Source organism: Candidatus Enterococcus myersii (assembly GCF_017316025.1).
Taxonomy (GTDB): Bacteria; Bacillota; Bacilli; order Lactobacillales; family Enterococcaceae; genus Enterococcus_C; species Enterococcus_C montenegrensis.
Map to the genome: position 1 here is coordinate 115,344 of NZ_JAFLVT010000004.1, position 57,671 is coordinate 173,014.

The following is a 57,671-nucleotide window of genomic DNA, read 5'->3' on the forward strand; positions in this document are numbered from 1 at the left end:
TTTAGCAATCATCCATTGTTTTGGTGAAACACCATTTTCAGCCAAATCATTGATTCCCCACGAAGCTTCGATCATACCGCCAAACATTCCCTTTTGTACAGAGTTCGCACCATCAGCACTATTTCCTTTTGTTCCTAATGTATAACCATTTTGTTCTGCTTCAACTGAATAATCCCAGATTTCTTTTAATTGGCCATCTGCATAGGTCAGTTTGCCATTCTCATCATAAATATGTTTGGTCATTGTCCGATTTTTTGACTGTAATAACGAAAGGGATGATTGGAAAAATGGCATATCTGCTTTTTCTTTCATTTGTTTTGCAGCCGCCATTAAACTACTGTCATCTTTCAATGTTTCACTGATTTCCTGATCATTGGTTGGTAACCCTGACTTTTTGAAAGCCTCTACATTATAAAACAGCGCAGTTGGACCAATATCGATTGGCATGGCAATCTGTATTTTTTTGTCATTTGTAAAGCAAGAGTCCCATTTCCACTCAACAAAGTCATCTGCTAAACTTTCACTATCATAATCCAATAAGTTTACGAATTTATCAGCATACGGCAAGTAATCAGAAATATTACTGTTGATAGCGGTGATGTCCGGTGCTGATTTTGAATTTAAACTGGCTTTTAATTTTGTATCAAAATCATCATTGGCTGGAATTTGTTTAAAATTTAACTTATAGTCAGAAAATTCTTTTTTTGCATTATTCATGGCCTTTTTACTAATCGCACCATTGTAGTAATTGATAGATAACTCAACTTTATCAGTATTTGAAGCACTGCCACTTCCACAACCTGCTAATACAAAACCACTTATCAATGCGACACCCAGCATAACAATACGACTATTTTTTCTCATCTTCTTCCTCCTAAGGTTAAAATGACATTAAGTGATCAAAACTTTTAGCTAAACTATTAAAAATACCGATTTTAGAATAATCTTGTTCGATGCAATAGTATTCGACACCACTTTTTTCGCCCCAATCAACAATAGCTCTAAAATCAACATCTCCATTTCCTAACTCTGTCAAGTTGTTATCCATATCGTCAGGTGAAAACCCCTCAATATAATCTTTTAAATGAACAATAGGTGCTCGACCAGAGAATTTTTTAAATTCTTCTATCGGATTTTTACCGGCTACTGAGATCCAATAAGTATCCGGCTCTGCATAAACTCCAGTCCCAAATACTGGATCGGTAATGTAATCTAGGATTGTACGTCCTTCAACAATATTATTAAAATCGTACTCTGGACAATGAAGTCCAATTCTAAATCCAATTTTCCCAAGTGAGGACTGTGTGGTAACTAATTGCGCTTTTGTTTTAATATAACCTTCTGTATGTTGCTCCTCATCATCGATATATTTATCGTATATTGTTTTACAACCAAATAATAAAGATTCAGAAATAATTCCATCCAGGTCATTGAAAAAACGATCGTGTTTAATGTGCATTCCCGCAATCTTAAATCCATATTTATTAACAAGTTCTTTGATTTCAGAGGCTTTGTGTCCCCTCATACCATCTAGTTGGACAGCTTCAAAACCGATTTCTTTCAATGATCTAAAAGTATTTTCAGGATCTTGTTCTAGCTCCTTACGGACAGAATACATTTGAGCTGCAATTTTAGTTTTATCCAATTAACTCATTCCCCTTTCTTCAAACGCAAGATTTCTTCATCTGATAATTGAATATTCATCGCTTCAATTGAATCCAGTAACTGCCACTCTTCTTCAGGACCAATCGTTGCATATGAAGGGAATTTTTGACTTAACACATAAGCTAGCGAAATTTGAATTGGCTTCACATCTTTTTCTTTTGCCAACTCTTCACAAATCAACAAGCGCTTCCAATTCAACTCATTAAAATAAACTGAAACAAATTCGGCCTTATTCGGATCATTGATATCCTCTGGGCTAAAGCGATTTCCAAAGAATGCTTCTGCTTGGGCAGACCAGGAAATCAAAGGGAATTTCGTCTCCTCATGCCAAGCAATCATTGTATCATCTGCAGTTACACAATTTTCCCAACGTGGTTGATTTACCTTAGCTAAACTAAAATTGGGACTATTGAATGACAGGGGATTTAATCCATAATTTTCACAATAATCTCTTGCTTCTTTTATCCGCGGTAGTTCCCAATTGGAAACACCAAAAGAACGAATTTTATTTTCATCAACTAATTGACTCAAAGTTTCCATTAAAGGACCAACTGGTTGGTTCGGATCATCCCGATGCAATAATAGTACGTCAACATAATCTGTCTTCAACATTTCTAAGCTAGTAGATAAATCTGCAAGAATACTACCAGGATTAACTCGAGGCGTAGCGGGTGCCTCCCGGACTGGATGACATCCTTTTGTGATAATCGTATAATCCTCGCGTTTTTTATTTTCTAACCAACTACCAATCACTGCTTCACTTTCACGGTAATGTCTGGCTGTATCAAAAGTCCGTCCACCCTCTTCAACATATTTGGCGAACATTTTGTCAACTTTTTCCATATTATTCAACTTTAAATAATCACTTGAACCTAAGATCAATTTTGATAAAATAACTTCTCCACTTTTAACTGAATAGAAATCTTGTTTCATTCTGAAGCCCCTTTCTCATCACGCTCTTTGCTACATCCACAGAATAGCAAACGATAAAACCGCTTTCAACGACTCGAGTAACATATTTTTTTTTTTTTAGTTTTAAAAAATGTTATTAAAGCGTTTGCGATATTTTTTAATAAGGTTTATTTTAATAACGTATTAGGAAAGGATGTTATGCGTGATTACTTTAAAAAAGAATGAACTTAAACTACTACAATTCACAGATATCCATATTGGTCAAACACCTTTTAGTGAAGAAGATCAAAAAACTTTCGCCATGATCGATCGAACATTATCAAAATCAGATGCTGATTTAATCGTTATAACTGGTGATTTAATTTGGTCAGATGGCGTTATTGAACCCACTAAGGGTTTAGAAGCCTTAGCGGAAATTTTCAACAAGTATCCCATTCCACTGGCAATTACGTATGGCAACCATGATTCGGAAGAATCTCTCACTCGCCATGATCTACATGACCTAGAAAAAAAACTTTTTCATAATCTAGCTGTAAAAACTAACCAATTCTTAGACCCTAATCAAAAAGAATGTTTCACAATTGAAGTTAAGGATAAAGACGAGATAGTCAATGTCCTTTATTTTATTGATTCCGGTGCCAATGCTTTAATTGATTACGAAAGTTACGATTGGGTTTCTTTGGAGCAGATCCAATGGTATGACGAAACTTTTGCAAATTATCAAACAATTAAACCGACAAAAGATTTATTATTCTTACACATTCCACTTCCTGAGTATCAACAAGCTGGAGATAGAATTGTTGACGGAAAATTTTGGGAAATGAATCCGAGAATCTCTGCACCAAAACTAAACACAGGTCTGTTTAGTCATCTATTGAAAAACAACCATTTATTGGGAACTTTTTGTGGTCATGATCATGATAATAATTTTGAAGGCATATACCTTGATCAACGTTTAATTTATGGAAATGTTACTGGATATAATTGTTATGGTGATTTACCAAGAGGTTACCGCGTGATTTATTTGAAATGTGATCAAATGAAAACTTCAATCAAAACTTTTGAATAAGGAAGAACCAGCTAGAATTCACCTAGCTGGCTTTTATTATATAGTAAAACTTATCTTTAAATAACATATTTTCCATTAGCACTTGATTTAACGCGTTTAATTTATTTTAATAAAAAAACTTAAATATCTGAACAAAGATCAAAAAGATTATTTATACTTCAAAGTTTCTTCATTGAAAAAAGTAACAGCCTGATTTTTCTAGGGTATATTACGACGAAACATAAAAAGAGGTTACTTTAAAACAATTTCCAAGTGTTATTCTGAGATAAACATATTTTCACTGGGATTTATACCTACGCACTGACACTTTTCTTTTAATTTAAAGAGATGTAACTACCTAAGGTGTGCAGAAAAGAGTTAGTAATTACCAAATGGTTTAAATAGTACTAGTGGTATCTATCAACATATAACCACTAAAAAGTAAGATAGTGCCACTGATAGTTGTTCACAATATACCGAATATGAAAAAACAAAAAAAGGCACCTTCTCGTAATGAGAAAGTGCCTTTTTGGTTGTGAAGAAAATGAAGCGGTGCTCGGTTTTCTACAAAATTCCCGTTGTATACTGCAGCGCTGAGGGTGTATATTTGCGACAATTTCAGGAATGCTCGTTTAAAAAGTGGTGAAGCTTTATTAACTCAATGTCCGAACTAAATAGACCTCGTCACAAAAACCCTTTAGTGCATTATAAACTCGCTGCGCACGGGAATGTTTTTGACACAGGGCAAAACAAGTCGGACCACTACCGCTCATTAAGGCCACGTCCGCTCCGTATTTTACCATTCGATCTTTGATTTGTTGAATAACAGGATGACGTTCAATCGTAATATCTTCCAAACTATTCCCCATGTTGGCAATCATCTGTTCATAATCATTTTCTGCAATCGCCGCCTTCAAAGCTGCAATATTCGGATGATGAATTTTATCTACATCTACTTTAGGAAAAACCGTCCGCGTAGAAACACTGATGCGTGGTTTGACTAAGACTACCCAACAAGGAGGCATCGGTTTAATCGGTGCAACAATTTCACCTTTTCCGCCGACAAAAGAAGTTGTACCATACAGGCAATAGGGAACATCCGTCCCAATTTTAACGCCAATTTCAATCAGCTCGTCAGTTGAAAGGCCCAAGTTCCAAAGTCGATTCATCCCTCTAAGCGCAGCCGCAGTGTCACTACTCCCACCACCTAGTCCCGCTGCTACCGGAATTTTTTTTTGAATCGCAATTTTAACGCCCTTTTCTACACCGTAGCGTTCTTTTAATAATTGTGCGGCTTGATAAACATTATTCCGTTTATCAACTGGTAAAAAGGCTTTATTGGTTTCAATGATGATCTGATCTTCTGGCAATTCTTCTATTGTCAGCCGATCTGCTAAATCAACACTCGCCATGACCATCTCCAATTCATGATAGCCATCTTCTCGTTTGTACAAAACGTCCAAGCCTAAATTGATTTTTGCAGGTGCTTTTTCAATGATCTCCATCTTTCCACCTACCTTTCTCTTTTTGGCAATTTACGCAAAAACTGCCACAATCGTTGTGTATTCTATCATAGCAGAAGATAATTGTATAGTTTAAGAAAAAACCTTTGAAAACACTATTTTAATGATATTTTTCCTTTTTACGATAAATTGATAATACTATTCAAAATATTTGAAGAAAAATGAAGTTGGACCTACAATGTAAGTAGCAAAAGAAAGGTGTGATAAAAAATGGCAGACTTATTTCCCCGTAGCTTTTCGGATGGTGAAGAAATGATTGGCCGCTTAATGAATAATTTCTGGCAAGATCGTTCCTTGGCTACTGATATTAAAGAATTTGACAGTTATTATGAAGTGAAAGCAGATCTTCCTGGCATAAAAAAAGAGGACATCAAAGTCACTTACGCAAACGATACGTTGACAATTCGTGCCAAACACACCGCTAATAGTGAAGAAAAAGATGATGACGGTCATTATTTACGTCGCGAACGTACCAGCAGTACTTATGAACGTAGCTTTGCGATGAAAGATATCGATGAAGAAAACATCAAAGCTTCCTTTGAAAACGGTGTATTAACCTTGGAATTACCAAAAAAAGTCGTCAAAGAAATTCACGGTAAAGATATTCCAATCCAGTAAGTCAGTTCACTACATTTAAAAATTTTTAGCCCCGCAACTTTGGAATTTCGTTGCGGGGCTTTTTGATAAAAAAAAATGAGCAGAAAAATCTGCTCATCCTCCCTAGATTGAAATTAGCCTACACTGTATTGTTTAATTTCTGTGTTAACCAAATTGAAATCTAAAAAATCCTTCATGCTTTTTCCGTAAAAATAATTGTCCACCACGCGACTAACTGCATTATGACAGATGAGAAGAACATCTTCTTTAGCTGCTTCTAATTCAATTAAAAGTGGATAAATCCTACCCGCAACATCTAAAACAGATTCACCATTAGGAAATGGCAGTGACAATTCTACTCTAACTTTTTGAAATTCTACATTTGCAATAGCCTGACCATCATAAATACCAAAATCCATTTCAGTCAACCTTTTATCTGTTATTATAGGCAGCTTTAACTTTTCATTTACAACTTTTGCCGTATCTTGGGCTCGGCTTAAGGGCGAGACAATAATCTTATTAAGATTAATTTTTTCATCCACTATTTTTTGTGCTAAATTTTCTGCCTGTTGGTACCCTACTGGCGTCAATGGAACATCTGCACGACCGCAAATTCTCTTTTCTACATTCCATTGTGTTTGACCATGACGTGCAAGATAAATCATAATTTAGTACTCCTTAGTCTTTTTGCTGGAGATTTTGACTGTTTCTTCTTTGGATTAGATGTTACTTTTTCCTCCGGCATTTCACCAATCACTAATTTATTTTCCAAGCCATTTTGACTTAAAAATTTTTCAATTGATTTTAAATCTTGACTAAACAAGGTAGAAAAGTGGGAATTCTTTCCTTTGTAAAACGTGACAAAAGTTTCACCTAAACGGCTATCTTCTAACTGAATTGCTTCAAATTGTTGATAATCACCTGTGAGAATACCAAATTTGATTAAGCGCTTTGTCGTCAATCCTTCTCTTAATAAACCGATTGAAGCAATCATAATAGCAAAAATGCCCAGTTTGATTTGATCAGCTAATTGTTGTGGCCAAAAGATAATTAAAACACTGACTGCCAAGGTTAACATTAAGCCGACTTTGATAAAATTACGTTTTGCTAAAATGACTACTTCTTTTTGATCTCTAATTTGAATGAAAAGAAGTATCACCAAAAAAGCTCCGATAACAATGGCTTCAGCCATTTCAATCAACTACCTTTCCTATTAAACCTAAGATAAAACTATTTTGCTACCCATGACTACCATTCCGCTATGGTACCATCATAGTTTTTCCATTGTGGGTTCGTCCAAACTAAACCTTCTTGTGCAATTTCTTTGATTTTATCTTCATCCATAATTAAACCCAAGCCAGGTTTATCCGGCAAATCAACGAAACCATCCTTATATTGGAAAACCTCTTTATTTTTGACAAAATCTAATAAGTCAAACCCTTTATTGTAGTGAATACCCAGACTTTGTTCTTGAATGAAAACATTCGGTGTGCAGGCATCTACTTGCAATGTTGCCGCTAATGCTACCGGTCCATATGGTGCATGAGGTGCAACGGCCATGTCATGAGCTTCCGCCATAGCAGCAATTTTCCGTGTTTCTAAAATCCCGCCACACAAAGCAACGTCTGGCTGAATAATATCAATAGCACCTTGCTTGAAAATATTCTTAAATTGCCAACGCGTATACAATCGTTCGCCCGTTGCTAATGGTACGGCAACTGAATTAGCGACTTCTTTGAAATGTTCTTCATTTTCTGGTAACACAACTTCTTCTAGGAACATTGGATGATAAGGTTCTAAAGCTCTTGCCAACACCTTAGCCATCGGTTTGTGAACCCGACCGTGGAAATCAACACCAATCGCCATCTTATCCCCAAATCTTTCACGAATAGATGCCACGCGTTCAACGACCTCATCAACTTTTTCATAAGAATCAATGTAGTGTAACTCTTCTGTTGCGTTCATTTTTACCGCAGTAAAGCCGCGATCAAACCGATCTTGCGCCTGTTCCACAACCTCGCTAGGGCGATCGCCGCCAATCCATGAATAGACTTTTATTTTATCTCTGGCAGCGCCGCCTAACAATTCATAGACAGGAACATTGAAAGCTTTCCCTTTAATATCCCATAATGCCATTTCTAATCCAGAAACAATCGTGCCATTAATTGGGCCACCACGGAAAAAGGAACGGTGCATTTCTTGAAATAATCGTTCAATTTCAAAAGGATTACGGCCAATCAAGCGATTTCCAATTTCGTAAGCACCTGCTACGACAGTTTCTGTTTTGGTACCAGAAATCATTTCCCCCCAACCATCAATTCCCTCATCTGTCGAAACTTTTACAAAAATCCAACGTGGTTTCACTTTGTATACGGTAATATTTGATATTTTCACAGTATCTTCGCTCCTTTATTCAGACTGTTAATTTCTAACAGTCTGAATAGCATGAAATTTTTTGAAATTTTACTCATCTTATTCTGTAACAGGCTCTTCTGTTTCTTTATTGATGTGTTTTACTTTATCAAAGTAATACCAAGCTGCGGCAAATACGATAAGTAAAATCGGAATACCAATAAGTGGTTGGTAAGAAAATGCTAAGAATACTAAATAGCTTTGAATCATTGAGGTTGCAGCAAATGATGAAATCAGCATCGAACTTGAACCTAGATCAATGCCTACTTGTTTTGCAATCGCCGTTAAAATTGGAGAAGTTGCAGTGCCGCACCACAGCAATGACGCTGTTACAACTAGCCCAATCACGATATTTTTCAATAAGTTGCCTCGTGTTAAAGCAACAACCATCGCTACGCGAAAAGGCACTACTGCTAAATCAGCAAACGGCAATACGCGATTTCCAGGTAACACTAAAGCCATTGCAATTGTTAATGGAATAATGATCAATGCCGTTGTAATAACGTCGGGATTGCCGACAACTACTGCAGCATCCAAACCAATAAATAAGCGACGACCTTTGAATTTTTCTTGTGACCATTTTTGTGCTGCATCAGAAATTGGCATTAAGCCTTCCATAAATAGCGCTGTCATTTTTGGAATTAAAACCAAAACTGCCGACATACTAACACCTAATTGCAATACAGCTTTAATGTCATATCCAGCTAGAAAACCAATCACTAAGCCGATAACCAAGCCCATAATCATTGAATCACCAAAAAATCCCAAGTATTTTTGTGCGTCTTTAATAGTGAATTTTGATTTGCGGAAAAAAGGAATTTTATCCAACAGCCAATTTAGTGGCCATGCAATTACAAGTGAAGACAATGCCGACACGGTTGGTAAAGATACTCCTGGTATCCCAAAGAAATCTTCTACTAACGGCTGTGACCAGTCAGACATTTTAAAGGTAATAACTGCCATTACAACAGATGCGCCCACGCCAAGAAATACATTTTTTGTTACGAAGTACACCATAACCCCAACAATTGCCATGTGATGATAATTCCAAATATCGACATCTAATGTTTGAGTCTTTTTCAAGATCAATAACACAATATTAACGATTAAAATTGCAAAAATTAAAACGGCAATAATAGGAGATGCCCACGTTACCGCGGCAATTGATCCCCACCCGACATCTAAAGCATCTAGTTTTACACCTGTTCGTTCTACCATCGCTTTTGCAGCTGGTCCAACATTGGTGGTCATAAAGTCTAAAATCAATTTGATACCTGCAAAACCAATTGCTAGCGTCAACCCCGACTTGAATGCTCGGGTAATTTTCAATCCAAAAATCAATCCAATAATTGTAATAATTACCGGCAACATTACGGTTGGACCAGCGTCAATGAAGAAATTAAATACACTCATAATAATATTCATGTTAGTCTTCTACCTCCGATTTATTGATTAGTCTTGTAGTTTTGCTAAGATTTCTTCCATCGTTTTATCTGCGCCAATTCCCGTTAAGATTGGCATGCCTTTAACCACAGGAACATCTCCTGTTTGCCCATCAAATTGACCTGTCGTTACTAACAAATCGTAGCCTTGAACTTTTCCAGGCACTTCCATTAATTTTGTCTGTGTCGTTTCAACCTGTACACCATGTTCCGTTAAATAATCTTTGACCTTTGAAGCGACTACTGTTGACGTTGCAATTCCATTTCCACAAGCTACTAAAATTCTTTTCATAATAAATTCCTCCAATTTATTTTTTTAATTAATTGCTGTTTCTACTAGTTTTAATAACTCTTGATTATTACGAGCATTGACCATTTCTTGTCTTAATGGTTCATCTTGAATTAAACCCACAATTTTTTGTAACATCTCTACTTGACCATGGGGCTCGCCAATCGCCATCATGATAATAATTTGAACAGGTAGTGTCGCTGCATTTTCTTCCATATTGTGAAATTCAATTGGTTCTTTTAATGTTGCAATAGCTAAGGTTGTTTTTTCTACCAACTCATAATTCGCATGTGGAATTGCCACAGCTGGTTGGGTTGAAGGCAATCCAGTTGGATATTCCTTTTCTCTTTCCTTAATTGCTACAATATATTTTTCTTTTACATAACCTTTTTCAAATAATTGCTCTGCTAAATAACCCAAAGCATCATCTGCATCCTTTACGTCAAGATCACGAAAGACTAATTCTTCATGAAGATATACTTCCATCTGTTTTCCTCCTCAAAGCTCACCTGAAAATTTATTATTTTATCCTTTCCAATAATAATTGCAGCGATTTTGCTAAATTGGGGATATTTAACTCTTTTAAATCTTCTTTGTTAAACATGCCCGAACCAAGCCCTAAATAACTGGCCTGATTTTCAAAAAATGCTCTTGCATTATCTGTACTCACTCCGCCGACACCCATCAATGGTAATTTTCCCAAAGGTGCTTGAACATCTTTAAAGAAACGCGGAGTCACAACCGCTGCCGGAAAAACTTTAACAATGTCAGCACCATTCTTAAACATCTCATCAATTTCAGAAGGCGTCATTGCCGCTGGAACTGCCAAGATATTTTTTTCATTAGCAAACGCTAACATTTCTTTTGTAAACACATGTGGTCCCAAAAGGAATTTTGCACCTGCTGCATAGGCTGCTTTAGCATCTTCAATTGTTCGAACAGTTCCAGCACCAATCTTTATTTTGTCACCAAATTGGGCGTTTAACCGTTTAATATTTTCCAATGCATTTTCTGTATTCAAGGTCATCTCTACGGCATAATCTTTTTCAAAACCGTTCATTGCTTTTAAAATCGCCTCGGCTTGTTCAAAAGAATAACCTCGCATAATAATAGTCAATTTGGGATACTCTTCTAATTTCATTTTTTCTCCTTTCAATTACTTCGTTACGTATGTTGTCGGATTAATTGATAACTCGTGACTTCATCGGATTGTTTCAAATTTTGAATCAATTCATCATTTTCACTAATGGCCGCAATTTGATTAATTGCACGCAGATGTCTTGTTAAATCATAAAAAGCAAGTGGCATAACCAAAGACACTTGATGCCCGCCAGGAAATTCTATTGGTTCTGGACTAATCAACAAACTTACACCATCTCTTAAAACACCATGATCTGTGGTTGTGTGAGGAATACAGGTTTGACTTCCAAGATAACCAGAGTAATTTACATCCTTAATTTGACGGATACAATCCTCATAAAAGCGCTCATCAATAATGCGACTTTCCAGTAAAGGCTGACACGCGATTTTCACTGCATCTTGCCATATAACAGGCTGATTTATAACGGTGATAAAATTAGGCTTCAAATAATGTGTTAAAGCTGGTAACACTTTATGGTTTTCTAAAGACGTATTGTTATTCGCTTGCAATAGAAAATATTGCAATTCTTCTTTTAGATTACGTAGACTGCTAACTTTGGCATGTTTTTGAATAATTCCAATTAGCTCATCCACTGCCTGATCCATCTGATCAATTCCCAAATCGCTTAGTACACGATAACGTAAACTAATCTGCTCTTTATACGACATAATCGGATCAACAATGAATTGGACTAAATTAGTTTTTAACGGTGTCGTGGTAAAAACCAAATCATAATCTTCTTCAAAATGATAAAAATCTCTAACAGAAAATGAAGCTAGAAAATGGATCTCTGGAAACAACTGTTTTAAACTTTCTCGCATCAACTTTGAAACCATTACACCATTCGTACAAACAACAACAGCTCTGGGTTTTTGCTTTTGATGTTTGCTATGACTTGTTAACTGGAAGCCAAAATAGTAAGACAATAAGTTTAGTTCATCCTCAGGAAAGGCTTTGCCCAACCATTTTTCAATCGGTGTAATCAGTTCTTTCATCAATTCCACTAAAATCCCATGATTACTATCTTGGATTAAATTTTCTAACGAATATACACCTAGACTCAAGTTATATCGAATCCTGAAACAGGCAGGTCGTAAATGATTCAAAATTCTCCGTTCAAAACTTTCTCTGTCTTCTATCACAATTAATGTCTGATTTTGAAATATTTCTACCATTTGGTGAATGAGACGTCGTAGTTGTAAGTCGGAATCAAAATCTTGCGTTGTTTTTTTCTCAAAAATATTGGAAGTTAAAAATAATAATGTTAGCCACTCCAAGTATTTTTGATTTAACTGCCAACTTGTTTCACTCACTAATATTTGTAGCAACTTGAATTCAGGGGTTTGGCTGACGCGTTCTTGTAGAAAGTCTGAATTACTTTTTTCTCGTAACCCACGACTAATTAAAAAGCGCGCTGCCGATTGCAAGTAGTCTACCGATTCGTCTGAGTAACTCAAGTGCAGCATTTGTTCCATACCATGAATAAGATGGATAATTTCTTCTTCGCTAACATTTGTTGCTAAAAAATCACGCACCTTGTCCTCTTGAAAAATAGGATGCTGGTGAACCATATCAGACATTAGTTGCAAAAGGCGGTGTTCTGACCCCTTTAAACTGTATCCATTTATTCGATCGTAAACTAACTCCAACTCATATTTGGATGCCAACCATTCTGACTTCTTTAAATCTTCAATAATTGTACTTTTACTAACATCTAACAAATCTATAAAATGATCCAATCCAACATAGCCAGTATCTGTTACTAAAAGCATTAAGATCAAAGCGGCCCGATCACTTTCAGATAAACCATCAGCGATGCTATAAAAATTCTGCTTATTTTCTTCAACTGTCAGCATTTGAATAACTTCTAATGGAATTTCAAAATCTCCACTATGGTTTCGTTTAATCTTTGGAATTTTTTTCAATTCCAATTCACTATTAAAAGTATTGATAGCATAGTTAATTTGACGCTTAGTTAAACTTAACTTTGTTGTTAAATCATTCATTTTTAACTCAGGATTGCGAATCAATAAAGAAAGAATTTTCCGGATACGTTCATTCATTTGTATTACCTCCTGGCACTTTTCATTATAAAATCTTTTCAAGTCACTTTGTTCGCGCTTTCATATCAGAATTTGTCACACATTAAATTATCTCTTGTCACGCCTTAATAATAACTTTAACCATCGGACGAAAAAGTAAGGTAGAAGAATTATTCTTCTACCTTACCAGATTTTATGATTAGTTGATTTTTAATTAAAAAAATAAGCCCAACACCATAACAGTGCGGGCTTATATTATTTACTAAATATCCTACTCCATTACCTCAACTTCACCAATTTTAGTTTGTTGGGCAATCTCACCGGTTTTATTTAAGGTGAAGCCGGCGATTTTTTCAGTGTTGGTAAAGGCAACGACGACGTCTGTTTTTTTACCTGCAGCTAATACTTCCTCTAAATTCATAAGTGATAATAATGTATCCGGCGTAACGGTATCGCCAACTTTAACTAACACCTCAAATGGTGCGCCTTTTAATTCCACAGTATCTAAGCCCATGTGAACTAAAACTTCAGCACCTCCTGGCGTTTTAATGCCAATTGCGTGTTTTGTTTCAAAAATACTCATGACTTTACCATGCACTGGCGCATAAATTTCTTGTGCCTTAGGTTTAACGGCAAAACCGTCACCCATCATTTTTTGCGAAAAGACTGGATCTGATACCTGACCGATAGCGATAACTTCCCCTTCTACCGGAGCAAAAATATCTTCTTTTGTCACAACCCCCGGAGCGTTATCTGAAACACTGGCTCCTTCAGCTGGATGAGTCACGCTAACAGCTGGTCCGCCAGCAGTTGCCATAGCAAAGCCGCTTTCGTCTAATTGTGGTTCCAATTTATTCAAAACTTTAACCTTACGGAAGACAAAGGTCATTACAAAAGTAATTACCATTGTAACCAGCATGGAAATAAATACCATTGGATAATTTTCAATCTTAAAGGACAAGAAGCCTGGTAGACCGCCGACCCCAATTCCCAAAGCACGAGTATTGGTAATGGTAATCAACATGCCTCCAATTGCAGAACCCACCATGGCAGCTACAAATGGATAGACATACTTCAAGTTAATCCCAAACATTGCCGGTTCTGTTACTCCAAGGTAAGCAGAAATAGTTGCCGGGACAGAAATTTGTTCTTCTTTTTTGTTGCCGCGATGTTGGAAGTAAACAGCTAATACTGCTGTACCTTGCGCAATATTTGATAACATAATCATTGGCCATAAGTTTGTTGATCCAAAATCAGCTACTAATTGTGAATCGATGGCTAATGTGGTGTGGTGCAGCCCGGTAATAACCAACGGCGCATACAAACCACCAAAGACTAAACTGAACAACCAGCTGAAAGATGAAGATAGACCAGCGTTTACAACGTAAGAGATTCCTGAACCGATCTGCCAGCCAATTGGGCCTAAAATCATATGTGCAGCCAAAATTGTTGGTAATAATGAAAACAGCGGTACAAAAATCATCGAAACTGCTTCTGGAATGTGTTTTCTAAAGAAGCGTTCCAAGTAAACCAACATGAAACCAGCCAACATTGCTGGAATCACTTGCGCTTGATACCCGATTTTTTCAATGGTGAAAAAACCAAAATCCCACGTCCAATTTTTCGCGATATCAGCAGCACTCGTACCATTTACAGCATAAGCATTTAATAATTGCGGAGAAACTAATGTAATCCCTAAAACAATCCCTAAAATTTGTGTTGTTCCCATTTTACGCGTAATTGACCATGTGATACCCACAGGTAAGAAGTGGAAAATTGCTTCACAAGGCAGCCACAAGAAACCATTAACACCATTCCAAAAAACAGATGATTGTGTAATCGTTTGACCACCCAGCATCTCTAGGGGCACACCTTCTAAAAAGTTACGGAAACCTAGCATCAAACCACCGACGATAATGGCCGGTAATAATGGCGTAAATATTTCTGCCAAAACGCCAATTAAACGTTGTGCAATGTTTTGATTTTGTTTAGCCGCAGCTTTACTAGCCTCTTTTGAAACGCCTTCAATTCCTGATACTGCTGAAAAATCATTGTAAAAATCTGGCACTTCATTGCCGATGATAACTTGAAATTGTCCAGCGTTTGTAAATGTGCCTTTGACGCTCGACAAATCTTCAATGGCCGGTACATTTGCTTTACTATCATCATTTAAAACAAAGCGCATCCGTGTAACACAGTGGGTAACTGCAGCAATATTTTCTTTACCGCCTAATTCTTTCAACAATTGCTCAGCATCTTGTTGGAATTTTCCCATTGTTAAAACCCCTTTCATTTTTAAAACTTGTATATATAAGTTCATCAACTAAAGCAATCATACCTTGCATACCATTTTTTTGCAAGCGTTTTATTAACAAAAAACGTAATTTTCTCATTTTAAAAAAATTACTTACCTTATATAAAGCGTGAAATTATCACACTTAAAAATAGCAATTTTTTTCAATTTCAAATTCCACTGTTATTATCATTATATTTTAAATTTACTTTTAACAGTTGAAATCGTTATCAACTTGTCTTATAATTAAGCTACATGTATAGACAAGTATCGGAAAGGAGCATTTTATGAAGCTGGCAGAAATAAATACACAAAAAAAGAATTGGCAAGTGACTTTACCAACAGAAACACTGACTGTAACAGGAACTGTCAACGAAAAAGCGCAGCAATTAGTCGCTATCCTGACTGACACAGCAATAAATGGTGGAATGATCACAGGAGATGAGGTCATACTAGATCAACCTGATGGCATTTTCGAACTAAGTCAGTGGTTAACAGAAAAACTAAATTTACCTTTTGTTTTGGCAACAGATAATTTTACTAAAGCTGCCGAAGACTTAAAATGGCAAGTGACTTATCACGGCTATCGTCCAGGAAAAGACGAATATTCGGTTGAATCACTTTTAACGGTCGGTAATGGATTTATGGGATTGCGGGGAACCATGCCGGAAATGGAAATTAGCGATGACCACTACCCTGCTACTTATTTAGCCAGCCTATATAACACTGCAGCTTCGATCGTGGCAGATCAGACAATTTATAACGAAGATTTTGTAAATGCGCCCAACTTGCAGAAAATTTACTTGATTGTTGACGATGAAAAAATTGCTTTTGAAAAAGATCAAATCAAAAAATTAACGCGAACATTGCATATGAAAACCGGTCTATTTACCGCTAATGCCATCGTGACCACAAAGTCTGGTAAAGATATTGCCATCAAAGTCAAAAAAATCGCCAACATGGAACATACTGCGCAATACAGCATCCATTATGCTTTTATGCCGCTAAACTTTTCTGGTACTGTCACGGTCGTAACAGAAGCAGATGGCGACGTCTATAACTACAATGTCGCCCGTTACCGCAGTTTAACCAAAGACCATTTGGATATTACGAGACTTCACGCAACAGGCAAAAAAGCCCTCTTAGTGGCTAAAACAAAAGCTTCTGAGATTACAGTCACTCAGTATTCTGAACTTTTCAGTGATACCCTTGATTTAACGCAATTGGAAAATACGCAGACAGATAAAGTGATCCGTCAAAAAATTACCTTTTCTGCTGCCAAAAATACTTGGTACAGCTTGGACAAAACCGTAAGTGTGGCCCAACGCCGTAAAGAAGAGTCTCCTCTTGAAATTGATCTGAATACAATTACACTACCTGATTTTAAAACCAGTGCAGCGCAATCAGCTATCGCTTGGCAAATTTTGTGGGACAAAGCAGCCATTACAGTCAGCGGGGATTTAATGAGCCAAAAATTATTAAATCTCCACACGTATCACCTGCTTTGTTCCGCGTCACCTAATGGAAATAAAGGCTTAGATGCTTCAATTACCGCACGGGGATTACACGGAGAAGCTTATCGCGGTCATATTTTTTGGGATGAATTATTTATTTTACCGTTTTATATTATTCATTTTCCAAAAACAGCGCGAGAAATTCTGTTATACCGTTACCGTCGGTTAAAAGCAGCTAAAATCGATGCCAAAAAAGCGGGCTATAAAGGGGCCATGTTCCCATGGCAGTCTGGTTTAGAGGGCACTGAACAATCACAAGAACTACACTTAAATCCGATTAGCGGCAAATGGAAAGAAGACCACAGTCGCCTGCAACGCCACGTTTCTTTAGCTATTGCTTATAATATTTGGCAGTACTTTAATAACGCCCAAGACGAAGATTTTATGAAGCAATACGGTTTAGAATTGATGCTAGAAATTGCTCACTTCTGGGAAAGTGCTGCAATTTGGGATGAAAAACTAGAACGCTACTCCATTGATCATGTCATGGGACCTGACGAGTTTCACGAAAGCTATCCCAATTCTGAAAAAGGCGGTCTAAAAAACAACGCCTATACGAATATGATGGTCGTTTGGCTGTTTGAAGAAATTGCACGACTACAAGAAGTTTTGCCAACCGACTTTGCGGCAACTGTCGAAAAATCCGGCATCTCAGCTGAAACATTGCACCGAATGAAAGATATTAAAAATAAATTGGCCTTGGAAATTAACGAAGACGGGATTATTGCCCAATTTGAAGGCTACTTTAATTTAAAGGATTTAGATTGGGATTATTACCAAGAAAAATATGGCAATGTTTACCGCATGGATCGCATTTTAAACGCAGAAGGCCATTCTGCTGACGAATACAAAGTGGCTAAGCAAGCTGACAGTTTGATGATTTTCTATAACTTTCCGCAACAAAAAGTGGATGAAATCTTACAAGACTTAAACTATGACTTGCCAGCTGATTACGTAACGAAGAATCTGGCTTATTATTTAGCACGAACTTCCCATGGCTCCACTTTATCTCGTGTCGTGCACGCACAGCTTGCGGCAATGGTTGATGACCAAGATTTAGCTTGGCAACTGTATAAAGAGGCACTTTATTCTGATTATCGCGATATTCAAGGTGGTACAACTGCCGAAGGAATTCACGCAGGTGTGATGGCGGCCACACTTTATATTCCATTAACTACTTTTGCTGGTTTGGATATTCGTCAAGAAGTCTTGAACTTAACACCAAACTTGCCAAAAGCTTGGGAATCCCTTTCCTATAAATTAAAAATTCGCGGTGTCCACTTTGCTATTGCCTTAACCCACAGAAAAATTATTATTACAGCTGACGAGACAATTACAATTAAAGTTTGCGGCAAACCTGTTACACTAGAGGCAGGCGTGAAAACAGCGGTTTCATATTAAATAATCGTAGCTGTAGGTCATAAAACTAAAAACGGGATTTAGCCTGCAGCTTTTTACAAACAAAAAAAGGAAATGAGGAAAGTTTTTATGAAAAAAGGTTTTATCTTTGATTTGGATGGCGTTATTACAGACACAGCAAAATATCACTTCATTGCTTGGCGCGATTTAGGTGCTGAAATTGGAGTGGCTGTTGATTTAAAATTCAATGAACAGTTAAAAGGAATCAGCCGGATGGACTCTTTGGACCGCATTTTGGCCCACGGTGGCAAAGAAAACGACTTTACAATGGATCAAAAAGAAGCATTAGCCGCTAAGAAGAATACCCATTATGTTGAACTATTGCAATCTTTAACGCCACAAGACCTATTACCAGGTGTCAAAGAATTTTTAGACGCTGCCAATGCAAAACAAATTCCCTGTGCCATTGCTTCTGCTTCCAAGAACGCACCTTTTATTTTAGAAAAATTAGGAGTGAAAGATCAATTTGCCGGTATCGTTGATCCAGCAACTTTACACAAAGGTAAACCTGATCCAGAAATTTTTGTTAAAGCAGCTGAACTTTTAAATATTAAACCAGAAGAAGCCGTCGGTTTTGAAGATGCTCAAGCTGGTATTGACGGAATTAAAGCTTGTGGTATGTACGCCGTGGGTGTTTTATCCGGTGAACCTTTACACGGCGCTGACTTGACTTGCCATGAATTAACCGAACTTAACATCGATGAGCTCTTACAAAAATAATGGGTGCCTATCAGCGCTGATAATTTTAGCACTTCATGAAAATATACGCCAAATCAGATAGATTTTGCGAAAGTAAGTTGCTTTTTACACAAATGCTTTTTACAATGAGGACTGGGAGGGGACGTAATGAATAAATTTCGGGAGATTTTTTTAGACTTGGAACAAAAGATTCTAAATGGTGAATATCCCCCACAATCATTGTTACCAAGTGAAAATCAACTGATTAAGGTATACAATGTCTCACGGGAAACTGTCCGCAAAGCACTAAATTTATTAAAAGATGCTGGTTATATTCAAAAAAAACAAGGAAAAGGTTCAATCGTCTTAGACATTAACCGCTTTGACTTTCCTATTTCTGGTCTGACCAGTTTTAAAGAGCTACAAGAAGCGCAACACATTCCAAACGAAACCAAAGTTGTGGAACTAAAAAAAGTTGCCGTCTCTCCTAGCCTTAGTCAAAAAACTGACTGGCCAGTCGCAAGCGAAGCTTGGAAGCTCGTGCGACAAAGAAAAATCGACGGTGAAGTTGCGATTTTGGACCGAGACTATTTAGCCATGACTATTATTCCAGAACTACCAGTTAAAAAAGCCGAAGACTCGCTTTATGGTTATTTAGAAAATGACTTGGGGCTTGTAATCGCCTATGCACAAAAGGAGATTACCGTAGAACCTGTCGACAAAGAAATCCGCGAACTGATGGAATTATCCATGGAAGAACAGCATGCGGTCTTTGTTCGCAGCTTAGTATTTTTGGAAGATACCCGTTGCTTTGAGTACACTGAATCCATCCACAAACTAGATAAATTTCGCTTCTTGGAATTCGCCCGGCGCCGAAAAGCTTAGTGAAAAATTTTATTCCTTGCAGTTTAAAAATAGGCTGCTATAAAAGTCATTCTAACTTTTATAGCAGCCTATTTTTTACGTTTTTCCTACTCTTCCAAAATTACTTCTTCTACCAGTGTTGGCCCTTTGTTTTTGCCGCGGCCAATTAGTCGCAGAAGTTGGGCTGAAGCCAAATAAAAACTGCTCCCTTTCAGATAAGCAAAATAACAGCCTTCCCAGCGGGTCACGTATTTTTGTTTGCCACTGAAATTATCTTGGAAGTTATAAATTGCATTGCCATAATTGTAAATGATGTTCATAATCCGTTCTTCAAAAAAAGCAAACGGACCTTCTCCCACCTTAGCCAGTGGCGCCATGCCCAAATCGACTTTTTTAAAGCCTGCTTTTTCCCAACTATCTAACATCCCTAAGACTAAAAAATTGGCTAATTCTTTGGGAGCATCTGATTTAATCCGTAATAAGTCATAAGAAACCCACTCAGTCGAAATAGCCTGCTCTGTGATAAAGCCCACCAGTTGATTCTCGTTGTTGCGCACAACTGCAACGGGACTGTTTAGAATGTAGCTTTCATCAAAACGACCATTGCCAAAATATTTTTCTCCTTTACCATCTAACCAGTCTTGCGAAACAGCAGCTAATTGTGGCAAAAGCTCAGCCGGCAGTGTTTCATATTTTTTAAACGTATAACCTTGCACACTTAATTTGCGATAAACTTCTTGTTGCAAATAATCTTCTTGGTGGTCTAGATAGACGGTACCGGTCTCACCAATTTTGGCAAATTGAAAACCCAGATCGTGTAACTGGACGACATATTTTTCACTGATTTTGTAAAACGCCAGTTGATAGCCCAGTTTATCGGCTGCTTTCATAAAAGAAAGCGTTGCTGTCTGCCAGAGTGTTTCATCTCCTATTGGATTTCCTAAAACAAAGCAGCGATTGCTTTTTATCTGATAGCCAAAAACAACGCGATCTTGACCGTTGACTTGATAGTAATAATAACGATAACCTGCTAATTCTAGGCGGTGACTAGATTTGGTCCCACCGTAGCGGGTCAGTAGTTTTTCAAAACGACTCCGGTCAAAATTCTCACCCAAATGCGCAGGACCACGACTTAAATACTGTTGCAAAGACAACAACGTCAAAGCGCCAACCGCTAAGCCGACCATGCCAGAGATCCATACATCATCAGAAGGAAATAAAACAAACTGTCCACCCATTAAGTTGGTATTCCACCACTGGCCGCTGTGGAACCCGGCAATTGCGTAAGCAATTAATAACGTTCCAAATAAAGCGACATCAAAAATAATCGCACCCCAAGAATAGACAAATTTTTCCCGGTAAAATTCTTTACGAGATAACCATACTGCCAGTAAAATCAAACAATAAACAATGATTAGGCGTAGTGACTGGGTCCGAGAAATCGTATTTACAATCCCAAAAACTAAGACAAATAAAGTTGGAACATAAGCTTTTTTCACTTTGCCGTATAGACCACGAGCGAGCCCTAATAAGACAAAACCAATTAGTAAATTCAAGGTTTGGTCTAAAAAGTTAAATGAAAATGGCAATAAAAACTCAAAAATTTGGCTAAGATTTGATAAATTGGTCACCGTCGAAAGCAGTACCATCATAATACCGGCAAAATATACTGCCACTACGACAATTAAATGAGCAATTCGCTGTAAAATAAGGCGTGGTAAGTTATCAAAAAAGCGATTGAATTTCACCCCTGTTTGGGAAATAAATAAAATCAGACCACTTAAAAAGGGAATCAAATAATAAAAAAGACGGTAATACAATAACCAGACTACCGTTTGATTTTGAGATAGGCCCACTTGCCCCATTCCTAGAATCATCAAGACATCAAAGGTTCCCATGCCCCCTGGAACCATCGTCAGCATCCCGATTAATGTAGCAATTAAAAACATCGGATAAACTTGTTCAAAGGAAACTTGCAACTGCATAAGATAACCTATTCCTAAAAAGACCGCCAAAGCTCCTCCCCACTGACAAAAAGAAGTGATTGCCAGTTGAATCACCCGATTAGGAAAAAGATCTGCAAACAGTTTTTTACGTCGCAAATACGTTAATGTAAATAGTGCCGGTGCATATAAACTGCCGCCTACCAGCCAAATCCAATAATGACGGAAGTGACTGGCATTGTGGAGGAGGAAAATGTCGATTAATAACCACAACGCCCAAAGGGATAAACCGCTAAACATAAAGAAGGCGACTTTTGAAACAGTTGCTAAAACTTTTTTACGATCAAAACCTTTCCCGTAAAAATTACTCCGCAGACTGGCCCCTACAATCCCCCCAAAACCTGCTAAATTATTGATAGTATTGGTGGTCCACGCTGCAATAAACCAACTGCCGCGAGGCATCTTGGCTCTGCCTGATTTTTCTAATACAGAAATTGTTACCCAGTCATAACCAAGCATCGGCAAAACGCCGATAAAGCCCATCAATGCCATTAAAATCAGTGTACTAGTATCTTGTTTGCCCATTGTTTGGGCCACTTGTGCCCAACTCATGCCGTGGGCAATATTGGCCACTTGATTGGCAACGAAAATTAAAATCGAGCCAAAGAAAATCAGGCGTAACAAGAGACTGTGTTTTTTTATTACACCCACGAATCCCTTTAGTTTCTCTTTCATGAAGTTTTCTCCTATCTCAAGTGCTAAACACACTTTTATTGCTACCATTTGCTTGTTGTCACTAAAATGGACGCTGTTTTATTCCCAATGTTTTCAACTTCTGATTTTAACTTATGTAGTTAGTTTTATGGTAGCCTAAATGGCGTTTTTTTACCAACTATGTTACTACATTTAGGAAATAAGAATACTTGCGGCAAAAAAGGCGCGAATTCCCGCGAAATCGACTATCTTTTCTTTTCGTAAGCAAGTAAACTATTAGAGAAACGTCATACAAATTTTATTTTCAGGAGGGCATTATGACCAAGTCTCGCTTAGAAAAAATGAAAGAAAAACAAGCCGCACAAAAACGTCACCTTATCTTAGTGATGAGTCTACTTTTTCTCGCACTTGTTGGCTGCATCTTTTTAAAAGCGTTTACAGGAAAATCCGCAACCAAAAATAGCCAGGAAACAGCACAAGTAAAACAAGCTGTACATAGTAAACAAAAGACTCCAAAGCAAAACACAACAAAACCTGATACTACAATCAAAAAAGCTGTGATTACAGCCAGTGGTGATATGTTATACCATGATATCTTGTACCGCAGTGCTTATGATGGCAATAAGTATGATCTGGCTAATGATTACGCGCAAATTTCACCATTACTGAAAAAAGCAGATCTTTCTTTGGGAGATTTCGAAGGGACAATCAACCCAAAGCGTGAACTAACTGGCTATCCCATTTTCAATGCACCACAAGCAGTAGCCGACAGCATAAAAAAAGCGGGCTTTGATGTTGTCGACTTGGCCCACAATCATATCTTAGACACCGGCTTAGAAGGCTTACATTCAACTGTTGCTGCTTTTCAAAAAAATGGGATGGAAACAATCGGAGTAAAAACCAAGACAACCAAAGATATTCTAGTCAAAGAAATAAACGGGATTAAAATTGCTTTATTGGCTTATGCCTATGGCTTTAATGGCATCGAAGCCAGTTTAACAAAAGAAGAATATGACAGTCATTTAAAAGATTTAAATATGGAAAAAGTCGCGGCCGATTTGAAAAAGGCAGAAAAAATTGCCGATATTACGATCGTCATGCCCCAAGACGGCGTGGAGTACGCTTTAGAACCAAATGAAGAACAACGAGCAAAATACCGCCAAATGGTCGATTTAGGGGCAGATATCATCTTTGGCGGGCATCCCCACGTTGCAGAACCGACAGAGACAATAAAAAAAGATGGCGATAAAAAATTCATTATTTATTCCATGGGTAACTTGATTTCAGACCAACGCTACGAATCCTTACAAAATTACTGGACCGAACGAGGCGTAGTCATGGAAGTTGCTATCAAAAAAGAAAAAGATAAAACTGTCATTGCAAAAGTCACAGCTCACCCAACTTGGGTAGACAAAGAACCCATTGCCGGCCGTACCTATCAGCATCCCGAGTACGGTACCGTCCAATCCCAAGACTACCAAGTCTTTTTAGCCGAAAATTATCTGCCCGGAGGCAAATACGCCCATACCGTCTCCCAAACAAAACGCCAACGAATCGAAACCGCCTACCACGAAATGAATGAACTATTAAAAATCAACTGGGAATAAGGAAAGCTAGACAAACTTGGGCAGCTTTTGAGTAATAAGACGGGATCTTGATAAATTGCTCTTCAAATTTCTCAAGATTTTGCCTTATTACCGATAAAGCTAGTTTGAGTAGCTAGACAACTATAAAAGCTAGACAAACTTGGGCAGCTTTATTGGCTTATTTCTGAAAAGTTAGTACATTATTTTAAGTCAGACATAAAGCTTTTTACAAACAAGACACAGAAATAATTTAATAATCTCGCTTAAGTTTATACGCGATACTCACTTGATATGTACGCAATAGTTTCGATTGTTTTATTTATATTTCTTCCTTCCCCCTAACTCAAAAACACCCCGCTGACTAAATTCAGCGGGGTGTTTGATTTCAAAATTATTTGGCGTAGTCTGTGGCGCGGGTTTCCCGAATCACAGTTACTTTGATATGGCCTGGATAGTCCAGTTCGTCTTCAATTTTTTTGCGGATGTCTCGCACTAAGCGAACCGCTTCTAAGTCTGAGATTTCTTCTGGTTTAACCATTACCCGTACTTCGCGACCAGCTTGGACAGCGAAGCTTGATTCTACACCAGAAAAACTATTGGAGATATTCTCTAAGTTTTCCAACCGTTTGATGTAGTTTTCTAATGATTCACTGCGGGCACCTGGGCGAGCAGCAGATAGTGCATCTGCGGCCGCAACTAAGACGGAGATAACTGACGTTGCTTCTGTATCGCCATGGTGTGATGCGATGGCGTTAATCACAACTGGGTTTTCTTTGTACTTAGCGGCTAATTCCGCACCGATTTCCACGTGAGAGCCTTCAATTTCATGATCTAGCGCTTTACCGATATCGTGAAGGAGACCTGCTCGTTTAGCAAGTTGTACATCCTCACCTAGTTCAGCGGCTAAGATACCAGATAACTTGGCAACTTCAATGGAGTGGTTCAAGACATTTTGACCATAACTTGTACGGAAATGTAAGCGTCCTAAGATCTTAATTAAATCAGGATGCAAGGTGTGGGCGCCAACTTCAAATGCGGCTTCTTCCCCGTATTCACGGATGCGTTCATCCATTTCTTTACGAGATTTCTCCACCATTTCTTCAATACGAGCTGGATGGATACGACCATCTTGGATTAGTTTTTCCAATGTCATGCGGGCAATTTCCCGTCTGATTGGATCAAACCCTGACAATACCACTGCTTCTGGTGTGTCATCGATAATCAAATCAATCCCTGTCAAAGTCTCTAAGGTACGAATGTTGCGGCCTTCACGACCGATGATCCGTCCTTTCATTTCATCGTTTGGCAATGAAACAACAGAGACTGTCATCTCAGAAACTTGATCTGCAGCACAGCGTTGGATGGCTAAGGACAATAAGTTCTTGGCTTTTCTGTCCGCTTCTTCCTTGGCTCTTTGCTCAGACTCTTTCACCATTAAGGTCAGTTCATGATTCAACTCTTCTTCTGTTGATTTCATGATGATCTCTTTGGCTTCATCACGGGACAAAGCAGCGATTTTTTCAAGCTCTTGCTGTTGTCCTTCGATTAATTTTTCGACTTCATTTTCTCGCTCGTCAATTAATTGCTGTTTCGCACTAAGTTTTGTTTCTTTTTCTTCCAGTGAGTTTTCGCGTTTTTCAATTGAGTCGTCTTTGCGATCAAGCAGCTGCTCTCTTTGGAGCAAGCGATTTTCTTGGGTTTTTAATTCAAGTTTGCTTTCCTTCAACTCACTTTCAATTTCTGCACGATACTTCTGATTTTCTTCCTTAGCTTCTAACAAGGCTTCTTTTTTTAGAGTTTCCGCTTCTTTTTGCGCACTGGTCAAAATCCCTTGAGCAGAACTTTGCGCCCCTGCGATCTCTTTTTCGTGACGAGATTTAGCAACGAATAGCCCTAATAAAACACCGACAATTAAACCGATGATAGCGAGGAGAATATACATTAAAGTCAATAGATCCACCTCCGTACTATCTTATTCAATTATTGTTCGTAGTTTTTTGATAAACTTTAATCTGAAATTATCAATATGCCTACATGCATATGTGTTTTAGACACAACTTTATTCTAATGTTTGTCGTAAGGGCTGTCAACTTATAAAAGTTAAAAGTACTTCTTATAAAGGAGCGTTATTTTTCTTCTAATTTTATTGAAAAAATTGCAGGGAAGTAACAAATTTATTTCGTTTTTTTATTTGTAAAACTCACCTGGGCAAAGCGGATAAAAATGAGGGGTCTTCACCAAAATAAGCGTGAAATTTTCAGAAACTATCAAGAGTTGGCTGTAACTTTTGGAAAAATTTCAGTCTATTTAGTAGTGCTTTTTTATCGCTAGTATAAAAAGTCCTGCCAACCAATAGGTTACCCGCATTTTTAATAGGTTGTGTTTGTATCCTAGGTGCCATAGTTTCAAGATACTCGCGCTTTTTATTTTTGCCAGTGCTCAAAAAGTGTGTGATAGTGCGCTTTAGTCCGAGTTAGCTGACTGACTTTTTCATTTAAGGCTGCTTGTAAGTAAAAGACGGCATCAATTACCTCAGCTACCGTCTGAGCATTGGGATCATCGGCCCAAATCGCCAAGGCGACAGCGGGTGTTTGGGCTAAATATTTTGCGGCAACAAGTTGATCGTTGGCAAATAAGTCCAATGTAAAGCCTTGTTGAATTTTTTCATAGGTCGGATAGCTGTATCCTGCCATCTCCCCTAAAACATAATAAAAATAATTATCATTATGGTTCACAACTTGATATCCCGCTTCAAAGAATGTCTCCACTGGCGCCATATTTTTATTCCAACGGGTCCAATAGGAAATCTGACAATTTTTAGAAAGGGTCAATTGTTCTTGCCGATTCAAGCGATAAAAACCATCATTCCAAACGCGAACGACAAAGCCTAAGTCACTGATTTTTGCGACTAAATTATTCACATAGTCAGTAAAGATCTCAATTCCGCTCGCCTTTGGACCAAACTTTTCTAAGGCAGCTTTTTGCAAGGTCGGATATACTTCCACTTGGTCAAAATCAATGAATTCATCCGCGCCAATATGAAAATATTGGCTTTGTTTAAAAAGTGTCGCGTATTCTTGATAAATTTTAAAGACGAAATCTACCGCAGCCGGATTTAAAATATCGAGCGCCCGCACATCCGCCACTAGTTTTCCTGCTACGGATTTTTTTAACCGCCAATCCGGATAAGTTTCTAACACCTGCTCTAAGTGTCCAGGACTGTCAATATCTGGAATTACTTCAATATAAAAGTTTTGACAATACGCAATCAGCTCTTTTACTTCTGCTTGAGTTAAGTGTTGTTTTGAAACAATTTCCGGATGTTTTTTTGACTCGATTCGAAAGCCTTCATTTTCTGAAAAATGCAATTGTAAGTGCGTAAAATTAAACAAGGCCATGCTGCGTACCAGACGCTTTAATTCTTTTAAGGGATAGAATTTGCGACCAATATCAATCATTAAACAGCGTTCTTTCATTTGTGGTAACTGTATACGCCACTCTTCGTTAAAAAGTTCATGTAAAACCAACTGAACTGCGCCATAAAACAGTCCCGCCTCGTTTTTTGCTAAAAGTTGGGAGTGCTCATTTTCCTCATAAGTAAACTCCTGCATTAAAGAAGGCACTAATACCAGTTCAATTTTACGTGTAGTTTCTGATGAAAATTCATAGCCGCATGCTTTGAATAATTGCGCCACTTGTTCTGCGACTTGTGCTGCTTTAGGTGTGGCTGTTTGAAAGCCAATTAAAATTTCGGTCATTTTATTAACTCCTTTTTTTCAAAACAAAATACCCGTAGCTTAAGCTGACGTATTCCAACTGCCGACAAGGCTGTATTTGGGATTAGGCATGCTAAGCTCGGGTATCTTTATTTACTTGCCGTAAAGTCTACTTTTTTAAAATTCTACTGTGCGAATTTCGTAAGGTTGTAATGTATCTTCATAGTCTTTTAAAGGTTCTTCTAATAGATTTAAGGTCTTAATTGGCGCTTGATCATCTTTTTTTAGTACCAAAGCATCTTTGTCGCCACTTAAGTTATACCCTCTTAGAATTAACGCCTGGTCGTCTTTACGACGTTTTAAGGCAGTTGGTTCAAATTTTTCACCCGTAATTTTTACAAAAACATCTTGCGGGGCCAGTTTGCCGTGGTGGATATCTGTTTGCTTCACGCTCAGTGGGACTTGCGCGCTATGAGCTCGTTTGTAGCTGTCAAAACGCGTTTCTTTTTCACCGTGAAGTTCAATGCCGTAATTAAACGTGTGCTCGCCCAGACACTGTGCTTCTGGTGTTGGGAAGTAGCCCCAGTCCCCTAATTCGCCGACACAACGTAATAGAGTTAACGCAATGGTATCATTGACGATTTCATATTCGTTTAAACCATAGTTAGATACCGTTAATCCAAAGTCTTCCGCATGCAAATTGACAAATGCATGTTGATGCTGGGGATTCGTTGGATTTTCCCAGTGTTTGGAAACTTGGTTTGGCCGGATCACGGTTTCATAAATACTGTCTGCTTCATGCGTGGCCACATCTAAAGTTGTTGGAAATAACGCCCGTAAGCGATGGTCTTTGGCTTGGTTATTGACTGTTGTCGCAAATTCCACCATTTTACTATTTTTATTTAAAGTGATCTCCGTTACGATCGGATAAGCAATTGTTTCTTTACTGCGACTTGCGTCACGGAAGCGGAAGTCCACGACTTTCTTTTGTTCCAAATCCAGTAGATCTTCAGCGGACTTCGGAATTTCCATTTCATGAGTTAAGCGTACTTTAGCCACTAAGCCATTGTCTTCTAACACTTCAACTTGATGAGGAAAGAACGTTGATAAGATCGCGTGATCACCTTTAGGTTGTTTAAAAATATATTCATTGGCAATATCTCCCACATCTTCAAAAACAAGCAAATTGTTTAATGTTTTCCCGGTTTCCTTGTTGGTGACACTTAAGCTACCATCTGATGTTATTTCAGCTTTAATAAAATCATTTTCCAAAATGCGGCCATGCTTAGCGACTAAAGAATTCGAAAACTCTTTTGCCTCTCCTACCACTAAAGCAAAGCTATCCCAGGCATAACCTGCCATTGCGGCAACGTCGATTGTTACGGTTACGTATTTTTCCATGTAAGGAATACGAAAACGATCCTTTGGTAAGTCGTAATCAAAACGAATTTGTTCTTCACTAATTACTGCTGGCACCACTTTGCCATTTTGATCGATAACATAATAACTTTGCGCATCCTCTGCAGCTAGCTTGTCATAGCCCTCAGAAGGATAAAGCTCTGCAAAAGTTACCCGTTTTACTTCAATATCAACTTGGGCGACACCACTTTTTTTAGTGCCGGCTGTATTGAAGATGACAAATGGAAAACTATCTGCTGGAAATTTTGACGTGTCAATGGCTGCTGTTAGCTGCGCGCACGCTTCATCAGCCAAGTACTTGCCGACTTCATTGGCTTTTTCAAAACGCGGCATCATTTCCCGATGGACTTCATCGACAGAACAGCCGCAAATGCTGTCATGGGGATGATTTTGCATCAATGTTTTCCAAGCGTAATCCAATTCATCAAAAGGATATTCGCCAGAAACTTCATACGCCATCGCCGCCAGTGGTTCGGTTATATTTTCTAATTGGCGACTAACGCGCGTATTCCATTGTTTTAAATATACGCGCGCCGAAGCTGTATTAGCTAAGGTAAACCAGCCGTCTGTTTCTTGTGAGGTCAATTCGCCATTTACATCACCTAAATCTGCCGGTAAGTCATTTTGAACCGCTGCTAAATAATCAGTAAAGTTAGAATGAACAAACTCATAATCGGGGTATAGTTCGTTGGCTAATTTTATTGCTTTGGCGACATCTTTTTGAACAGGTTGATGGTCAACGCCGTTCATCATTAACAGATGATTGGTAGAGGCAAATTTTTCAGCATCCGCTAATTTTTGATCCCAAAAAGCGCGGGCCGCTTTTTCTTCAGCGGGAATTTCATTGCCGTTTGAATACCAGTTAGCAAATAATAACCCAAAAATATCCGTACCATCTGGACCAATCCAATTCATTTCAGAATATTGCGAAGTGTAATTGTCATCGGCTAAAACTTGATTGTCAAAGCCGATTGGTTTCACACCGCGACCAAAAGCCGCTGCTTGTAAATTGGCTTGCTTCATCATTTGTGGGGTTTGTCCCATATTGCCAAAAGTATCTGGGAAATAGCCCAACATAACCGGTGTGCCCCATTTTTTACTGTCTTCCATGCCAATCAGCATATTGCGCACATTTGACTCTGAACTAGTTAAAAAGTCATCTTGTAAAATATAAAAAGGTCCAATTCGTAGTTTTCCAGCGTCAATCGCCTTTTGAATGGCTTCACGTTTTTCCGGACGAACTTGAAGATAGTCATCTAAAATAATCGTTTGGCCGTCCAAGTGGAAGCTGTTAAAATCTGGATCTTTTTCAAACAATTCCAATAAGTCATCCATCAAAGTAACAAGGCGCATATGGTGTTGTTCATAGGCCATATACCATTCGCGATCCCAATGACTGTGGGAAATAATATATACTTTTTTCTTCATGTTTGTCGTCTCCTAAATAAATCTTGTGGCAACCGCTACATTATAACTTGCCCCAAGCTGTTATTATTTTTTCACTTGAATATCAAAGTAGTCCATAACCAACTCACAAAACATCATGTTAGCCCAAGAAAACCACTCTCTTGTATATTGGTTGGGATCATCCACATCAAACCCTTCGTGCATTAAATGCGTTCCCGCGTCTGTTGCCACCAATTGATTTAAAATGCGCTCTTTTTCTTTTTTATCAGCCGTTGTCATCCCTTCCATTGCCATCGCAATCGGCCAAACATAATTTTCTGGTGTGTGGGAAGAGCCGATACCTTTAGCAAATTTACCTTCGTAAAAATAAGGATTTTCTTTGCTTAATAAGGTTTTGCGGGTTGCCAAATATTGGGTGTCATCCATCTTGCCATAGCCTAGATAAGGCGCTGAAATTAAGTTAGGCACATTGCTGTCATCTTGAATTGTCCCATTGCCTTTGCCGTCAACTTCATAGGCAAAAATCGTTTCTCCTGCCTTATTAGTTGTACGCCCGTGTTCTTTAATACCTGCTTCGATTTCGACTTTCAATCGGTGAGCGCTTGCTACAATCTCTTCATCTTTTAAAACGTTACTAAAAATTTCTTCTAAATAACCTAAAATAACGACGGCAAACATGTTGGACGGTACCAAGTAGCCATATTTACATGCATCGTCACTTGGGCGAAAACCAGACCAGGTCATCCCAGTTGGCACAACTTCTGCCCCTTTACCCTCACGGACTAACGTATCTTCCAAGCGATCGGTATCCCGGACAAAAGTATAAGGTGATGCGCTGTGGTTTTGCTCGGTAGTAAAGACGGTCAAAATCTTTTTAACCCCTGTAATGAAATCTTCATTAAATTGATCAGTTCGCCCAGTGTTTTTATAAAGCAAGTAAGCCAATTGGACTGGATAGCATAAGGAATCGATTTCATATTTTCGCTCCCAAATCCACGGGTTCATTTCTGTGTGGTCACTTTGATGACCGGCACCATTTGCTTCTTCGTTAAAAGCATTGGCATAAGGATCGATATTAATATAGTAAAATTGTTTTTTGACTAAGCCAGAAATCATCGCCGCTAAATCTTCGTCTTCTTTGGCAACGACAAGATACGGGCGTACTTGGGCGGTTGAATCCCGCAACCACATGGCTGGAATATCACCTGTTAATAGAAAAGTCGTGCCGTCTTCGTGACGTTTTACTGTTGTTAATAAAGTATTGGCAAAAGCTGCGTTAAAGTTTTCTGCCCAGTCGGCATGTTCACTCCCGCATTTTGCTGTAATATCATCCATAAATTGTTGTACTGATTTTGGTATATCTTTATAAGTCATTTCCCTCGTCGCCTCCGCTAAATGATATATCTTTAATTCTTGTTTGATTATATAGCACTTTAACTCGGATGTCTACGCTTTCAAAAAAGTTTTTTTATTTATTTACAGCAGCAAAATATGTGATAAACTACTGTATATGATATACCAATTGAAGGAGAAAAAAATGGAACCTTTATATTTAAAAATATTACGGGACTTACAAGCCGATATTACCAGTGGCTTATTAGCTGCCGGCGATCAATTACCCACTGAAAAAGAACTTTCTGAAAAATACAGCGTTAGCCGCATCACTTCAAAGCGGGCACTAAATGAATTGGAACAAAAAGGCTTGATTGAACGTACTCGCGGCAAGGGTAGTTTTGTAACGGGTAAATTAAAAACTACGGCTGCGACAAATCGCGTATTGATTTTATTGCCTTTTACCGACGATGTCGCCATTGGAAACTTATCTGGCAGTGTTTTACCTGTGATGCAACATGCACAGCATGAATTGATGATTGCCACTTATGACTTTTTAAATACTCACACTCCCCAAGATATTAAAGCCGAGTTTGATGGGTTGATTTATTACACCGAAGATGAAAATCAACATTTGGATCTATTGTTTGAATTATCTTTTGCGGACTTTCCCATCGTACTTTTAGATAAAGAGGTGCCTGATCTAAGTTTGCCTTCTTTTTTATCTGATAACTTAGCCGGGGGCAAAAAAGCCTGTGATTATCTTGTCAAAGCCGGGCACAAACGCATTGCGTATTTATTTGGCGACCGTCATCATCCCCAATCGACGCGCCAACGTTATTTAGGCTATATCCAAAGTTTGATGGAACATCAAATTGATTTTCATACTTCTTTTGAAGAAGATACAACCAGCGAAGATCACTTATTACGCTACGTGAAGCAAAATCAAATTACTGCTTTTGTTTGCGAAAATGATATCACCGCCATTCAAGCCATGCGGACATTGCGCCAGGCTGGTCTAGCCATCCCACAAGATATTTCCGTTGTGGGCTTTGATAATATTCAAGCAGCAGCACTCGTTGATCCACCCCTCACCACCATTTCGCAAAACTTTAAAGCCATCGGTGAAACTGCCGGTGAAGCTTTATTAAGTTGGATAAAAACTGGTCAAAAACCAAACAGTCAAAAAATTCCCGTCACTTTATTTGTGCGGGAATCAACAAAGGAGATTAAATCATGATTGAAACAATCGACACACGCCACGGTACTGCAAATCAACACAGCTTTTCAAATGGAAACTGCCTGCCTTACACCGGCGTACCTTTTGGGATGAACTATTTTGCAGCCCAAACAAATGACGCCCATGGCAGCTGGTGGTTCCACCCTGAAGATCACACCTTCCAAGGTTATCGCATTACGCATCAACCAAGTCCGTGGATGGGAGATTTCTCCCACGTTCTTTTTACGCCAATTAGTGGTGAATTATCTGATATTTCGTTATTCCATGCGCAAAGCTCTTATCGGCCTAAAGAAGCTATTTTCCGCCCTTATGAACTTTCAATTCGGCAATTACGTTACAACATCTCCTCCACTGTAATTCCCAGCATGTATGGCGGTATTCTGTCAGTAAACTATGAAAAAGACCAAAATGGCTTAATGTTAACATTGCCTGGCGCAAAAGAGATCACCCAGATTAGCGACCATGAATTACACGTCAGTGTCGTGAATTTTTCTGGTGCAGAAGACGATGACTTCACGTTTTATCTGTCTTTGCATTTTGAAAACCCAATTCACAATCTGAAACAAGTAGATGGGGAAAAAACTTTTGTATTGTTAGATTTTGGTAACGTGAAAAAGCAAACGCTTCATTTAGGCACCTCGTTTATCAGCTTTTCCCAAGCCGACTTAAATCGCAGCCGGGAACAAGCTATGAGCGTAGCTGATTTTCGTAGCGCCAGTCAAAGTGCTTGGGAAAATTATTTTGACCGCGTTCAAGTAGAACATACAAATTCTGAACATACGAAAACTTTTTATCACAATTTGTATCGTATTTTCTTATTCCCGCAAACTTTTTATGAACTAAATGAAAATGGCGAAAAAATTCATTACGATACGTATAATAAAGCCGTAAAACCAGGAATTTTATACACCAACAACGGTTTTTGGGACACATATAAAACGGTCTATCCATTTTATTCTCTTGTTGCCAAGGAAAAATACGAAGAGATGCTGGAAGGCTTTTTAACGAGTTATGAAGAAACCGGCTTTTTACCAAAATGGTTATCACCAGACGAGCGGGGCTTAATGCCGGGCACCTTAATTGACGCTGTCGTAGCCGACGCTGCTGTCAAAGGTATCCGCAAAGATTTAATGCCGCGTCTTTTAGAAGCTATGAAAAAAGGCGCTACTGTTCAAAGTGACAAATCAAATTATGGCCGCCAAGGAACATTAGACTATCTCAAATACGGCTATGTCCCAAGCAACTATCACGAATCCGTCAACCATACATTAGACTATGCCTATAGCGATTTTTGTATCAGCCAAGTGGCCAAAACTCTAGGCGATGACAAAACAGCGACATACTATAGCCAGCAAGCGTTAAATTACCAAAATATTTTTGATGAAAAAACTGGCTTTATGCGGGCAAAAGATACTAACGGTGATTTTGGCGCAGATTTTTCTTCGATTCGTTGGGGCAAAGACTATGCCGAAGGGAGCACCTGGCAAAGTAGTTTTGCTGTCTACCAAGATTTCCAAGGATTGATTAACCAAATGGGCGGCAGAAAAGCCTTTATGGAAAAATTAATTGAACTTTGCAACCAAGCACCCGATTTTGATGTCAAAGGCTATGGTTTTGAAATTCATGAGATGAGTGAAATGGCCGCCATTGAGTTTGGCCAATTGGCGATTTCCAATCAACCTAGTTTCCATTATCCGTACCTCTTCAGCTATCTTGGCAAACCAGAAATGGCGCAGCCGTTAATTAAGAGCTTGCTGACAGAATGCTTTACTGCAGCTGTTGATGGTTACCCTGGTGACGAGGATAACGGCAGCATGGCGGGTTGGTATATCTTTAACTCCTTAGGCTTTTATCCTGTTAGTCCGGGAACTGGCGAATACGTCATTGGTATGCCACTGGTGAAAAAAGCTACTTTGAAATTATCCAGTGGGAACACCCTGACAATTAACGCTACACCAAATCATCCGCAACAGCTATTTGTCCAAGAGACAACACGAAATCAAAATCTACAAGAAAAATTATTCTTCACCCATGAGGAATTAGTAGCCGGTGGAAATATCGACTTTAAGCTGGGAATTGTTCCAAATCCAAAAGAACATACCCCAGACAAACTGCCTTTTTCCTTAAGTGCTGCTAAATAGTTTAGCTTTTCTATTATTGGTAATAAGAGGTTGGCATTAAAATAAGATCACCTGCTACTTTATTTCCAACTTAAAAAATCGCAAAAAGCCGTCTTTTGAAATTGCACCAAAACTAGTGTATTTCAAAATTGGACGGCTTTTTGCGACCTGTTGTAAGCAGATGCTGACATAAGATTAAAGTTGCTTGTTTTTATAAATATAGACAATACTCCAAAATAAAGGGAGCTATTATTGAACTCTTTTTTCATATAGAAAAAAGACAAATGCGCAAGACGCTATGGACAAAACGGCGAACTATTTTGCAACCTTATGTATGAAATTTTGACTTTTACTTCAATCCGTCAGCACAAATGACACGCTAAAATAAAAGTCCGTTTATTTTTATTTCCGCTAAAAAAATGAATCAGCTTTATTTGCATTCCCCTTTTGCATTGCTGATTTAAAACCCTACTTTTTCATTTTTAATTAGAACACTTCGACTTCCCATGGTGAATTAGGATACATCGCGGTCACTCCTCTTTTAAGCTACAATTCATTTCGCTTTTTCTTACTGCTCTAGTATAATCACTTTTTTCGGGCTATAATATCTTTGTACAAAAATGCGTCACAGGAGAGCAGATATGGACCAAGCACACTTAATCAAAAAATTACGCACCGAAAGAGGCTATACGCAAAAGCAACTTTGCGAAGGAATTAGTTCCCGCACGACGCTTTCTTCCTTTGAAAATCGCGGAACTGAGCTTTCAAGTGGCATTTTATTTCAATATTTAGACCGGATGAATTTGCGGGTCGAGGAATACCAGCTGCTTTTAGAGGACCAGGAAATTTCTGCTAAAAGGCGATTGGCCGATCAATTTGTCAAAGAATACTATACCGGCACTTTCTCCCCCAGCTTACAAGCAGAGATTTGGCAAGCTTATTTAGAAAGTCACGATTTCTATTTTTATATTTTGTGGTTTGAAACAAAAACGATTTTAGCTTATAAAAATAATCACTTTGACGCTAAAAAATATGAAGCAGAAATTACTAAAATTTGTGACTATTTATTTAAAGTGGAAGTTTGGCAACACTTTGAGCTGACGACGTTTATGAATTTAATGTTCGCTTTTTCAGATGAAATGATTTTAGCTCTTTTTGACAGCTCCAAAGAAACCTTGACTAAAAATGCCACCAACCCTTACTACAGTTCCCTGATGACGACTTTTTTTATTAATGGCATTATCCTTGGTTTCCAACGAAAAAATGATCATATTTTAGTACAATTCTTATCCGGCTTACAGTCTGTCGCAAAAAAACCAAAATACATGTACGCCAAAATGATGGCCACTTATTTTGAAAAACTACTGCAAGCCCGCAATGCAAAAAAAGCGGCAACAGTTGATTTTACTGAATTTTACGCTGGACTAAACGTATTTGGCATGAGTGAAAAAGCCCAAGAATTACAAGAATTTTATGAAGAAATCATCGGAGAAAACAGCTGAAAAAAAGGCCAATCAAGTCATTAAATGTACTTGATTGGCCTTTTTTTAGCCTTGTAAAACTTCAAAATTGGCAGCTGCACCAATTAAATTGGCATCATTTTTAAATTTGCAAGCAACAACTTCTGGCATGATACTTTCAACGCCTTCTGCTTTTAGTAAATCAAAAATACGCCCTTTAATATTTTCAATCACTTCTGATCTAACCGAGATACCGCCGCCAATGATAATAATTTCCGGATCAATAGAAACTTGCATGTCATATAAAGAAAGAGCCAATGCATCATACATTTGGGCTAGATAGTTTTGCGCCATTTCATCCCCATTATCTGCTAATTCAAACAACATGCGACCATCTACTTGACGGCTTGTCGCTTCAGAAAATTCCCGCGCTTTGTTTACCGCCGTACCAATCGGACTTAAAATACTTTTACCAAAAGGTTTCATTAAGCCAAATTCGCCACCAAACAAATGACTGCCCTTATAAATTTTTCGATTAATAAAAATTGAACCACCAATCCCGGTTCCAATCACGACAAACACTGCATTTTGCGCCTTTGTCCCAGCACCTAATTCAATTTCACTAATACCAGCACAATTGGCATCATTTTCAATTGTCACGGGCACACCAAACGCTGCTTCCAATTGATCAAAAATCGGTCGATTGTGTAAATATTCCACTGCGCTAATACCGTCAATTCGGCGTTTTGCTACATTCACAGCCCCTGGCGAACTAATTGCTACCCCGTCAATTGCCCCAATTGTTGCAATAACTTCTTTCATTTCTGCTACCATTTCAGAAAACGTAGCCGGCGTTTTAAAACTTCCTTGGTTGGATAACGCCTTTTCTTTCCACGTTCCATACTTCACAGCAGAACCACCAATATCAAAAACTGCAAGTACCATAATAATATCCTTCCCTCCTATTTAAGATGTTTTAGCAGCTCGTTTAGAAAATGAGCAACAAGGAAAACAAACGTGAATGATGCTTTTTGTCATTTGCGATTGTTTTCTTGTTGTTGATTTTTCTAGCTGCTAAAACTCGTTTTCATTAAGATGTTTAAAAAAACCGGTTTGCTAGCGAGCGGTAACGCAAAATAGATGCAATGATGCTCTTTATCATTGAAACTATTTTTCTTACTGCCGAGCTGGCAGGTTGTTTAAAACTCGTTTTGCTAGATGTTTTAAATGATTGGGCTGATAGTGAGCAATAAGATAATAGGCTGAGTGACGTATTTTGTCACTTAAGACACTTTTCTTATTGCCGAACTATCAAGTCATTTAAAACTCGTTTTCATTAAGATGTTTAAAACAACCGGTTTGCTAGCGAGCGGTAAGGCAAAATAGATGCAATGATGTTCTTTATCATTGAAACTATTTTTCTTACTGCCGAGCTGGCAGGTTGTTTAAAACTCGTTTCGATAGATGTTTAAAATGATTGGGCTGATAGTGAGCAATAAGATAAAGGAGGCTGAGTGACGCATTTTGTCACTTAAGACACTTTTCTTATTGCCGAACTATCAAATCATTTAAAACTCGTTTTTTAGATGTTTTAGCAGCTCGTTTAGAAAATGAGCAACAAGGCAAAAGCTCCGCTCCGCTTTGCTTCGCATACAGTTCAACTAAATAGATACCATTAAGTTGAACTTGCATCTGTGTAACCATTATTTTGACTGACTTCTTTAAACCACAGGCCGCTTTTTTTCAAGCTGCGTTTGTAGTGATCTTCTAAATCAACGCGGTAAAAACCGTAGCGGTTGCGATAGCCGTTTAGCCATGACCAGCAGTCGATAAATGTCCAGGTATGGTAGCCAAAGCAGTTGCTACCTGCTTCAATGCCTTTGTGCAAATAATTTAAATGTTCCACCATAAATTCAATGCGGTAGTCATCTTGGATCATGCCCTTTTCATCCATGAAACGTTCTTCGTCGGCGACACCCATTCCATTTTCAGAGACAAACCACGGCAAATTGTTGTATTCGTTTTTCATCATCATAGCCACGTCATACAAAGCTTCTGGGTAAATTTCCCAACCGCGATACGGATTAATTCGTTTTTCTGGCCAGTCGTAAGGTTCGTATAAATCTTCTGGCATTTTAGCTGGCACGGCAGGATTTTGCGGTGCTTTCACGCGATGAGGATGGTAATAATTCAGCCCGATAAAATCAACCGTATTTTGCAGCAGTTCTTTGTCATGTTCTTTGGTTTTTGGTGTCAATTGATTTTCAGCCAATAAATCAATCAGCTCTTGCGAAACTTTACCATGAACTGCTGGATCTAAGAAACTTTTCGTGTTTAATAAATCAGAAGCCACACCTGCTTTTTGATCTGCATAATCTGTGCTGCGGGTATAAGTTGGCGTAATGTTTAAAATAATTCCAATTTTTCCGGTTGGCAAAACTGCTCGAAATTCTTTTACTGCGGCCGCGTGAGCCAAAAGCGTATGATACCCGACTTGAACAGCTTTTTTGAAATCAACGATTGCCGGATAGTGGTAGCCGTATAAATACCCCATCTCCACATGGACGATCGGTTCGTTGAAGGTTGTCCAATCTGTCACCAAATCACCAAATAATTCAAAGGCAGTTTTAGCATAAAAGGCAAAAGCAGCCACAGATTCGCGCGCTTCCCAGCCCCCTTTTTCCATTAACCACATTGGCATATCAAAGTGGAACAAATTGATAATGGGTGCCACCCCATTTTCTTTGATTTTTTTGAAATAGTCCCGGTAAAATGCAACTGCTTCTTCGTTCACAGTTTTCCCATCAGGCAATAAGCGGGCCCAAGCGATCGATGTCCGGTAAGAATTCAATCCGATTTCTTGCATCCGTTTACAATCTTCAGCATACATTTCATATAGATTAGAAGTATTTTTTGGGCCTTGGGCATCATTAAATTTTTCTGGTGAAGTTTCATACCAATAATCCCACGTTGTTTTTGATTTTCCATTTTCTAAACTATGGCCTTCTGTCTGGGGTGCACTAGTCGCTGCCCCCCATAAGAAACCTTTTGGAAATTGTTTTGTTGTCATATTCTTTTCCCCCTTATTTTGCTTGGTGCAAGCAGCAAATGAAACAATTTCTTTCATCTGCCGCGACTTTACTTAACTTTGTAAATCAGAATAATCACCGTGATAGGCTTCTCGAAATTCTTTTGGTGTAATCCCATTTAACTTTTTAAACATTTTTGAAAAATAGTTGGTATTGTTATAGCCAATCTCATCGGCGATCTCATTAATATTTAGATTACTATGCAGCAGTAATTGTTGCGCGCGTTTAATGCGAATTTGATTTAAGTATTGGGAAAAACTATTGTGCATTTCTTTTTTAAATACTTGACCGAGATACACTGCGTTTAAATGCAGTTCGTCGGCGACTAATTTTAAAGTTAAATCTTGCCGATAATTATTTTGTACGATCTCAATTACTCTTTGTGTCATTTCGGAAAATTGTTTTTCCAGCGGTTGGCGATCTGCCATTTGTAAAACATCTTCTAACAACGCTTTAAGCTGGTAGACGGTATGGCTATGACGGATTTTTTCAATTGTGGCTTCATAAATATCTTTGGTTGCGGTTGGATATTGCCGGGAAATATCGGTAAAGAGTAAAAAAGCAATGTAACGCGCGTTTTCTGGCTGCAATTGGCGTGCCACTGCATCGTCAAAAATAGCATCCAATTCCTGTTGAATGGTTTTTTGATCGCCAATCATTAATGATTTATTGAAAGCTAAAAAGGAAAATTCCCCTTCCCCTAATTCATCTGCCAAATCCACCGGCGATGTGGGCAACAAATCCGGATAAAAATTATTTAACTCTTCCATCTGCAAGACTTTTTCATAGCTTTCGTATAAATTTTCCCATTCTTTGATGGTTTCGCCAACAAATATTTTCAATAAGCCGGGATACTGTCTTTTTAAATAGGCCAAAAAAGGCAATACTTTCTCAGATGACCCGGTGAAAATCAACGTAATCTGCTGATGTTGTTGCGGGCCGCCAGCAATCAACAAGGGCTGTCCACTTTTTTTGGCTTCTTTTGCAATTTCTAACAAAATAGCGGAATCACTTAAAATTTTGATCACGGTAAACGGACCAGCTGGATTTGTCTGAAAGTGGTCCATTAATTCAAAAAAGTCCGATTCATTTAACTCATCGTTTAACCAGCGGCTCAAGCTATTTTCCAACACCAGCTGCTCTTGTTCTTGGCGATGTGCGGCTTCATCTAATTCTTCTTTGATTTTTTTGACTATGGCTAATAGTTCCTCTTGGTCCACCGGCTTTACCAAATAATCTTTGACCCCCAGCCGAATTCCTTCTTTAACATATTCAAATTCTTGATAACCTGATAAAAAAATTGCTGCAAACTTATCCCCACGTTTATAAGCAGTATCAATCATCGCAATACCGGTCATTTCCGGCATGGTAATGTCGCTTATGACCAAATCTACCGACTCATTTTTCAAATAAGCCAGTGCCTCTAAGCCGGTCCGGGCAGTTTTCACAACTTCAAAACCCAAATCACCCCAAGGCAAAATTTGTTTTAAGCCTTCTAAAATCATATATTCATCATCAACTAACATTACTTTATACAAAATTATGCCCTCCTTTGATTTTAATCGTCAGAGTGGTGCCTTTACCCAATTGGGAAGCTACTGTCATACTAAAGCCTACGCCAAACGTATTTTGCAGGCGCGCATAGACATTATGCAGGCCAATTGAGTTTTGCGCTTCATTTTCTGTTTGTTTCAACTTGTCCCTAACTTCTGATAAGCGCTCTGGGGTCATCCCTTTGCCATTATCAATAACAGAAATCACGATAGCATCCGCGTCAAAATTGGCCTTCACGCTAATCGCGTTGTCATTTCTCGTATAATCAATTCCGTGAACAAAATAATTTTCAATTAGCGGCTGAATTGTGAATTTGGGAATAATCAAATTTTCCAATTCCGGCGCAATAACAAAATTATAGGCCACGCGATCTGGGTAACGCATTTGGTACAAATAAACATATTTCTCACAAAAAGAAAGTTCTTTTTTTAGCGTCGTTGTTTTTTCTTGGGTCGTGTTATTGCGCAAAAGTGCAGAAAAAGCATAGACGACATCCGCCAATTCCTTTTGCTGCTTACTTAAAGCGTACATGCGAATATATTCCAGCGTATTGTACAAAAAGTGAGGATTAATTTGTGACTGTAAGGCCTGCATATGGGCATCTCTTTGCTTGATTTCCAGCTCGTAATTATCGCGGATATATTGATCCAGACTTGCGATCATAAAGTTGATGGCTTCAGATAAGTCGTACAATTCATCTTGGACTTTATTGACGTCAATGCGCTCTTGCAAGTTTCCTTCTGCTACGCTATGGGTGATACCCACAATGGTTTCAATTTGTTGAAAATAACGTTTAAAGGTTCGATTCAAGGTGATTAACAAAATTGCCGCCAACCCACTGCCTACCAAAATAGCAATTGCAAAGGTTCGGAGATTTTTTTGCCACAAAACCTGTTTGCTGGCTAATAAAACATACGAAAGATCCCGACTCGTTTTCTTTTGTAGAACATAGTATTTATCTGTGATCTTTTTAGGCAAAGGTTGTTTATTTTCAATAGCATATACCAACTTTTGATACGCTTTATTGCTAAGCTGGTTGTGGGTCGTAAACATCGGATTATTCGCATTATCAAAGATATAGGCATCCATGCCATCTTCCACCATCGAATTTTCCAACATTCCCAGCACTGCTGCCCGAGAAAAGACCGCTGAAATCTCGCCAACCATTTGAGAACCATATTGATCTACAATCGGACGCGTAATCACAAAACCGCTTTTTGCAGGCATCTTGCCCTGTAGCTTGCGACCATTATGATTGTAACTATCCGCCATTAAATAGTCTTTTGAACCATCTAAGGTGACATAAAGTTGGTCCAAGTCGTTAAAGGCATTAAAAAAACCATTGATGGTCTCTGAAATACGCGTATCCCGCTGATACGCTTGCCAGGAATCTTGCGTGTATTCAAAATAATCTGCCGCAGATAAATTCAAATACTGCCGCACATTATCAATGGCCGCATTGGAACCAGCTAATTCCATATAGATAAAACTCAGCGTATCATTGTTGTCTTCCACTGAATTCATAATTCGATTTTCCAATCCCGCTAAATCACTCGTCATTTTGCGGTAATTGCTATCGGCCGTATAAACGCACAAAGCAGCCACCGTCAGCAGGATAACTCCCACCAACAGAAGGCTGTAAATTTGCATCAAGCGATTCATTAAATAGTTTCTTTTGTAAAAGCGTGCTAAAAATTTAGCCATGTCTCGCCAGCTTTCCTGCCACCATAAAGCGATTATCCTTGGTAGCAAAACCGCTCCAGACGGCAATTAACGAAAACGTAGCAAAAAGGAATAACCCTTTGAAAAACCAGGTCAAAACAAAGATCGAAACTAAGCCAAAGAGTACTTTCAAAAAAGCGCCAAAGTTTAAAAAGACACTGATAAAGGCTAATTTAAACAAATTGAAATGGGAAATCTCATACTTGGTTTCATATTGGGTCACATAAAGGTATAACACGGCAATTAACAACAACACAAAGGCTAAGATAAAATCAATAACCAGCCATAACAAGCCTTGAATTTGCGCTGACAAATACAAATTGTACCCTAAGAAAAAGCTGATGCCTGCAAAAATCAAAAAATGAACATTACTGCGTTTAAAATTGGCTTTCCAATGGGTCATAAAGCGTTTGAAGGTGACTTGTTGATAATCAATACCGTGTTCCATCAATAAATCCGTCATGGTTTGAAAAGCTGGGCCTGCACCAAAAATCACGCCTCCCATCAAGGTAAACAACACAAAATATAAGTTTAATTTAATAATCATCCAGACTACATAAAATAGTCGCTGAATCCCACTACTTACCATCTAAAAAACTCCTTTATAAAATACTGTAAAAAATCTTTCGAGTTAAAAGTTCAGTTACTTTGATACTTACAGCTGAAAAAACAATTCCTTCTTCTCTCAGCTTTAACCACCAAATTTTACCACATTTCCCTTAAGAGAAAAGCCAGTGGTAGCAAATAATTACCACCACTGACGATTTCTAAAGGAGAATACGTTTCAATTAATTATTTATTGTCTTTGACAAATTGATCCAATTGTTTTTGCATATCTTTTTGGGCATCGTCCCAACCAGCTTTTTTAAGTTCTGAAACTAATTCTGGAACTGTTTTTTCAGGATCGATTGAACCAGTATTTAAGTTGGCTTTGTAACGATTCATTACATTCATGATGCTAGATAATTGTGTTTTGAAATTATCTGTTTTGGCATTGAAACCTAAAATTGGAGAAGTTTGTGCTTTTTCAATGCTTTCATCTCTTTGTTTGATTTGATCGTCAGTAATTGTATCTTGGGTGTATAAGATCATGTTGTTACCAGTGTTCCAAGCCGCCATGTGTTCATTTGGTTTGTAACCATCTAGTAATTTCAATTTATCGTCGCCAACTTTTTCCCAAGCTTTGCCTTCAACACCATAAACTAAACCATTTAATAATTCAGGATCCGTGTTTAATAAGTTCAAGAATTCAACAGCTTTTTCTTTGTTTTTTGAAGTATTTGAAACAACAAAGTTTGCCATTTGTGCTTGGCTAGTTGTTTTCAATTGGCTTGTTAACGGACGAGAAGTTAAATCTTGTTGGGCTGCATTACGTAAAATTGTATCGCCGTAATCCATTGGTCCTTGTGTTTCTTCACGCATGAACCAAGTGTTTCCTTCTAATGGGAAACCAGTTGTGTTGGTTGCAGCATCCGTTGGAATCAAACCTTCTTTGTACCATTCATGCAATGTTTTTAAGTTGTTTTGGAATTCTTTATCTTCGTATTGGTTGATGATTTTTGGTGCGCCATCTGTATCTAAACGAACTGCAAAAGGATAATCTTTTCCTAATGGGAAGTCTAGATTAGAAGAAGCATTAAAACTTTGACCAATTGCAAAAGCAGCAATATTTGGTTCTTTTTCATGGAATTGTTTTAAAACTTCGGTCGCTGATTGATAAGAACCGTCAACTTTTGAAATATCCAAGTTGTATTTTTTCACGTATTGATCGTTGAAAGTTAATACTTGTTGTGCCCAAGCATTCCCGTAAACTGGGATAGCGTATAATTTACCATCAACTTCATTTCCCTTTTTGTACATTTCAGGTAGTTGATCCATGTAATCTTTGGCATATTTTTGTGATAATTCAGTCAAGTCAGCAAAAGCACCTTTTTGTGCGTTTGCCACATATTGGTAAGCAAAGGCAATATCATAGCTTTCACCAGAGTTGATGATGGTTGGCATTTTCTTATCCCAGTCACCCCAACCGATATATTGTAAATCAATGGTTACACCAATTTTTTCTTTAATGCGTTTGTTGGCGATTTTCATTAATTCATCGTAATTTTCAGGTTTGTCCCCTACTTGATACATTAATAATGTTTTTGAGTCGCCGCTTGCTTCTGAGTCTTTTGAAGCTTCTTTTTGGTTGCCACAAGCTGCTAACCCTGCTGTCATTAATGCCAATGCACTAACACCTAGCACTTTTTTCCACGTTTTCATTACTTCTCCTCCACTCTTTTATTCTTTCACTCCGCCGATTGTCAATCCGCCGACAAAATATTTTTGGAAAAACGGATAGGTCAATGCGATCGGTAATGTTGAAACCACAACGATTGCCATGCGGGCTGATTCAGACGGTAACGCAGCAAGTCCACCTTGGATTTGCGCACCCATCCCAGCATTTTTGGCTAGAAAATCCAAGTTGCTTTGGATTTTCATCAATAAATATTGCAATGGTACCAAGTTGTCATTTTGAATATAAAGCAATGCATTAAACCAGTCGTTCCAATAACCTAATGCGGCAAACAAACTGATCGTGGCAATCCCTGGTACTGCTAAAGGTAAAACAATTTTCGTAAAAATCCGTAGTTCTGTAGCACCGTCAATCCGAGCCGACTCAATAATACTATCTGGTACTGTTTTAATAAAGAAGGTTCGCATCACTAAAATATTAAACGGCCCCAATGCCATTGGTAAAATCAACGCCCAAATTGTATCTTTCAAATAAAGCATATTGCTGACGATTAAATAAGTTGCTACCATCCCTGGGGTAAATAACATTGTAACTAAGGCAAAAAGAGTAAAGAAGCGACGGAATGGGAAGTTAGAACGAGAAATTACATACGCATAAAGCGATGTCATCGTTGCATTCACCACAGTTCCTAACACCGTTACAAAAATCGTTACGCCAAAAGCACGGAAGATTTTTCCACTCATTTTACCGGCAAAAATATAAGAATAAGCAGCCGTTGAAAATTCTTTGGGCCAAAAACGATAACCCAACTCCGCTAATGAATGTTCCTCTGTCAAAGAAATCATCACCACAAAGATAAATGGTAGTACACACGAAATCGCAAATAATGCAATGACGATATTGAAGATAATGTTAACAGTGGGACTAAAGGAACGAATTTCCACTTTTGAGACTTTTTCTTTTTTACGCATGTGTCGCTCCTCCTTAGAATAATGCTGAATCTGGTTCGATCCGACGAACCACGAAGTTTGTTCCTAATAATAAAATCGCCCCAACAACAGATTGGTATAAACTAGCAGCAGAAGACATCCCGATATCACCAGTTGCCGTTAAGCCGTTATAAATATACGTATCTAAAACAGACGTCACTTGATACAAGGCCCCATTATTACGTGGCAAGTTGTAGAACATCCCAAAGTCTGCTCTAAAAATCCCCCCGATGTTTAAAATCAATAAGACCATCATCATTGGCACGATTTGCGGAATCGTGACGTTTTTAATTTGTTGCCATTTTGAAGCACCGTCTACCATTGCCGCTTCATAATATGTTGGGTCAATCCCCATGACAGAAGCATAATAGATGATACTGTTGTAACCTAAGCTCTTCCAAACGTTCATCACAACAAAAATCAACGGCCACCAAGTTGGATCGGTATACCAGTTAATCGGATTTTTACCGTTATTGGTTAACCATAAGTTGAAGATCCCTTTGTCTGGGCTTAAGAAGGCATATACAAAGTAACCGATTACAACCCAAGATAAAAAGTAAGGTAAAAGTGACATCGTATGATAAACTTTCACCAATTTTTTGTTGCGTAATTCACTCATAATAATTGCAAAAGCAATCGCAAAGAATAAGTTAAAGGCTAAGAAAACGACATTATAGGCAATTGTATTGCGGGTAATTAACCAAGCATCCTTTGAAGCAAATAAGAATTTGAAATTATCAAAGCCTACCCACTTACTCGTCATCAAGCTATCAATAAAACCATTTGGCGAAATGTGGAAATCTTTAAAAGCCACCACATTGGCAAATACTGGTATATAAAAGAAGAAGATAAACCAGACAAATCCTGGTAACGCCATTAAAATCAAAGCTTTATAGCGCCACACATTTTGCCAAAAGCTCGCTTTTTTCTTTTTCTTCATCTTTAAACCTCCTTATATTTTTCTGCATCACGGCCTTTTTAATCTTACGGGCCTTCCTGACGTAGTAATAATACCGCTTTCAAAACAAAGAGGTAAGGAACAAACTTTAGATAAAATGCAACAAATTTTAGAAAGGGTATATCTTTTTTCATATTTTGTTCACATTTAAAATATGCTAGGAACCTTAACTGCAGACCTGTTTTTATTTTAAGATAACAAAACTTATCCTAAAATTTACTTTGTCTACTATTAAAGATATATTCTTTTAAACCGCACTTACAGCTAAGAGATAACAATTATTATTTCCAGTATTTTTACCGCTGGTGTATAATAACAGCTGTTTGAGAAATAAAGTGACGTTTGGAGTTAAGAAAATGAAGAAAACAAAAATAGTGTTTGCAAGCTTAGCGCTTTTAGTAGCTTTAAGCATTGGCAGCCTTTCAACACAAGCAAAAACAATCGCAGCTACGCAGGATAGTTCAGATACGATAATGCCGACCTCTACTGAAACTAGTAGTCAAACTGCTGTCCTGTCTGAGTCTGTTTCAACTAGTAAAAATAGCGCTGCAATTTCCACAGAGCAAACTACTACCACTACCACCAATCAAGTTACACCAAATTCAATCAGTAAAGAACAAGTTATGCCCCAAGTAAAAACAGCGGCTAAAATTAAAAGTACCCCACAACAAGTGACTCCTGTAAAAGCTGCTTACCAAAAACCAGCAGTCGCTAGTCCGGTTAAAGCTAAAGGGGCAAATTTTTACGTTCAAATTACCAATAAAAATTATGCTATCTGGTCAAACTTTTCTTGGCAACAGCGCGCTGTTAGTTCCCGTTATTATATGAAATTGCTTCATGTAAAAGTCATCTACACCCATCAAAATGGCGCGAACTATTATTCTTTATACAATAATCAAGACAAATGGGTGGGCTATTTAAATGCCGCGGCAACTAAAACAACTCCCATTCAAGGTAGTTGGCACAAAATACAAAAATATGTCACCATTTCCCAACCGACTTGGACTATTTGGAATAATTTTGCTGGCAAAGCAAAATACAAAGCTGCAACATTAAGTGATCGGGTAGTTAAAGTGACCGGCTATTACACTCACTTTAATGGCGCCACTTATTATTCTCTTTATGATAATAACAACAAATGGCTTGGCTATTTGAATGCTGGTGGGGTAAAAGAAGTCGCTGCCCAAGGTTATTATCACAACTTTAACAAATACGTTAAAATTACGAAAAATTGGTCGGTCTGGCGAAATTTTAATTGGCAATTCAAAAGCTCTGCCACAAGCATTGCCAACCAACCCATTTTAGCCAAGGGCTATTATAAACATTTTAACGGCGCTACTTATTACTCCCTTTACAATCAAAACGGAACCTGGTTGGGCTATATTAATAGTGGTGCTACAGCAATTAGTGCTGCACCAAAACCAAATAAAACGATTTTGTTAGGTGTGCCTTTTATTAGCCAAGGCAATACGATGTTATGTGAAGGCACTTCACTTTTAGAAGCCCTCCATTACAAAAAAATTGCAACCAATCAAAATTTGATGACCTTCGTTAAATCGATGCCCTTATCACCAAATAATAATCCCAATAACGGCTTTTCTGGTGAATGGCGCCATAACGTCAACGGAACTTACCAAGGAATGAATCCAGGTCCTGTCGTTAAATGGGGCAATCAAAACGGTGGCAAACTCACAAATATTTCCGGTGCTACTATTCAAACTTTAAAAGGTGAAATAGCTAAGGGCAATCCTGTTGTAACCTGGGTTACCTATGCTTTTGCACCAGCAGAACACAAACGCATGTTTTGGGGCGATGCCATTTGGAATCGTCATGTCGTAACATTAGACGGTTATAAAGATGGCTTTTATCACGTGGTCGATCCTGTTTTTGGCCCCGGCTGGATTGCTGGAAAATCTTTTGAAACAGCCTATAATGTTTCCCGGCTTGCTGTTTTAGTGAGGTAAGACAAAAAATCCCCGCGAAAAAATTTTCGCGGGGATTTTGTCCTGTTTAAATTAATCTAAAGGTAATTCTTCTTGTGCTTCTTCAACAGTTACTTCACTACCATCTCCGATGCCATATGCTTCTCTGACACGCGTTGAGATTTCAGCTTTCATTTCAGGATGTTCTTTCATGTAGTTTTTGGCATTATCACGACCTTGGCCGATACGATCGCCCTTGTAAGAATACCAAGCACCGCTTTTATCAACGATATCTTGTTCTACCGCCATATCTAAAAGCTCTCCTTCTTGCGAGATACCTTGACCATACATTAAGTCAACTTCAGCTATTTTAAAAGGTGGCGCTACTTTGTTTTTAACAACTTTGATTTTCGTCCGGTTCCCAATAATATCTGTCCCAGATTTTAATTGTTCTGCACGGCGAACTTCTAAACGAATCGTTGCGTAGAATTTCAACGCCCGTCCACCTGGTGTTGTTTCGGGGTTACCAAACATAATGCCGACTTTTTCACGAATTTGGTTAATAAAGACTGCGATTGTTTTGGTTTTATTAATGGAGCCTGAAAGTTTGCGCAATGCTTGTGACATCAAACGCGCTTGCAAACCAACATGGGCATCCCCCATTTCACCATCAATTTCTGCCCGGGGTACTAAAGCTGCCACCGAGTCGATAACAACAATGTCAATGGCACCACTGGAAACCAAAGCATCCGCAATTTCCAATCCTTGTTCCCCTGTATCTGGTTGTGACAATAGTAACTCGTCAATATTGACGCCTAATTTTTGTGCATACAACGGATCTAACGCGTGCTCTGCATCGATAAAAGCAGCTGTCCCGCCATTTTTTTGCACTTCCGCAATCGCGTGTAGCGCAACGGTTGTTTTACCAGAACTTTCAGGACCGTAAATTTCAACAATTCGGCCACGAGGATAACCGCCAACACCTAAGGCTACATCTAAAGCCAGCGAACCACTTGGAATAGTGGAAACTTGTTGATCTGCCTTTTCTCCTAATTTCATCACGGCGCCTTTACCGTAGTTTTTTTCAATTTTCTTTAACGCAGCATCTAAGGCTGCTTTGCGATCGTCTGCCAAATGAATTCCCTCCATTATCTTGTCATCTATTTACCAAAAGCTTCATCTTTTGAAGCGAAACTTGTAACCAAACATAAAAACTTGTGCAACTGCTAAGGAAAAACAACTCCTTATCACAGCTTTAATAATAGCCTTTCTAAATTAAAAAAGCAAGAAAAAGCGAACGTATTTTCGCATATTAAAAGATATTAATCTTTTGTTCGCTTTTGGAAAATTATTTACAAAACTGCACGCCGCAATAAATCTAAGCCTGCCATAACTGCACTATGACGTACATAGGCGCGATCACGGGTGAAGTGATACAAGTGGGCCGTAACCTCTGTTTCACTTGCCAAACCAATCCAAACTGTTCCAGCTGCCTGACCTTCCAGCTCATCTGGTCCTGCTACACCAGTAAAACTTAATGCGTAGTCCGCACCAATAATTTTTCGGGCATTTTTAGCCATTGCTTTGGCGCAGGCTTCACTGACCACACCATACTCTTGCAATAGCGCTGCATCAATTTGCAAGAGTTTTTCTTTTTGCTCTTTTGCATAAGTTACAAAACCACCAGCAAAAACTTTCGAAGCGCCGCTGATATTGGCGAGGGTTGCTTGGAATTGTCCTGCCGTTAGACTTTCCGCTGCTGTTATACTGCAATTTTTTTCCTGCAATAATTTTACGACCACTGCTTCCAATGAATTTTCTTCACCGTAGCCGTAAAAGTATTCCCCCACCTCCTTTTTGATTGCAGCTTCTGTTTCATCTAATAATTTCATGCCCATTGCTTTATCAGGTGCCTTAACTGTCAGTCGCAGCGTAACTTCATTAGGTTTGGCGTAAGGCGCAATCGTGGGGTTTGTTTGTTTTTCAATTAAATCAGCTAACTGGCTCACCAATTTAGATTCCCCAATGCCGTAAAATCGCAATACCCGCGAAATCAGTTGGTCTGTTTGAGGAAATTTTTCTTCTAAAAGCGGTTTAGCGTGGTGTAAAAACATCGGACGCAATTCTGAAGGTGGGCCGGGCAAAAGTAAAAAGGCTGTCGTTGCACTTTGATAAAAAATGCCAATGGCAAGACCCGTTTCATTTGGTAGGGCAATTCCGTCTTCAAAAATGAGTACCTGTCTTAAATTATTCGGTGTCATTTCCCGTTTGGCTTTCGTAAAAAAAGCATCTAATTCTTTGCGACCAGCGTAATCTTCGACTAAGTTTTGACCAACGTGTTTTGCGACCACGTCTTTTGTTAAATCATCAGTCGTCGGCCCCAAACCACCACATAACACCACAAGATCACTGCGCTCATCTGCTATCTGCAGCAAGTTTTCTAAACGGGCGGGATTATCCCCCACCACGCTATGATAATAGACCTCAATTCCCAGGTCCGCCAATTCTTCTGAGATAAAAGTCGCGTTCGTATTAACGACTTGGCCTAATAGAATTTCTGTTCCCACTGCAATGATTTCTGCTTTCATACTAGCTCCTCACTTTCATATACGCATTTTGTAAAAAAAACAATGAGATCCTGCAAAATAAATTTCATTTTACAGCACCTCATTTCTTAGCTGGGGTTATGAAGTAAAAAAATCCCCACTTGTTTTATTTAACTATAAAAATTCCACATGAATAAATCGCTTCACAGCAAGTTTACAAAGCCTTTCTTCATGTCTGGCTTTTCAAACTAGCTTTATCGGCCTTAAGCTGAAATTTCAAGAAATTTGAAAGGCAATTTATTGAAACCCCATCTTAACGCTCAAAAGCTGAGCAAGTGTGAAAAGCCTTGATTTTTACATCGAGCCTTTAAAGACCGCGGTATTTTTAGCAAAATAATCAACACCTGAGTAAATCGTGAAGATCAGGCAGGCATAAAGTAAAATTTGATCAACAGGTAGCCCGATTAAGTTAAAGGGCATATTGTTTAAAAATAGGAAAATAATCGCAAGCATTTGAGTAGCTGTTTTTACTTTGCCTGGCCATGCGGCAGCCATCACTTCGCCGCCTTCGACTAATAATAAACGCAATCCTGTTACTGCTAATTCACGGCAGACGATAATTGCGACAACCCAACCAGGAGCTTTGTTCAAGTCAACCAACAAGATAAAAGCTGTCATAACGAGCATTTTGTCTGCTAGTGGATCCGCAAATTTACCAAAGTTTGTAACTAAGCCGCGAGCACGGGCGATATGACCGTCTAGCCAGTCGGTAAAACTTGCGACAGCAAAAATAATCGCTGCGACTAAATGGGTAATGGGTAGTTCAGTTGTTCCGAGTACTAGCGTGCCAAAATTAAAAGGCAGTACCAAAATCAAAATAAAAAGTGGAATCATACAGATTCGAATAACCGTCAACTTATTGGGTAAATTCAATTGAAAAAATCTCCTTTTCTACTTAAAACCGTCTATTCAGCCGTTTGATAATTAATTGCCAATGTTACATTTTTCCGTAAAGCCGGAATATTAGGGTCCGTATAATTCAAGTCTTTGCCATTGGCTTTGATACTTAAGTTGCCACTTGCACCTAAAACGATAGTCGCATTGGTCACAGCTTCAGGTAAAGTCGTTGACTGTGTTTCTCCTGCTTGCAATGTATATTGGTAAACATAGCCATTATTAACTAATACCCCAATCCAACAAGGACCATTGGCATTGCCAACAAAATCCAATTTAATTGGACCTTTGGCATCACTCAAACTAAAAACAGCTTCTGTTTGCGTATTGCTATCTAGTTTTACCGCCATTTCTTTTTCTTTTTTCTCAGATTCTTTCGTGGATTCTGCTGGTTTTGCTTCTGATTCTTTGGTGGAAGATTCAGCTACTTTACTCGTGGTAGTTGTTGCTTGATCCACTACCACTGAAGAATTGTCCGCAATCATTGGCGTTTGATTATTGCGATCTTGCCACGTCATGTAAAATACAATCACGACGATAACCAACGCAACCAACCCAAAGAAAATGACCGGTAACAACCGCATAACCGGGTTGCCGGTTTTTTCTTCTACGTGCAACGATTTTCTAGAGCCTTGGATGGTTTCTGGCTGCGGTCGTTTTGGCGGTGGCGGCGTTAGCGTTTCTTTGCCTGCTAACACGGCGACTAATTTGTCTCCATCTTCTCCGACTGCCTGGGCATACTGCTTCACAAAAGCCCGCACGTAAAAAGAACCCGGCAACAGATCTAATTCGCCGCTTTCGATTGCCTCTAAATAGCGTTTTTGAATTTTGGTAATTTGTTGTAATTCATCCAGTGAAATATTTTTATTTAAACGGGCTTGCCGTAATCTTGTGCCGATCGTTGTTGCTTCATTTGCCACTTACACATTCTCTCCAGTCTTTAATGCAGCCAGCCTCCTGTCACAGGAATTGTCGCACCGGTAATATATTGCGCATCTTGTTGAAATAAAAAGGCTACAGCTGCCGCGATTTCCTTAGCGTATGCTAGTCTTCCTAGCGGGATTTCTTCTATTAATTGTTTTAATTCAGTTGCTGTGAAATCTTCATTCATCTTCGTAGCAACAGCTCCTGGTGCAATGCAATTAACCGTACAGCCATTAGCGGCCACTTCTTTTGCATAGGCGTTGACAAAACTTTGCTGCCCGCCTTTAACCGCACTGTAAACAGTTTCTAGGCTGCTACCATTTAAACCATAAACAGAGCCGACAAAAACAATTCTTGCTTGGCTAGAACGCCGCAATTTTTCCTCCAAGCCCTGCAAAATCAGCAGCGGTGTCTCCAAATGTAGCTGCCACAGACGTCGCATGTCTTGTTGTGTATGTTCACCAAGCAGACCATATTTGGTAAAACCGGCGGCAAAAACAATGCCATCCACTTGAAACAAACCCGCCAAAAATGACGGAATATCGGGGGTTTCTAGCATATCTAAGCATACCATAAAAAAATCTTGCTGGGGATAGGTTTCCTTTAACTCGCTAACAAATTTTAATACTTTTTCTTCATTGCGATGATAGTGACAATATAACGACCAGCCGTCTTTGGCTAAAGCGCGACAAATTGCTTCACCAATATCGCCGCTAGCCCCCATTACAAGTGCACTTTTCATGCTTACTCCCCCTTAGGATACATGAAAAATTCACTCATAGCGTCTGCATTTATTAACCGCTGGCCACAGGTATAAATATCTTCTAAGGTTATCGACTGAATAATTTGGGGCAAATCAAACAACGTCAATTCACCAAATAAATTTTGGTTGAATTGATTGGCAATATATTCTAAGGAATTCAAAGACTGGAAGAATTTCCCTAGCATCCGTTTTTTCAATAAAGATAAGTTGGCTTCGTTAATTTCTTCATCCTCACCGTAATGGAGTAAGATTTCTTTTACGGCTTTGGTAAGTTCAGCCGGCTTGTCACTGTCGCCGCCAAAATCAGCAAAGCAAAAGGTGCGATCCAAATTAAACTCATAACCAAACGTATCATCAATAACCCCTTCATCATACAGGCGCAAATAATTTTTAGAAGTGGTACCTAAAAGCAGCTGCCACAACAAGCTAGCGGCTGTTTTGAAACGCAATAATTCCTTGTTGTCTGTCGGAAGATCCGCCGTCAACATTTTAATTCCCAAAATACCTTTAGCTCGCGCCACAGGCATTTCTAAGCGATCGACTTTTTTAATGTCTGTTAGCGTTTCGGCGGGAAATTCGCGTTTTATCGGTTGTGGTGTTGCAAATTTTTTGCCCGCTTGATTTTCTTTAATCAGCGTCATCATATTATCTGGATCAATGTTGCCCACCACAAATAATTTCATGTTGCTAGGATGATAAAAAGTGTTGTAGCAGGTGTATAAATCTTCAGCTGTAATTTCAGCAATACTTTCCACCGTTCCGGCAATATCAATGTGTAGGGGATGCTCTGGATATAAGTTGTTTATAATGCCAAAAAATTGCCGCCAATTCGGATCATCTTGATACATTTGAATTTCTTGACCGATAATTCCCTTTTCCTTATTCACACTTTCAGCTGTGAAATATGGGGCTTGCACAAAATCCAGTAAAGTCGTCACGTTTAAATCGATATTATCCGTTGCTGAAAACAAGTAACTGGTTTTCGTAAAGCTGGTAAAGGCATTGGCTGATGCGCCTTGTTTGCCAAAATCTTGAAAAACATCTCCTGTTTCTTTTTCAAACATTTTATGTTCCAAAAAGTGCGCAATTCCATCTGGCACAGTAATAAATTCTTTTTCCCCTAGTGGAATAAAACGATTGTCAATGGAGCCATAATCGGTTGTAAATAACCCATAAGTTTTATGAAACCCGGGTTTTGGCAGTAAGTAGACCGTTAAGCCATTGGGTAAAATTTCGCTGTATAAGGTTTCGTTTACCATTTCGTACACTTTTTTCATTATGAGGCGCTCCTTTCCAAGCAGTAAATGGCTTTTAATTCTACTGATAACGCCATTTTCTTCACTGCGTCGATCGTTACTGCGTCAACACCTTTAAGAAAAGCTTCCTCAGATGTTTTCGTCTGTGGTAGCCACAAGTCTAAATACGCATTTTCAATCAAGGCTTGGGGATTATCTAAAGACAATAAAAACTGATTTTTTAGCATCGCTTTGGTTTGTGCCAACTCTTCGGTAGAAACTTCCCCTTTTCTTAAGCTCTCCAACTGCTCGTTAATCAAACGCAACACAGCTTCTCTTTTTTCTTGGTCGATACCTGTCTGCACTTTTAACATGCCGCGAAAAGAATCAAAAGAAGAAGAGGCATAATAGGCTAAACTTTCTTTTTCCCTTACATTCATAAAGAGCTTGGAATGAGGAAAACCGCCAAATAGGCCATTGAAAACAAGTAAAGCAAAACGGTCGGCATCGCCGTAATAGGTATCCATTTGATAGGCTAAATTTAATTTAGCCTGTACCACTTGGTCGTATTCCACTTGCTCATTAATAATATTGCTGTGATTTTGTGCAAAGAATATTTCTGGTTTCACCCGCTCACCTTTTTCAAAAGGTAATTGCGCCAAAATTTCACTAACCGACTTGGCTTCAACGTCGCCAATAACAAAAATATCAATGTGATCTTCTGTCATCATTTTTTGATAGACAGCTACCAATTCTTCGGCCGTTAAACCTTCTGTTGTCGCCACAGTACCAAAACTTGGCACCTTTTGATCGGCAGAATTTTGGAAAAATAATTCCTGTAGGCGTAAAGAGGCAAAAGTCTGCTTATCTTCTTTCATGCTCTTTAAATAGGCGATTAAATTTTCTTTTTCAGTCGTAAAGGTCTTTTCATCAAAGGCCCCGTCTTTTACATTAGGGGCAAATAAAATCTCTTGCAAAAAAGCGACCGCTTGTGCAAATAAATCTTCTTCACCTACATAGCTTCCATTGACGATGGACATCCCAACGTTGACTTGGTGGATATTGCCTTTTTTAGCAACACTAACGCCAAAGCCTGCCCCGTAAAGTTCTGCTAAACGGGTACTTAACTCATTTTGAGTGGGGTAATTCAAACTATTTGTTTCTAATAAACTCGTTAATAACGTGCGGGCCGCCGCCGTTTTTTCACTGTGGCGGGCCGAAAAACGGATTAAAATCCGCGTTGTCTTATATTTCTTGGTGGGTATTACTTCAAGGTTGATACCACGGCCTAATTCAACTGACATATACATGCTCCTCATCAAATAATTTCAACTTCTCAAAGAAAAGTTGTCGCTACAATAAATTTTATTGCACTTCATATGCGTTTCATGCAAAAATTTGGGCACTCTTAGCGCTCCTAGTAGAGTTTGAATCTTACCGCTGCTTTATCAGAAAAGCTTTGCAAATTGCCTTTAGAAAAGCTGGTAAAATTACAATTTCTCGTGAAGAATTTCGCGCCCTTTTTGGCTATAAAGAAAAGGCGCGATAAAATTCTTATTTTTAAAGCTAAATCCTGTCGTTATGTGTACTTGCCACTCGTTTTCATTTTAAAACAACATCACTTTAATTATAGCATAGCCCTGTGGCAAAGGTTGATTTTACGCCTGTTTGCGATTTTGTTTCATATTATTTCAAATATTTAAAAATCTTCGTTATACTGTTTTTAGCAATCCGCATTTTAATGCAGATTTTTCATGATAGCTGAAGGTTTTTCACTTTCATTTTCAATGCGGGAAATAAAAGAAAGGAGCAAAAAAAAATGATTAAAGAATTTAAAGAGTTTTTAATGCGGGGTAGCGTCTTAGACCTAGCCGTTGGGGTTGTTATCGGGGGTGCTTTTACGAGCATCGTCAATCAAGTGGTGGAAGGTTTGATCACACCTTTAATTGGACTTATCGTGTCATTGTTCACTAAAAAAGGCGATTTAGATTCCGCCATGAACG

General features: G+C 38.5%; 45 protein-coding genes (2 of these 45 cut by a window edge). 11 read left to right on the forward strand and 34 right to left on the reverse strand.

The window, feature by feature from the left end; all coding sequences use genetic code 11:
- The 3 genes in view from JZO76_RS02580 to JZO76_RS02590 are tightly spaced (at most 16 nt apart) and all read right to left on the reverse strand, a layout consistent with a single transcriptional unit that may run on beyond the window.
- Positions 1–864 carry the 5' portion of an ABC transporter substrate-binding protein gene (locus JZO76_RS02580; protein WP_206902614.1) on the reverse strand. It extends 390 nt beyond the left edge of the window, so only the first 864 of its 1,254 coding nucleotides appear in the window; it begins with the start codon at positions 862–864; its stop codon lies off the left edge, out of view.
- A gap of 16 nt (positions 865–880) precedes the next feature.
- The gene (locus JZO76_RS02585) at positions 881–1,645 is read right to left on the reverse strand and encodes a sugar phosphate isomerase/epimerase family protein (protein WP_206902615.1); all 765 of its coding nucleotides are present in this window, start codon (positions 1,643–1,645) and stop codon (positions 881–883) included.
- 5 nt (positions 1,646–1,650) lie between these two features.
- On the reverse strand, positions 1,651–2,598 hold the full coding sequence (locus JZO76_RS02590; protein ID WP_206902616.1) for an aldo/keto reductase: 948 nt from the start codon (positions 2,596–2,598) through the stop codon (positions 1,651–1,653).
- A 172-nt stretch (positions 2,599–2,770) separates the two neighbouring features.
- Between JZO76_RS02590 and JZO76_RS02595 the strand changes: the two genes are divergently transcribed.
- Positions 2,771–3,646, forward strand: coding sequence for a metallophosphoesterase family protein (locus tag JZO76_RS02595; RefSeq protein WP_206902617.1), 876 nt, complete (start codon positions 2,771–2,773; stop codon positions 3,644–3,646).
- A 632-nt stretch (positions 3,647–4,278) separates the two neighbouring features.
- On the opposite strand, the gene ispE is transcribed toward JZO76_RS02595, so the two are convergent.
- Positions 4,279–5,130 (reverse strand): 4-(cytidine 5'-diphospho)-2-C-methyl-D-erythritol kinase, encoded by an 852-nt coding sequence (gene ispE / locus JZO76_RS02600; RefSeq protein WP_206902618.1) that lies wholly within the window; start codon positions 5,128–5,130, stop codon positions 4,279–4,281.
- 228 nt (positions 5,131–5,358) lie between these two features.
- Between ispE and JZO76_RS02605 the strand changes: the two genes are divergently transcribed.
- Positions 5,359–5,766, forward strand: a complete 408-nt coding sequence (locus tag JZO76_RS02605; RefSeq protein WP_206902619.1) for an Hsp20/alpha crystallin family protein — start codon at positions 5,359–5,361, stop codon at positions 5,764–5,766.
- Positions 5,767–5,879: 113 nt separating this feature from the next.
- Here JZO76_RS02605 and JZO76_RS02610 read toward each other — a convergent pair whose 3' ends face one another.
- The 10 genes from JZO76_RS02610 to JZO76_RS02655 form a co-directional block, all read right to left on the reverse strand.
- Entirely contained in the window at positions 5,880–6,410 is a 531-nt protein-coding gene (locus JZO76_RS02610; protein WP_206902620.1) for a histidine phosphatase family protein, read from the reverse strand.
- On the reverse strand, positions 6,407–6,937 hold the full coding sequence (locus tag JZO76_RS02615; protein ID WP_206902621.1) for a hypothetical protein: 531 nt from the start codon (positions 6,935–6,937) through the stop codon (positions 6,407–6,409). Before JZO76_RS02615 ends, JZO76_RS02610 begins: the two co-directional genes overlap by 4 nt.
- 56 nt (positions 6,938–6,993) lie before the next feature.
- On the reverse strand, positions 6,994–8,139 hold the full coding sequence (gene dgoD / locus JZO76_RS02620; RefSeq protein WP_206902622.1) for a galactonate dehydratase: 1,146 nt from the start codon (positions 8,137–8,139) through the stop codon (positions 6,994–6,996).
- 78 nt (positions 8,140–8,217) lie between these two features.
- Complete coding sequence (locus tag JZO76_RS02625; RefSeq protein ID WP_206902623.1) at positions 8,218–9,582, reverse strand: PTS galactitol transporter subunit IIC; 1,365 nt, start codon at positions 9,580–9,582, stop codon at positions 8,218–8,220.
- Positions 9,583–9,609: 27 nt separating this feature from the next.
- Entirely contained in the window at positions 9,610–9,891 is a 282-nt protein-coding gene (locus tag JZO76_RS02630) for a PTS sugar transporter subunit IIB (protein ID WP_206902624.1), read from the reverse strand.
- Between the two features lie 24 nt (positions 9,892–9,915).
- Entirely contained in the window at positions 9,916–10,374 is a 459-nt protein-coding gene (locus tag JZO76_RS02635; RefSeq protein WP_206902625.1) for a PTS sugar transporter subunit IIA, read from the reverse strand.
- Positions 10,375–10,408: 34 nt separating this feature from the next.
- The gene (locus tag JZO76_RS02640) at positions 10,409–11,029 is read right to left on the reverse strand and encodes a bifunctional 4-hydroxy-2-oxoglutarate aldolase/2-dehydro-3-deoxy-phosphogluconate aldolase (RefSeq protein WP_206902626.1); all 621 of its coding nucleotides are present in this window, start codon (positions 11,027–11,029) and stop codon (positions 10,409–10,411) included.
- Between the two features lie 23 nt (positions 11,030–11,052).
- Positions 11,053–13,092: a BglG family transcription antiterminator gene (locus JZO76_RS02645; RefSeq protein WP_206902627.1), complete on the reverse strand. Its 2,040-nt coding sequence runs from the start codon at positions 13,090–13,092 to the stop codon at positions 11,053–11,055.
- A 250-nt stretch (positions 13,093–13,342) separates the two neighbouring features.
- Positions 13,343–15,346 (reverse strand): PTS system trehalose-specific EIIBC component, encoded by a 2,004-nt coding sequence (gene treP, locus JZO76_RS02650; protein WP_206902628.1) that lies wholly within the window; start codon positions 15,344–15,346, stop codon positions 13,343–13,345.
- The gene (locus tag JZO76_RS02655) at positions 15,321–15,464 is read right to left on the reverse strand and encodes a hypothetical protein (RefSeq protein WP_206902629.1); all 144 of its coding nucleotides are present in this window, start codon (positions 15,462–15,464) and stop codon (positions 15,321–15,323) included. Before JZO76_RS02655 ends, treP begins: the two co-directional genes overlap by 26 nt.
- 187 nt (positions 15,465–15,651) lie before the next feature.
- Between JZO76_RS02655 and JZO76_RS02660 the strand changes: the two genes are divergently transcribed.
- The 3 genes from JZO76_RS02660 to treR all read left to right on the forward strand — a co-directional run bounded on the left by JZO76_RS02660 (position 15,652) and on the right by treR (position 19,860).
- Positions 15,652–18,279: a glycoside hydrolase family 65 protein gene (locus tag JZO76_RS02660; protein WP_206902630.1), complete on the forward strand. Its 2,628-nt coding sequence runs from the start codon at positions 15,652–15,654 to the stop codon at positions 18,277–18,279.
- Between the two features lie 87 nt (positions 18,280–18,366).
- Entirely contained in the window at positions 18,367–19,017 is a 651-nt protein-coding gene (gene pgmB, locus JZO76_RS02665) for a beta-phosphoglucomutase (RefSeq protein WP_206902631.1), read from the forward strand.
- Positions 19,018–19,143: 126 nt separating this feature from the next.
- Positions 19,144–19,860 (forward strand): trehalose operon repressor, encoded by a 717-nt coding sequence (gene treR / locus JZO76_RS02670; protein WP_206902632.1) that lies wholly within the window; start codon positions 19,144–19,146, stop codon positions 19,858–19,860.
- An 86-nt stretch (positions 19,861–19,946) separates the two neighbouring features.
- Here treR and mprF read toward each other — a convergent pair whose 3' ends face one another.
- Positions 19,947–22,517 carry a bifunctional lysylphosphatidylglycerol flippase/synthetase MprF gene (mprF, locus tag JZO76_RS02675; RefSeq protein ID WP_206902633.1) on the reverse strand — a complete coding sequence of 857 codons (2,571 nt, stop codon included), beginning with the start codon at positions 22,515–22,517 and terminating at the stop codon, positions 19,947–19,949.
- Between the two features lie 296 nt (positions 22,518–22,813).
- Between mprF and JZO76_RS02680 the strand changes: the two genes are divergently transcribed.
- Complete coding sequence (locus JZO76_RS02680) at positions 22,814–24,103, forward strand: CapA family protein (RefSeq protein WP_206902634.1); 1,290 nt, start codon at positions 22,814–22,816, stop codon at positions 24,101–24,103.
- Between the two features lie 370 nt (positions 24,104–24,473).
- Here the strand turns inward: JZO76_RS02680 and rny are convergent, their stop codons facing one another.
- The 4 genes from rny to JZO76_RS02700 form a co-directional block, all read right to left on the reverse strand.
- The gene (gene rny / locus JZO76_RS02685) at positions 24,474–26,024 is read right to left on the reverse strand and encodes a ribonuclease Y (RefSeq protein ID WP_206902669.1); all 1,551 of its coding nucleotides are present in this window, start codon (positions 26,022–26,024) and stop codon (positions 24,474–24,476) included.
- 481 nt (positions 26,025–26,505) lie between these two features.
- Positions 26,506–27,840 carry a family 20 glycosylhydrolase gene (locus JZO76_RS02690; protein ID WP_206902635.1) on the reverse strand — a complete coding sequence of 445 codons (1,335 nt, stop codon included), beginning with the start codon at positions 27,838–27,840 and terminating at the stop codon, positions 26,506–26,508.
- Positions 27,841–27,975: 135 nt separating this feature from the next.
- Positions 27,976–30,645, reverse strand: a complete 2,670-nt coding sequence (locus JZO76_RS02695; RefSeq protein WP_206902636.1) for an alpha-mannosidase — start codon at positions 30,643–30,645, stop codon at positions 27,976–27,978.
- A gap of 63 nt (positions 30,646–30,708) precedes the next feature.
- A complete protein-coding gene (locus tag JZO76_RS02700; RefSeq protein WP_206902637.1) occupies positions 30,709–31,998 on the reverse strand; it encodes a glycoside hydrolase family 125 protein in 1,290 nt (429 codons plus the stop codon).
- A gap of 163 nt (positions 31,999–32,161) precedes the next feature.
- Between JZO76_RS02700 and JZO76_RS02705 the strand changes: the two genes are divergently transcribed.
- From JZO76_RS02705 to JZO76_RS02715, 3 genes are all read left to right on the forward strand, one after another.
- A complete protein-coding gene (locus tag JZO76_RS02705; RefSeq protein WP_206902638.1) occupies positions 32,162–33,196 on the forward strand; it encodes a GntR family transcriptional regulator in 1,035 nt (344 codons plus the stop codon).
- The gene (locus tag JZO76_RS02710; RefSeq protein ID WP_242595748.1) at positions 33,193–35,337 is read left to right on the forward strand and encodes a GH92 family glycosyl hydrolase; all 2,145 of its coding nucleotides are present in this window, start codon (positions 33,193–33,195) and stop codon (positions 35,335–35,337) included. The genes JZO76_RS02705 and JZO76_RS02710 overlap by 4 nt, the downstream gene beginning before the upstream one ends.
- 620 nt (positions 35,338–35,957) lie before the next feature.
- Positions 35,958–36,818, forward strand: a complete 861-nt coding sequence (locus JZO76_RS02715) for a helix-turn-helix domain-containing protein (RefSeq protein ID WP_206902639.1) — start codon at positions 35,958–35,960, stop codon at positions 36,816–36,818.
- A gap of 45 nt (positions 36,819–36,863) precedes the next feature.
- On the opposite strand, the gene JZO76_RS02720 is transcribed toward JZO76_RS02715, so the two are convergent.
- The 8 genes from JZO76_RS02720 to JZO76_RS02755 form a co-directional block, all read right to left on the reverse strand.
- Positions 36,864–37,721, reverse strand: a complete 858-nt coding sequence (locus tag JZO76_RS02720; RefSeq protein ID WP_206902640.1) for an ROK family protein — start codon at positions 37,719–37,721, stop codon at positions 36,864–36,866.
- A 730-nt stretch (positions 37,722–38,451) separates the two neighbouring features.
- Positions 38,452–39,846: a glycoside hydrolase family 1 protein gene (locus JZO76_RS02725; RefSeq protein ID WP_206902641.1), complete on the reverse strand. Its 1,395-nt coding sequence runs from the start codon at positions 39,844–39,846 to the stop codon at positions 38,452–38,454.
- A gap of 72 nt (positions 39,847–39,918) precedes the next feature.
- Positions 39,919–41,403, reverse strand: a complete 1,485-nt coding sequence (locus tag JZO76_RS02730; protein ID WP_206902642.1) for a response regulator transcription factor — start codon at positions 41,401–41,403, stop codon at positions 39,919–39,921.
- Positions 41,396–43,123, reverse strand: coding sequence for a sensor histidine kinase (locus JZO76_RS02735; RefSeq protein ID WP_206902643.1), 1,728 nt, complete (start codon positions 43,121–43,123; stop codon positions 41,396–41,398). The genes JZO76_RS02730 and JZO76_RS02735 overlap by 8 nt, the downstream gene beginning before the upstream one ends.
- Positions 43,116–43,730 carry a YesL family protein gene (locus JZO76_RS02740; protein WP_206902644.1) on the reverse strand — a complete coding sequence of 205 codons (615 nt, stop codon included), beginning with the start codon at positions 43,728–43,730 and terminating at the stop codon, positions 43,116–43,118. The genes JZO76_RS02735 and JZO76_RS02740 overlap by 8 nt, the downstream gene beginning before the upstream one ends.
- 203 nt (positions 43,731–43,933) lie before the next feature.
- Positions 43,934–45,403, reverse strand: coding sequence for an ABC transporter substrate-binding protein (locus JZO76_RS02745; protein WP_206902645.1), 1,470 nt, complete (start codon positions 45,401–45,403; stop codon positions 43,934–43,936).
- Between the two features lie 18 nt (positions 45,404–45,421).
- Entirely contained in the window at positions 45,422–46,348 is a 927-nt protein-coding gene (locus JZO76_RS02750; RefSeq protein ID WP_206902646.1) for a carbohydrate ABC transporter permease, read from the reverse strand.
- A 13-nt stretch (positions 46,349–46,361) separates the two neighbouring features.
- Positions 46,362–47,306 carry an ABC transporter permease gene (locus JZO76_RS02755; RefSeq protein WP_206902647.1) on the reverse strand — a complete coding sequence of 315 codons (945 nt, stop codon included), beginning with the start codon at positions 47,304–47,306 and terminating at the stop codon, positions 46,362–46,364.
- 374 nt (positions 47,307–47,680) lie between these two features.
- Here JZO76_RS02755 and JZO76_RS02760 point away from each other — a divergent pair, with 374 nt between their 5' ends.
- Complete coding sequence (locus JZO76_RS02760; protein WP_206902648.1) at positions 47,681–49,288, forward strand: C39 family peptidase; 1,608 nt, start codon at positions 47,681–47,683, stop codon at positions 49,286–49,288.
- A 51-nt stretch (positions 49,289–49,339) separates the two neighbouring features.
- On the opposite strand, the gene recA is transcribed toward JZO76_RS02760, so the two are convergent.
- The 7 genes from recA to yfmF form a co-directional block, all read right to left on the reverse strand.
- On the reverse strand, positions 49,340–50,380 hold the full coding sequence (gene recA / locus JZO76_RS02765) for a recombinase RecA (RefSeq protein ID WP_206902671.1): 1,041 nt from the start codon (positions 50,378–50,380) through the stop codon (positions 49,340–49,342).
- 218 nt (positions 50,381–50,598) lie between these two features.
- Entirely contained in the window at positions 50,599–51,834 is a 1,236-nt protein-coding gene (locus JZO76_RS02770) for a competence/damage-inducible protein A (RefSeq protein WP_206902649.1), read from the reverse strand.
- Positions 51,835–52,146: 312 nt separating this feature from the next.
- Positions 52,147–52,725, reverse strand: a complete 579-nt coding sequence (gene pgsA, locus JZO76_RS02775) for a CDP-diacylglycerol--glycerol-3-phosphate 3-phosphatidyltransferase (protein WP_206902650.1) — start codon at positions 52,723–52,725, stop codon at positions 52,147–52,149.
- A 32-nt stretch (positions 52,726–52,757) separates the two neighbouring features.
- Positions 52,758–53,666: a helix-turn-helix domain-containing protein gene (locus tag JZO76_RS02780; protein ID WP_206902651.1), complete on the reverse strand. Its 909-nt coding sequence runs from the start codon at positions 53,664–53,666 to the stop codon at positions 52,758–52,760.
- Between the two features lie 20 nt (positions 53,667–53,686).
- Positions 53,687–54,412: an elongation factor P 5-aminopentanone reductase gene (ymfI, locus tag JZO76_RS02785; protein WP_206902652.1), complete on the reverse strand. Its 726-nt coding sequence runs from the start codon at positions 54,410–54,412 to the stop codon at positions 53,687–53,689.
- A gap of 2 nt (positions 54,413–54,414) precedes the next feature.
- Positions 54,415–55,713, reverse strand: a complete 1,299-nt coding sequence (gene yfmH / locus JZO76_RS02790; RefSeq protein WP_206902672.1) for an EF-P 5-aminopentanol modification-associated protein YfmH — start codon at positions 55,711–55,713, stop codon at positions 54,415–54,417.
- Positions 55,710–56,972, reverse strand: a complete 1,263-nt coding sequence (yfmF, locus tag JZO76_RS02795; RefSeq protein ID WP_206902653.1) for an EF-P 5-aminopentanol modification-associated protein YfmF — start codon at positions 56,970–56,972, stop codon at positions 55,710–55,712. Before yfmF ends, yfmH begins: the two co-directional genes overlap by 4 nt.
- Before the next feature lie 515 nt (positions 56,973–57,487).
- Here yfmF and mscL point away from each other — a divergent pair.
- On the forward strand, positions 57,488–57,671 hold the beginning of the coding sequence (mscL, locus tag JZO76_RS02800; RefSeq protein ID WP_206902654.1) for a large conductance mechanosensitive channel protein MscL. Its footprint extends 266 nt past the window's final position; only the first 184 of its 450 coding nucleotides appear in the window; its start codon is at positions 57,488–57,490; its stop codon lies beyond the right edge, outside the window.

Excerpts from the sequence above, each read along its gene's own strand:
- JZO76_RS02590 (WP_206902616.1), bottom strand. The coding sequence starts at position 2,598 with ATGAAACAAGATTTCTATTCAGTTAAAAGTGGAGAAGTTATTTTATCA.
- JZO76_RS02595 (WP_206902617.1), top strand. The coding sequence starts at position 2,771 with ATGTTATGCGTGATTACTTTAAAAAAGAATGAACTTAAACTACTACAA.
- ispE (WP_206902618.1), bottom strand. The coding sequence starts at position 5,130 with ATGGAGATCATTGAAAAAGCACCTGCAAAAATCAATTTAGGCTTGGAC.
- JZO76_RS02605 (WP_206902619.1), top strand. The coding sequence starts at position 5,359 with ATGGCAGACTTATTTCCCCGTAGCTTTTCGGATGGTGAAGAAATGATT.
- JZO76_RS02610 (WP_206902620.1), bottom strand. The coding sequence starts at position 6,410 with ATGATTTATCTTGCACGTCATGGTCAAACACAATGGAATGTAGAAAAG.
- JZO76_RS02615 (WP_206902621.1), bottom strand. The coding sequence starts at position 6,937 with ATGGCTGAAGCCATTGTTATCGGAGCTTTTTTGGTGATACTTCTTTTC.
- JZO76_RS02625 (WP_206902623.1), bottom strand. The coding sequence starts at position 9,582 with ATGAATATTATTATGAGTGTATTTAATTTCTTCATTGACGCTGGTCCA.
- JZO76_RS02630 (WP_206902624.1), bottom strand. The coding sequence starts at position 9,891 with ATGAAAAGAATTTTAGTAGCTTGTGGAAATGGAATTGCAACGTCAACA.
- JZO76_RS02635 (WP_206902625.1), bottom strand. The coding sequence starts at position 10,374 with ATGGAAGTATATCTTCATGAAGAATTAGTCTTTCGTGATCTTGACGTA.
- JZO76_RS02640 (WP_206902626.1), bottom strand. The coding sequence starts at position 11,029 with ATGAAATTAGAAGAGTATCCCAAATTGACTATTATTATGCGAGGTTAT.
- JZO76_RS02645 (WP_206902627.1), bottom strand. The coding sequence starts at position 13,092 with ATGAATGAACGTATCCGGAAAATTCTTTCTTTATTGATTCGCAATCCT.
- treP (WP_206902628.1), bottom strand. The coding sequence starts at position 15,346 with ATGGGAAAATTCCAACAAGATGCTGAGCAATTGTTGAAAGAATTAGGC.
- JZO76_RS02655 (WP_206902629.1), bottom strand. The coding sequence starts at position 15,464 with ATGAGAAAATTACGTTTTTTGTTAATAAAACGCTTGCAAAAAAATGGT.
- JZO76_RS02660 (WP_206902630.1), top strand. The coding sequence starts at position 15,652 with ATGAAGCTGGCAGAAATAAATACACAAAAAAAGAATTGGCAAGTGACT.
- pgmB (WP_206902631.1), top strand. The coding sequence starts at position 18,367 with ATGAAAAAAGGTTTTATCTTTGATTTGGATGGCGTTATTACAGACACA.
- treR (WP_206902632.1), top strand. The coding sequence starts at position 19,144 with ATGAATAAATTTCGGGAGATTTTTTTAGACTTGGAACAAAAGATTCTA.
- mprF (WP_206902633.1), bottom strand. The coding sequence starts at position 22,517 with ATGAAAGAGAAACTAAAGGGATTCGTGGGTGTAATAAAAAAACACAGT.
- JZO76_RS02680 (WP_206902634.1), top strand. The coding sequence starts at position 22,814 with ATGACCAAGTCTCGCTTAGAAAAAATGAAAGAAAAACAAGCCGCACAA.
- rny (WP_206902669.1), bottom strand. The coding sequence starts at position 26,024 with ATGTATATTCTCCTCGCTATCATCGGTTTAATTGTCGGTGTTTTATTA.
- JZO76_RS02690 (WP_206902635.1), bottom strand. The coding sequence starts at position 27,840 with ATGACCGAAATTTTAATTGGCTTTCAAACAGCCACACCTAAAGCAGCA.
- JZO76_RS02695 (WP_206902636.1), bottom strand. The coding sequence starts at position 30,645 with ATGAAGAAAAAAGTATATATTATTTCCCACAGTCATTGGGATCGCGAA.
- JZO76_RS02700 (WP_206902637.1), bottom strand. The coding sequence starts at position 31,998 with ATGACTTATAAAGATATACCAAAATCAGTACAACAATTTATGGATGAT.
- JZO76_RS02705 (WP_206902638.1), top strand. The coding sequence starts at position 32,162 with ATGGAACCTTTATATTTAAAAATATTACGGGACTTACAAGCCGATATT.
- JZO76_RS02710 (WP_242595748.1), top strand. The coding sequence starts at position 33,193 with ATGATTGAAACAATCGACACACGCCACGGTACTGCAAATCAACACAGC.
- JZO76_RS02715 (WP_206902639.1), top strand. The coding sequence starts at position 35,958 with ATGGACCAAGCACACTTAATCAAAAAATTACGCACCGAAAGAGGCTAT.
- JZO76_RS02720 (WP_206902640.1), bottom strand. The coding sequence starts at position 37,721 with ATGGTACTTGCAGTTTTTGATATTGGTGGTTCTGCTGTGAAGTATGGA.
- JZO76_RS02725 (WP_206902641.1), bottom strand. The coding sequence starts at position 39,846 with ATGACAACAAAACAATTTCCAAAAGGTTTCTTATGGGGGGCAGCGACT.
- JZO76_RS02735 (WP_206902643.1), bottom strand. The coding sequence starts at position 43,123 with ATGGCTAAATTTTTAGCACGCTTTTACAAAAGAAACTATTTAATGAAT.
- JZO76_RS02740 (WP_206902644.1), bottom strand. The coding sequence starts at position 43,730 with ATGGTAAGTAGTGGGATTCAGCGACTATTTTATGTAGTCTGGATGATT.
- JZO76_RS02745 (WP_206902645.1), bottom strand. The coding sequence starts at position 45,403 with ATGAAAACGTGGAAAAAAGTGCTAGGTGTTAGTGCATTGGCATTAATG.
- JZO76_RS02750 (WP_206902646.1), bottom strand. The coding sequence starts at position 46,348 with ATGCGTAAAAAAGAAAAAGTCTCAAAAGTGGAAATTCGTTCCTTTAGT.
- JZO76_RS02755 (WP_206902647.1), bottom strand. The coding sequence starts at position 47,306 with ATGAAGAAAAAGAAAAAAGCGAGCTTTTGGCAAAATGTGTGGCGCTAT.
- JZO76_RS02760 (WP_206902648.1), top strand. The coding sequence starts at position 47,681 with ATGAAGAAAACAAAAATAGTGTTTGCAAGCTTAGCGCTTTTAGTAGCT.
- JZO76_RS02770 (WP_206902649.1), bottom strand. The coding sequence starts at position 51,834 with ATGAAAGCAGAAATCATTGCAGTGGGAACAGAAATTCTATTAGGCCAA.
- ymfI (WP_206902652.1), bottom strand. The coding sequence starts at position 54,412 with ATGAAAAGTGCACTTGTAATGGGGGCTAGCGGCGATATTGGTGAAGCA.
- yfmF (WP_206902653.1), bottom strand. The coding sequence starts at position 56,972 with ATGTCAGTTGAATTAGGCCGTGGTATCAACCTTGAAGTAATACCCACC.